Annotated in this window: 55 protein-coding genes and 2 pseudogenes (1 of these 57 cut by a window edge); 20 read left to right on the plus strand and 37 right to left on the minus strand. The window is 60.8% G+C overall.

Translation table 11 applies throughout. The features are described from left to right. Positions 1-225: 225 nt before the first annotated feature. The 5 genes from INT12_RS16295 to INT12_RS16315 all read right to left on the minus strand — a co-directional run bounded on the left by INT12_RS16295 (position 226) and on the right by INT12_RS16315 (position 5661). Positions 226-1683 carry an outer membrane protein transport protein gene (locus INT12_RS16295; RefSeq protein WP_193058923.1) on the minus strand — a complete coding sequence of 486 codons (1458 nt, stop codon included), beginning with the start codon at positions 1681-1683 and terminating at the stop codon, positions 226-228. 119 nt (positions 1684-1802) lie between these two features. Beyond that, the gene (praB, locus tag INT12_RS16300) at positions 1803-2324 is read right to left on the minus strand and encodes an alkane oxidation protein activator PraB (RefSeq protein ID WP_079444031.1); all 522 of its coding nucleotides are present in this window, start codon (positions 2322-2324) and stop codon (positions 1803-1805) included. Between the two features lie 133 nt (positions 2325-2457). Continuing rightward, positions 2458-2952: an alkane oxidation protein activator PraA gene (gene praA, locus INT12_RS16305; RefSeq protein ID WP_046484504.1), complete on the minus strand. Its 495-nt coding sequence runs from the start codon at positions 2950-2952 to the stop codon at positions 2458-2460. Positions 2953-3087: 135 nt separating this feature from the next. Next, a complete protein-coding gene (locus INT12_RS16310) occupies positions 3088-4368 on the minus strand; it encodes an alkane 1-monooxygenase (RefSeq protein ID WP_104903330.1) in 1281 nt (426 codons plus the stop codon). Positions 4369-4662: 294 nt separating this feature from the next. Continuing rightward, positions 4663-5661: an alpha/beta fold hydrolase gene (locus INT12_RS16315; protein WP_169865769.1), complete on the minus strand. Its 999-nt coding sequence runs from the start codon at positions 5659-5661 to the stop codon at positions 4663-4665. Positions 5662-5919: 258 nt separating this feature from the next. Between INT12_RS16315 and INT12_RS16320 the strand changes: the two genes are divergently transcribed. The 5 genes from INT12_RS16320 to INT12_RS16340 all read left to right on the plus strand — a co-directional run bounded on the left by INT12_RS16320 (position 5920) and on the right by INT12_RS16340 (position 10221). Further along, positions 5920-7458, plus strand: a complete 1539-nt coding sequence (locus tag INT12_RS16320) for a flavin-containing monooxygenase (RefSeq protein ID WP_193040000.1) — start codon at positions 5920-5922, stop codon at positions 7456-7458. Then, positions 7455-8345 (plus strand): SDR family NAD(P)-dependent oxidoreductase, encoded by an 891-nt coding sequence (locus INT12_RS16325; protein ID WP_169884707.1) that lies wholly within the window; start codon positions 7455-7457, stop codon positions 8343-8345. The genes INT12_RS16320 and INT12_RS16325 overlap by 4 nt, the downstream gene beginning before the upstream one ends. A gap of 15 nt (positions 8346-8360) precedes the next feature. Then, positions 8361-9209 carry a metal-dependent hydrolase gene (locus INT12_RS16330; protein ID WP_193040001.1) on the plus strand — a complete coding sequence of 283 codons (849 nt, stop codon included), beginning with the start codon at positions 8361-8363 and terminating at the stop codon, positions 9207-9209. A 430-nt stretch (positions 9210-9639) separates the two neighbouring features. Next, positions 9640-9870, plus strand: coding sequence for a hypothetical protein (locus tag INT12_RS16335; RefSeq protein WP_413469017.1), 231 nt, complete (start codon positions 9640-9642; stop codon positions 9868-9870). A gap of 21 nt (positions 9871-9891) precedes the next feature. Then, a complete protein-coding gene (locus tag INT12_RS16340) occupies positions 9892-10221 on the plus strand; it encodes a DUF6388 family protein (protein ID WP_046383675.1) in 330 nt (109 codons plus the stop codon). Positions 10222-10251: 30 nt separating this feature from the next. Here INT12_RS16340 and INT12_RS16345 read toward each other — a convergent pair whose 3' ends face one another. Continuing rightward, positions 10252-11073: an aldo/keto reductase gene (locus tag INT12_RS16345; protein ID WP_017846513.1), complete on the minus strand. Its 822-nt coding sequence runs from the start codon at positions 11071-11073 to the stop codon at positions 10252-10254. Positions 11074-11178: 105 nt separating this feature from the next. On the opposite strand from INT12_RS16345, the gene INT12_RS16350 reads away from it, so the two are divergent. Next, entirely contained in the window at positions 11179-11673 is a 495-nt protein-coding gene (locus tag INT12_RS16350) for a DUF1543 domain-containing protein (RefSeq protein ID WP_017846514.1), read from the plus strand. A gap of 66 nt (positions 11674-11739) precedes the next feature. On the opposite strand, the gene dapF is transcribed toward INT12_RS16350, so the two are convergent. Then, positions 11740-12549 (minus strand): diaminopimelate epimerase, encoded by an 810-nt coding sequence (dapF, locus tag INT12_RS16355; RefSeq protein WP_193040002.1) that lies wholly within the window; start codon positions 12547-12549, stop codon positions 11740-11742. 25 nt (positions 12550-12574) lie between these two features. Further along, positions 12575-14158 (minus strand): L,D-transpeptidase family protein, encoded by a 1584-nt coding sequence (locus INT12_RS16360; protein ID WP_017846516.1) that lies wholly within the window; start codon positions 14156-14158, stop codon positions 12575-12577. A gap of 38 nt (positions 14159-14196) precedes the next feature. Between INT12_RS16360 and INT12_RS16365 the strand changes: the two genes are divergently transcribed. Both INT12_RS16365 and INT12_RS16370 read left to right on the plus strand, forming a co-directional pair. Next, entirely contained in the window at positions 14197-14910 is a 714-nt protein-coding gene (locus INT12_RS16365) for a murein L,D-transpeptidase catalytic domain family protein (RefSeq protein ID WP_017846517.1), read from the plus strand. Positions 14911-14939: 29 nt separating this feature from the next. After that, positions 14940-15686, plus strand: a complete 747-nt coding sequence (locus tag INT12_RS16370) for a creatininase family protein (RefSeq protein WP_017846518.1) — start codon at positions 14940-14942, stop codon at positions 15684-15686. A 39-nt stretch (positions 15687-15725) separates the two neighbouring features. Here INT12_RS16370 and INT12_RS16375 read toward each other — a convergent pair whose 3' ends face one another. Both INT12_RS16375 and INT12_RS16380 read right to left on the minus strand, forming a co-directional pair. Further along, positions 15726-16067 carry a hypothetical protein gene (locus INT12_RS16375; protein WP_046383680.1) on the minus strand — a complete coding sequence of 114 codons (342 nt, stop codon included), beginning with the start codon at positions 16065-16067 and terminating at the stop codon, positions 15726-15728. Between the two features lie 34 nt (positions 16068-16101). Then, a complete protein-coding gene (locus INT12_RS16380) occupies positions 16102-16746 on the minus strand; it encodes a hypothetical protein (protein ID WP_026139963.1) in 645 nt (214 codons plus the stop codon). A 132-nt stretch (positions 16747-16878) separates the two neighbouring features. On the opposite strand from INT12_RS16380, the gene INT12_RS16385 reads away from it, so the two are divergent. Continuing rightward, positions 16879-17145: a hypothetical protein gene (locus INT12_RS16385; protein WP_017846521.1), complete on the plus strand. Its 267-nt coding sequence runs from the start codon at positions 16879-16881 to the stop codon at positions 17143-17145. Here the strand turns inward: INT12_RS16385 and yfcF are convergent. Together yfcF and INT12_RS16395 are read right to left on the minus strand one after the other, a co-directional pair. Continuing rightward, positions 17120-17752, minus strand: coding sequence for a glutathione transferase (gene yfcF / locus INT12_RS16390; RefSeq protein WP_126585551.1), 633 nt, complete (start codon positions 17750-17752; stop codon positions 17120-17122). The two genes, INT12_RS16385 and yfcF, sit on opposite strands and share 26 nt — an antisense overlap. A 96-nt stretch (positions 17753-17848) precedes the next feature. After that, a complete protein-coding gene (locus tag INT12_RS16395) occupies positions 17849-18400 on the minus strand; it encodes a DUF924 family protein (RefSeq protein ID WP_046484530.1) in 552 nt (183 codons plus the stop codon). 119 nt (positions 18401-18519) lie between these two features. Between INT12_RS16395 and INT12_RS16400 the strand changes: the two genes are divergently transcribed. Beyond that, positions 18520-19674, plus strand: coding sequence for a DUF1624 domain-containing protein (locus tag INT12_RS16400; RefSeq protein ID WP_193040003.1), 1155 nt, complete (start codon positions 18520-18522; stop codon positions 19672-19674). 58 nt (positions 19675-19732) lie between these two features. On the opposite strand, the gene metE is transcribed toward INT12_RS16400, so the two are convergent. The 8 genes from metE to INT12_RS16440 all read right to left on the minus strand — a co-directional run bounded on the left by metE (position 19733) and on the right by INT12_RS16440 (position 29213). Further along, on the minus strand, positions 19733-22021 hold the full coding sequence (gene metE / locus INT12_RS16405; protein WP_193040004.1) for a 5-methyltetrahydropteroyltriglutamate--homocysteine S-methyltransferase: 2289 nt from the start codon (positions 22019-22021) through the stop codon (positions 19733-19735). Between the two features lie 244 nt (positions 22022-22265). Continuing rightward, on the minus strand, positions 22266-23585 hold the full coding sequence (locus tag INT12_RS16410) for an OprD family porin (RefSeq protein WP_046383684.1): 1320 nt from the start codon (positions 23583-23585) through the stop codon (positions 22266-22268). 138 nt (positions 23586-23723) lie between these two features. Next, the gene (locus INT12_RS16415) at positions 23724-24557 is read right to left on the minus strand and encodes a phosphodiesterase (protein WP_017846527.1); all 834 of its coding nucleotides are present in this window, start codon (positions 24555-24557) and stop codon (positions 23724-23726) included. 10 nt (positions 24558-24567) lie between these two features. Next, a complete protein-coding gene (locus tag INT12_RS16420; protein WP_193040005.1) occupies positions 24568-25599 on the minus strand; it encodes an ABC transporter ATP-binding protein in 1032 nt (343 codons plus the stop codon). After that, positions 25596-26390, minus strand: a complete 795-nt coding sequence (locus tag INT12_RS16425; RefSeq protein WP_017846529.1) for an ABC transporter permease — start codon at positions 26388-26390, stop codon at positions 25596-25598. The genes INT12_RS16420 and INT12_RS16425 overlap by 4 nt, the downstream gene beginning before the upstream one ends. Continuing rightward, positions 26387-27205 carry an ABC transporter permease gene (locus INT12_RS16430; RefSeq protein ID WP_193040006.1) on the minus strand — a complete coding sequence of 273 codons (819 nt, stop codon included), beginning with the start codon at positions 27203-27205 and terminating at the stop codon, positions 26387-26389. The genes INT12_RS16425 and INT12_RS16430 overlap by 4 nt, the downstream gene beginning before the upstream one ends. Then, a complete protein-coding gene (locus tag INT12_RS16435) occupies positions 27206-28210 on the minus strand; it encodes an ABC transporter substrate-binding protein (protein WP_046484480.1) in 1005 nt (334 codons plus the stop codon). Then, on the minus strand, positions 28194-29213 hold the full coding sequence (locus INT12_RS16440; protein WP_046484528.1) for a LacI family DNA-binding transcriptional regulator: 1020 nt from the start codon (positions 29211-29213) through the stop codon (positions 28194-28196). The genes INT12_RS16435 and INT12_RS16440 overlap by 17 nt, the downstream gene beginning before the upstream one ends. 355 nt (positions 29214-29568) lie before the next feature. Here INT12_RS16440 and INT12_RS16445 point away from each other — a divergent pair, with 355 nt between their 5' ends. Both INT12_RS16445 and INT12_RS16450 read left to right on the plus strand, forming a co-directional pair. Continuing rightward, complete coding sequence (locus INT12_RS16445; protein ID WP_017846533.1) at positions 29569-30666, plus strand: carboxynorspermidine decarboxylase; 1098 nt, start codon at positions 29569-29571, stop codon at positions 30664-30666. A 28-nt stretch (positions 30667-30694) separates the two neighbouring features. Continuing rightward, positions 30695-31939 (plus strand): saccharopine dehydrogenase family protein, encoded by a 1245-nt coding sequence (locus INT12_RS16450; protein ID WP_017846534.1) that lies wholly within the window; start codon positions 30695-30697, stop codon positions 31937-31939. Positions 31940-32092: 153 nt separating this feature from the next. Here INT12_RS16450 and glsB read toward each other — a convergent pair. Next, positions 32093-33001, minus strand: a pseudogene (gene glsB / locus INT12_RS16455) (glutaminase B). A 98-nt stretch (positions 33002-33099) separates the two neighbouring features. Further along, positions 33100-33510, minus strand: coding sequence for a hypothetical protein (locus INT12_RS16460; protein WP_046383689.1), 411 nt, complete (start codon positions 33508-33510; stop codon positions 33100-33102). Positions 33511-33619: 109 nt separating this feature from the next. Here INT12_RS16460 and INT12_RS16465 point away from each other — a divergent pair, with 109 nt between their 5' ends. Further along, positions 33620-34489 carry an AraC family transcriptional regulator gene (locus INT12_RS16465; protein ID WP_193040007.1) on the plus strand — a complete coding sequence of 290 codons (870 nt, stop codon included), beginning with the start codon at positions 33620-33622 and terminating at the stop codon, positions 34487-34489. Here the strand turns inward: INT12_RS16465 and INT12_RS16470 are convergent. Both INT12_RS16470 and INT12_RS16475 read right to left on the minus strand, forming a co-directional pair. Further along, positions 34480-35121: a ribonuclease T2 family protein gene (locus tag INT12_RS16470; RefSeq protein ID WP_017846538.1), complete on the minus strand. Its 642-nt coding sequence runs from the start codon at positions 35119-35121 to the stop codon at positions 34480-34482. The two genes, INT12_RS16465 and INT12_RS16470, sit on opposite strands and share 10 nt — an antisense overlap. 90 nt (positions 35122-35211) lie before the next feature. Beyond that, positions 35212-36192: a Gfo/Idh/MocA family protein gene (locus INT12_RS16475; protein ID WP_046484474.1), complete on the minus strand. Its 981-nt coding sequence runs from the start codon at positions 36190-36192 to the stop codon at positions 35212-35214. 126 nt (positions 36193-36318) lie between these two features. On the opposite strand from INT12_RS16475, the gene INT12_RS16480 reads away from it, so the two are divergent. Then, positions 36319-36681 (plus strand): NUDIX hydrolase, encoded by a 363-nt coding sequence (locus tag INT12_RS16480; protein WP_193040008.1) that lies wholly within the window; start codon positions 36319-36321, stop codon positions 36679-36681. Positions 36682-37629: 948 nt separating this feature from the next. On the opposite strand, the gene INT12_RS16485 is transcribed toward INT12_RS16480, so the two are convergent. Beyond that, positions 37630-37959, minus strand: coding sequence for a hypothetical protein (locus INT12_RS16485; RefSeq protein ID WP_026139966.1), 330 nt, complete (start codon positions 37957-37959; stop codon positions 37630-37632). A 460-nt stretch (positions 37960-38419) separates the two neighbouring features. Between INT12_RS16485 and INT12_RS16490 the strand changes: the two are divergent. Next, a pseudogene (locus INT12_RS16490) lies at positions 38420-41245 on the plus strand (DUF6531 domain-containing protein); the annotation flags it as partial. A 91-nt stretch (positions 41246-41336) separates the two neighbouring features. On the opposite strand, the gene INT12_RS16495 reads toward INT12_RS16490, so the two are convergent. Beyond that, positions 41337-41774 carry a DUF3995 domain-containing protein gene (locus INT12_RS16495; RefSeq protein WP_046383694.1) on the minus strand — a complete coding sequence of 146 codons (438 nt, stop codon included), beginning with the start codon at positions 41772-41774 and terminating at the stop codon, positions 41337-41339. Between the two features lie 93 nt (positions 41775-41867). On the opposite strand from INT12_RS16495, the gene INT12_RS16500 reads away from it, so the two are divergent. Then, positions 41868-42257, plus strand: a complete 390-nt coding sequence (locus INT12_RS16500) for a DUF2946 domain-containing protein (RefSeq protein WP_193040010.1) — start codon at positions 41868-41870, stop codon at positions 42255-42257. A 93-nt stretch (positions 42258-42350) separates the two neighbouring features. Continuing rightward, positions 42351-44477, plus strand: coding sequence for a TonB-dependent receptor (locus INT12_RS16505; RefSeq protein WP_193040011.1), 2127 nt, complete (start codon positions 42351-42353; stop codon positions 44475-44477). 89 nt (positions 44478-44566) lie between these two features. Here the strand turns inward: INT12_RS16505 and INT12_RS16510 are convergent, their stop codons facing one another. Next, a complete protein-coding gene (locus INT12_RS16510; RefSeq protein ID WP_169884682.1) occupies positions 44567-45583 on the minus strand; it encodes an ABC transporter substrate-binding protein in 1017 nt (338 codons plus the stop codon). 132 nt (positions 45584-45715) lie between these two features. Next, positions 45716-46165: a hypothetical protein gene (locus INT12_RS16515; RefSeq protein ID WP_017846547.1), complete on the minus strand. Its 450-nt coding sequence runs from the start codon at positions 46163-46165 to the stop codon at positions 45716-45718. Positions 46166-46579: 414 nt separating this feature from the next. Here INT12_RS16515 and INT12_RS16520 point away from each other — a divergent pair, with 414 nt between their 5' ends. From INT12_RS16520 to INT12_RS16530, 3 genes are all read left to right on the plus strand, one after another. Then, positions 46580-46855 (plus strand): hypothetical protein, encoded by a 276-nt coding sequence (locus tag INT12_RS16520; protein WP_193040012.1) that lies wholly within the window; start codon positions 46580-46582, stop codon positions 46853-46855. 110 nt (positions 46856-46965) lie between these two features. Beyond that, positions 46966-47196 (plus strand): hypothetical protein, encoded by a 231-nt coding sequence (locus INT12_RS16525; protein ID WP_017846549.1) that lies wholly within the window; start codon positions 46966-46968, stop codon positions 47194-47196. Positions 47197-47269: 73 nt separating this feature from the next. Then, entirely contained in the window at positions 47270-47506 is a 237-nt protein-coding gene (locus INT12_RS16530) for a DUF2789 domain-containing protein (protein ID WP_193040013.1), read from the plus strand. Between the two features lie 6 nt (positions 47507-47512). On the opposite strand, the gene INT12_RS16535 is transcribed toward INT12_RS16530, so the two are convergent. From INT12_RS16535 to INT12_RS16575, 9 genes are all read right to left on the minus strand, one after another. Next, positions 47513-47716, minus strand: a complete 204-nt coding sequence (locus tag INT12_RS16535) for a hypothetical protein (protein ID WP_017846551.1) — start codon at positions 47714-47716, stop codon at positions 47513-47515. Positions 47717-47831: 115 nt separating this feature from the next. Further along, the gene (locus INT12_RS16540) at positions 47832-49514 is read right to left on the minus strand and encodes a methyl-accepting chemotaxis protein (protein WP_370737522.1); all 1683 of its coding nucleotides are present in this window, start codon (positions 49512-49514) and stop codon (positions 47832-47834) included. A 96-nt stretch (positions 49515-49610) separates the two neighbouring features. Beyond that, positions 49611-50015 (minus strand): TraR/DksA family transcriptional regulator, encoded by a 405-nt coding sequence (locus INT12_RS16545; protein WP_010564800.1) that lies wholly within the window; start codon positions 50013-50015, stop codon positions 49611-49613. A 344-nt stretch (positions 50016-50359) separates the two neighbouring features. Beyond that, positions 50360-51382 carry an ABC transporter permease gene (locus INT12_RS16550; protein ID WP_017846553.1) on the minus strand — a complete coding sequence of 341 codons (1023 nt, stop codon included), beginning with the start codon at positions 51380-51382 and terminating at the stop codon, positions 50360-50362. Between the two features lie 58 nt (positions 51383-51440). Then, positions 51441-52994, minus strand: coding sequence for a sugar ABC transporter ATP-binding protein (locus INT12_RS16555; protein WP_017846554.1), 1554 nt, complete (start codon positions 52992-52994; stop codon positions 51441-51443). A gap of 65 nt (positions 52995-53059) precedes the next feature. Next, positions 53060-53995, minus strand: a complete 936-nt coding sequence (locus INT12_RS16560) for a sugar ABC transporter substrate-binding protein (RefSeq protein WP_017846555.1) — start codon at positions 53993-53995, stop codon at positions 53060-53062. Positions 53996-54043: 48 nt separating this feature from the next. Continuing rightward, complete coding sequence (locus INT12_RS16565; RefSeq protein ID WP_079444050.1) at positions 54044-54223, minus strand: hypothetical protein; 180 nt, start codon at positions 54221-54223, stop codon at positions 54044-54046. A 128-nt stretch (positions 54224-54351) separates the two neighbouring features. Further along, complete coding sequence (locus INT12_RS16570) at positions 54352-55380, minus strand: Gfo/Idh/MocA family oxidoreductase (protein WP_017846556.1); 1029 nt, start codon at positions 55378-55380, stop codon at positions 54352-54354. Positions 55381-56059: 679 nt separating this feature from the next. After that, positions 56060-56860, minus strand: partial view of a Gfo/Idh/MocA family protein gene (locus INT12_RS16575; RefSeq protein WP_017846557.1) — the 3' portion only. It continues 210 nt past the right edge of the window; 801 of the gene's 1011 nt are visible here — the last part of the coding sequence; its start codon lies beyond the right edge, outside the window; its stop codon occupies positions 56060-56062.

Consider the following 56860-nt stretch of genomic DNA (forward strand, 5'->3'; position numbering starts at 1 on the left):
ACTGCGGCGTAAGGAAAAACTACAAATTTGGAAAGTCAGATTCAAATTATGTTTTGAAATTTTTATTTAACTCATGGGCAAAAAAATACTGGGCTGAGCACGTCAGCCGGGGTCACGAATACGAAAATCGGAATAGGTCACATGGCGACCCGTAAATGAGGGCAAACAGCAGGAAGAAGGCATTCAGATGCGCTTAGTGCCTTCCTCCATAGCCCTCGATATCTGTTAAAACTTGTAGGTGGCCGATACGCTGACCACATCGCCTGACGACTCAGCCTTGCCGTCCAGGCTGGCGCCACCCAAGCGGTCAACGTTTTTGGTTTTCAGCTTCACTTCCTGCACGAACTGATGGGAATACGCCAAGTCAAGACTCAAGCCCTTTACAGCCTTTACCTCGTAACCCGCACCGAACGACAAGAACGTACGATCACCATCCGGGATACGGGGGTCACGGGTCGAGTTGCGGGTTGGTGTCTGGTCAAGGGCCACACCGGCACGCAGCGTCAGTTCATCGGTGGCACGGAAGTCGCCGCCGAGGGAGTACATCCACGAGTCCTTGTAGTTGTAGGGGATCGAGACGATGGTGATATCGCCGGACTTGAGCGTGAGGTCCTTGAACGACGACCACTGCGTCCAGTTCACACTTGCGCCCAAGGTGAATCGGTCATTGAACTGATGCACCCAGTCAAAGCCCGCAGTCGCGGGAATATCCAGTTGGGTACTGGCATGTGCGCCATCCGGGTACAACGCCAGCCCAGGATAAGCCGACCCAACCAGCGTGCCAGTGCCAGTGAACGGGTTCGGTTGAGTCATCAGGGCATAGCTGTACGAGTCTGAACGAATGTTGTACTTGCCCGTCATCTTGTTCTTGATCTTGGCGTGATAGTTCAGGCTCAAGGTGTCTTGGTCAGTGGGTTGCCAGGTAATACCGGTAAACCAGCCGGTGGAGATATTGTCGACCTTGACCCGTATCAGCGCGCCTCCGACACCTGCCGGCAAATCAATACTGCCCAGTAATGGGTCCTGGGAGTTGGCAGCAGCCGCCAACAAATCGATGTTCTGACTCACAAACCCTTTACTGTGTTGAACAATAAGCCCACCGCCGATGGCGAACTGATCATTGACTTTGAACGAAAGCGAACCGGTCAATCCCACGGTTTCGATCTTGGTGTCTACAGCAAAATCGCGAAGTTTGGAGTCTTCGTCCCAAGTTGAGCGCATCCCTTGTGGCACCACTTGGCTCAAGCCAAAAGCGAACCGGTCCCCCAGGGGCATCACCATGAACCCGGTCGGCAACCAGGCAGTGAAACCACCCTCGCCACCATCATTGTTGTTGACCGTTGGCGATGAAAGGTCAGGGAAACCATCCGCACCTATTGGACTGTTCGAGACAGGGTTACCCAGATAATCATTAGCCGCGCCCTTATATTTGATTTTGATGCGCGCGTAGTCGACCGTCATTTGTGCGACGTTCTGGTCCACAAACGCCATCGCGGCGGGGTTGTTGTACGCCGAACTGGGGTCATTTTTGAACAACGAACCACCCCCGAACGCTCTCCCCCAGCCGGGAGCACCATAAGTTGGAGTTGAAAAGCCACCGGCCTGAACAGAGCCGGCCACGATCAAGCTGCTCAGAAGAGCAAACCCAGCGGTCACCCGCACCTGTTGTTTCTTATTATTCATGCTCCAATCCTTATTATTATCTGCCGCTCTACGCGTTGCCTTTGCGTCACCGCCCGGTAGGTGCCCGGTAAAAGGCACCCACTTTCTACGGGTGATCAGCCCTTTATGGAGTTACTGCATCAAGGAACAATGGTCAGACTTGGCGCCGTCACAGTCAGAGACTGCACAACGCAGTTCGGACTAGTGCCGGATGTGTGGCCAGTCAACGTCTGGTTGTTTGCGGTCAATGCGTGAGTACTGTTGTTCCAAGTCACGTTGATAGTGTCAGGGCCGCAATCAGTTAGCGGAATCAGTGGCTTGGTGATGGTGTAGCCAACGTTGGTTACTGTGCCGCCCGAAAGACTAGTGGCAGTCAATACCCAGCCAGGGGTGGGGATATTCTTCAGTACCGGCAAATCGCAAAGCCCCCCACCGGTGAGCTTCGCGTCGTTGATGGTCGCCACGCCAGATGTAACGTTCCCTTTAAAGGTAATACCGCAAGTCACTGCAGCACCAAATGAAGATGGCGACTTCACTACAATAGTACCGCTGGAGGTACTGAAAGCTCCATCTGGGCTAATGCTGACAGCATTAGCCATCGAGGCCGCACCCATGCACACGGCCAAAGCAGACAACGACACGAGAGTTTTCAAACTTTTCATTATTTTTCCTCACATGTTATGGCGAGTCATTCGCCAGGGGTAATGGCCATGAACGAGAGGTCACGGAGAAACTGCAGAACTTCCCTTTCCAGCCAAATTTCAATTCAATTACCGCTGCAACTATCGGATATATCTATTCGACAACTTTGAAGTTGGCCGGCATCTTGATCGACACCGTCTTGATCTTGCAGTCTTCGCCAATCGGTACATTGGCGGCTTCCAACTTGCCGGTGGCGTTATCCCAGGTGCCGTCGGCCGTGGAGGGGCCGCACTTGCCGCCCAGGCCGAAGGCGTGGACGTCCACGCTGATCTTCGACATCGAGCCGCTTTGGGTGTCTTTGGCCACCAAGATCCACGGCAGGTTGATCGCTTCGACCCGGCTGCACTTGAGGCCGCCGTCGAATTCGACCTTGTCGACATTGACGGACGAACCGTCGGCGGCAACCTTGCCCGCCACCTTGATGGTGCAGTCGGCACTGATCAGCTTGCCTTTGGAAAAACTGATGGGCCCTTGGGCAGTAAACGCACTGCCGGCAGGTTCAATACGGGCAGCCTGGGCTTGCTGATAGACAATCAGACCCAATGCCGCCAATAAGATATGGGCAGTGAACTTGGCAGGTGTTTGCATGGTGAACGTCCTTCCCTTGCTTTTATTTTTGTGGGGTCAAACAACTCTCTTGCAATGAAATCGATAAACGCTGGGCGATAAGAAACCGCGCGATACAAAGATCCCGAGCACGCCAGGTAACTTTTTCAGTTCATCTCAGAACGTTTTGCTATTGCCGCCGTATTGTTTCAGATAGTGCAAACGCTTGGACGGTTGAAGATTGGTCAGGGTGATATCCCCGGCATAATGCCTGAGCACCCGATGGTCCATCCGTCGTCGCCACAAATACGGCACGTAAGCCCAGACAATCATGCTTGCATAACCGTAGGGAAGTTGCGGCGATTCATCGAAGTGACGCAACGATTGATAACTGCGCGTCGGATTGGCGTGATGATCGGAGTGCCGTTGCAGTTGGAACAGAAAGATATTGGTCACGATCCGGTTACTGTTCCACGAGTGTCGCGGCGAGCAACGCTCATAACGACCGTTGGGCAACTTCTGGCGTTTAAGGCCGTAGTGTTCGACGTAGTTCACCACTTCCAGCAGCGAGAAGCCGTAGATGCCCTGGATGATCAGGAACGGAATCACCGCCGCCCCCAACCAGGCAATCATCGCGCCCCACAACACCACGCTGTACAGCCAGGCGCTGAGCACGGCGTTTTTCCAGTGCCAGGCCGGCAGGCCGAGTTTGCGCAGGCGTTCGCGCTCCAGGTTCCACGCCGAGCGTGCGCTGAACCACACCGAGCGCGGCAGGAAAGCCCAGAAACTTTCCCCTAGCCGCGAGCTGGCCGGATCTTCCGGGGTGGCGACACGGACGTGATGGCCCCGGTTGTGTTCGGTATAGAAGTGCCCGTAGAACGTCGGCGCCAAAGTGACTTTGGCCAGGAACACTTCCAGCGGCTTGGGTTTGTGCCCCAGCTCGTGGGCGGTGTTGATCGCGATGCCAGTCGCCGCGCCCGTGGACATGGCCATGCCCAGGTACGTGAACGCACTGACCTGGCCGTGCAGTTGGGTGCGCGAGGTGAGATAGGCGGCCGTTTTCGCCAGCCAGCTCGAAGGTTCCAGCGCGGCGGTGGCCTGGAGCAAACCGCCGTTGATGATCCAGTCGATACCACCGGCCGCCAGCCAACCGGTGATCACCACCGAAGCGATGACGAACAGCACGCCGGTGTAGATGATCCAGCGGTAGTAGCGTTGCGATTCGAGGTGGTTGACGGCGGACTCGGGCGGGTTACTCACGTCTTCGCCCAACAGGCCATCGATCAGCGGGATGAGGCCGAAGATCACCAATACGCCAACCCACCACAGTTGTTGCACGCCGCTGGTGATTGCCAGTGTGCCGGAGAGTAAAGGCGTTGCCAGGGGCAGGATGCCGAGCCACCACAGGTGGCGTTTGCCGTCGGCCCAGACCTGCGGGGTGGCCAGGGTCTGATTCATGGCAACCTCCGGACGAGGCAGGTGCAAAACAGGTTCGAGGAGCGCGGAAGGCTCCGGGAAATCAACCATGCGATAAAAGACGTTTTTTTCATTGTTATTCGCTCTTAGGCATTTCAAAAATCATTTCAAAACAAACATTGAAATATTTTTTTAAATAAATAACGCGGAATCGTTAGGTCGTCAACTAGTTTATCGAGCCCTTTTTTGCGTGACCGAGCAGTCTCTTTTTCAGCTGGCTGGTCAGGTGTCTAGAGCGCGCATTGACGCCGTTGTGCCGCGACTCGGATGGCCCGATTATTTGTTCGCCAGGGCCAACGGTGGATGCAGGACGGTGGTGTTTTGCGGTGATCGGGCCCGTTTGGCCACCTGTTCCACCACCGCCACAACACGCTCCGTCGCGGTGATCGGCAACATATGGCCGCGCCCCTCCACCAGTTGCAGCTTGAGGCCGGGCACCCGGCTCGCGAGGGCCTGGCCGTGCTTTTGAAAGTCCAGCACCTTGTCCTTTGCGCCGTAGATCAGGCCGATGGGCAGGGTCAGTTGCGGGTAGCGCTTGACCATGCCCGGCAGGTGATCGTTGACCTGGTTGATCTCGGTGGAGGCCGCATAGAAGTTGGCCGGGCGCATGCCGAGCAGCCCGCCGCCGCGTGTGGCGAAGTCCGCTGGCGCGGGGTCGGGGGCAAATACGCCCTTGACCACCGAGCCTTTGGTCAGCAGGCCGATCGGCATCGTCAGCGTGTGCGACAGCCAGCGACGCAGCCACGCCGGACGCACCGCCAATGACAGGAACACCAGCGGCAACAGGCGCTGGGGATGGGTCAGCGGTGCCACCAGGATCAACCCGGAGACCGCGTGGGGATGGTCGAGGGCCAGCGCCAGGGCCACCGCGCCGCCGAGGGAATGCCCCAGCACCAGCGGTCGATCCAGGCCCAGCGCCTGGATAAAAGCCGCGATTTGCCGGGCCTGGGCCGGCAGGTCCGCCGCCGTGCCCGGATGCCGGGTCGAATAGCCCGAGCCAGGCCGGTCGAGCGTGATGACCCGGAAATGCTCGCGCAACTGCCCCGACAAGGCGTAGGTCAGGTTGCGACTGCTGCCCATCAGCCCGTGAATCATCACCAGCGGTGGGCCCTTGCCCTCGTCGAGATAATGAAAGCGCTCGCCATCGACGTCCACAAAGCGCCCGTTACTTGGAACGGCCGCTTCGATGCGCCGTGTCATCCAGGCACTGAAGCCCCAAGCCACCACGCTCGCACCGACCAGCACACCCGCAGCAATAACCCATTCGACAGCCATAGCTCGGTCCTCTGCTTCCCTGCTGCCGACCGCCCGACCGGAATTGATCAAGGCCTCAGCCATCGCCCACACCCTGGACCTAAACTTCGTGCATACCGTCGCACATGAGGAGCCAGGGACTAGCCTAGGCGATATTTTCAGGTAGATTATTTAAAATCTTTTTTAAAATAAGTAATTCAATTTTCCTTTGCAATGGTGTTCTATCTAAAAAGACAAAACAAAAACAGGAGCACATCCGATGCCCACGCAGGCCCGCCTATGAATGCCCACAGTGACTCCATCGACATCGCCATCATCGGCTCAGGCTTCGCCGGCCTGTGCATGGCGATCAAGCTCAAGGAAGCCGGCTTTAGCGACTTCTTTATCGCCGAACAGGCCGAGACACTCGGCGGCACCTGGCGCGACAACCACTACCCTGGCTGCGCCTGCGATGTGCAGTCCCACGTCTATTCGTTTTCGTTTGCGCCCAACCCGCACTGGACCCGCCAATTCGCCGCGCAAGCGGAGATCCGCGCCTACCTGGAGCAATGCGCCCGACGTTTCGCGCTGGCGCCGTATCTGCGCTTCGGCATGGGCCTGCAACGTGCGGTGTTTGATGAGCAGCAACAACGCTGGCAACTGAGCTTCAGCAACGGGCGCCAGGTCAGCGCGCGGGTGCTGGTGTCGGGCATGGGCGGCTTGTCGCGCCCGGCGCTGCCGGATATCCCGGGGCTGGACAGCTTCAAGGGCCAGCGCTTTCACTCCCAGCAGTGGGACCACGCCTATACCCTGAAGGGCAAGCGCGTGGCGGTGATCGGCACCGGCGCCAGTGCCATTCAGTTCGTGCCGCAGATCGCGCCGCAGGTCGCTCATTTGGACCTGTTCCAGCGCACCCCGCCATGGATCATGCCCAAGCCCGACCGAGCGATTTCCCGCGTTGAGCGCTGGGCATTCAAGCACCTGCCCTTCACCCAACGGCTGGTGCGCGGCGCCTTGTATTGGGCGCTGGAAGGCCGCGTGGTGGGCTTTGCCCGGCACCCACGGCTGATGAAGATGGTGCAGAAAGTCGCCCTGCGCCACTTGCACAAACACGTCACCCGCCCTGCCCTGCGCAAGGCGCTGACGCCGGACTACATCCTCGGCTGCAAGCGCGTGCTGATCTCCAACGACTATTACCCAGCGTTGTCGCGCAGCAATGTGCAGGTGGTGACCGACAGCGTGCTGCGCATCGAAGCCGATGGCGTGATCACCGCCGACGGCGTCAAGCACCCGGCCGATTGCCTGATCTTCGGCACCGGGTTCCAGGCCACCGACCCGCTGCCCCGCGACTGCATCATCGGGCGTCACGGCGTCGACCTGATGGACGCCTGGCACGATGGCGCCCATGCCTACAAAGGCAGCACGGTGCCGGGCTACCCGAACCTGTTCCTGATCATCGGCCCCAACACCGGCTTGGGGCATAACTCGATGATCCTGATGATCGAAGCCCAGGTCGCTTACATCCTCGATGCGCTGCAACAAATGCAGCGCCACCGCATTGCCACGGTGGAGGTCAAACCCGCGGTGGAACAAGCCTACAACCACCAATTGCAGGACAAACTCACGCGCACCATCTGGAACACCGGCGGCTGCCGGAGCTGGTACCTCGACCCTCGCACTGGCAAGAACACCACCCTGTGGCCCGGCTCGACCTGGCGCTTCAAGCAGATCACCCGGCATTTTGCGCTCAAGGATTATGTCGCCAGCATGGCACCGATTGACGCGGCGCCCCGCGCAATGGCTGCGCCACATTCCACCGCAGAAGGGAGCCTGTCATGAAGTCATTCAATGGCCGCGTGGCGGCGATCACCGGCGCGGCATCCGGCATGGGCCGCGCATTGGCCCTGGCCCTGGCACGCGAAGGTTGCCACCTGGCGCTGGCGGACAAGAACAGCCAAGGCCTGGAACAGACCGTGGCGTTGATTCAAACCGCCACCCTGGCGCCAGTGCGGGTGACCACCCAGGTGCTGGATGTGTCCGACCGGCACGCCATGCAAGACTGGGCGGCGCGCTGCGCTGCCGAGCACGGCCAGGTCAACCTGATCTTCAACAACGCCGGAGTGGCGCTGTCGAGCACCGTCGAAGGCGTGGACTACAGCGATCTGGAATGGATCATCGGCATCAACTTCTGGGGCGTGGTGTACGGGACCAAGGCCTTCCTGCCGTATCTCAAGGCCAGCGGCGACGGCCATGTGGTCAACACGTCCAGCGTGTTCGGGCTGTTTGCCCAGCCCGGCATGAGCGGCTACAACGCCAGCAAATTCGCGGTGCGCGGCTTTACCGAAGCCCTGCGCCAGGAGTTGGACCTGCAACGTTGCGGCGTCTCGGCCAGTTGTGTCCACCCCGGCGGCATCCGCACCGATATCTGCCGTAGCAGCCGCATCGACGCCAACATGACCGGCTTTTTGATCCACAGCGAACAGCAGGCCCGCGCAGATTTCGAAAAGCTGTTCATCACCGACGCCGACCAGGCCGCCAAAGTGATCCTGCAGGGCGTGCGCAAAAACAAACGCCGCGTGCTCATCGGCCGCGATGCGTATGTTCTCGACCTGCTCACCCGCTGCCTGCCGGCGGCCTATCAAGCGCTGGTGGTGTTCGCCAGCAAGCGCATGGCCCCCAAACGCCCAACGCCGCTGTTTGACAGCAATGACGAGAGCCGTCTCTGAACAGGAGCAAGCCCCATGCTACCAATCCGTCGCGATATCCGCTTTGCCTTGCCGGCCGAACGCATCAAGGACTGGCACGAACAAGGTCCGTTCATCACGCATTTTTTCAATGCGTTGTCGTTGCTGTTTCCCCAGGGCGAGCTGTTTTTCATGGACAGCGTGCGCCACTACCGCCAATGCATCGATGACCCGGCGCTGAAACAGGAGATCCAGGGTTTTATCGGCCAGGAGGCCATGCACAGCCGCGAACACCTCGCCTATAACGACTTGCTGCAAGCCGCAGGCCTGCCGGCACATCGCCTGGACCGGCGCCTGAAATTCTTCCTCGACCTGCAGAAAAAACACCTGCCGCCGGCGTTCAACCTGGCGGTGACCATCGCCCTGGAGCATTACACCGCGATGCTCGCGGAAATCCTCCTGAGCGACCCTTCGCGCTTCGGCGATTCACTCAAGGGCTACCAGCAGATGTGGTACTGGCATGCCCTCGAAGAAACCGAGCACAAGGCGGTGGCGTTTGACGTGTGGAACCGCGTGATCAAGCCGGGCCCCCTGCGCTACCTGCTGCGCACCGGGAGCATGCTGACCACGACGTTGCTCTTCTGGCTGGTGGTGTTCGACTTCCACCTGCGCCTGCTGATTGCCGACCGCAAGGCCGGCGGGCATGTGCAAGGGTTCTGGCGCATGCTCAAGTTTTTGTATGGACCCAAGGGCGTGTTCCCGCGGATGCTGCGGCCGTGGCTGCACTACTTCAAGCCGGGCTTTCATCCGTGGGACCACGACAACCGTGCGCGCCTGGCGAGGATCGAGGGCTTGGTCGAAGAGATCGAACAGACCCAGCGCGAATACCGATCGGCCCAAGCCTAGACCCGCCGCGCACGCAACCTGGTACAGCACCACGACCACCGTGATCGCCGTGGGTGCTCGGGTCGGCGTCGAGGCGCACGCCGCTGACGCCGAATAACACACAGCGCGCCCTCACGGCCGGCGCGCAGCCCCTCGAAGACAGGGCCGGGAACACACCGGCCAACGCCACACATGACTAGGCGCGGCGCGAAAAGCCGTTGCGGTCGCCCAGTTGATTTTTCAGGTCCCTCAGCACGCTCATGTGCGCGCTTGCGCTTTAGCGATGGAACTTTCTGATAAGAACCAGTCCCTAAACCTGTTTCAAGATGTGATATCTGCGACTTTTTCAGGGTTCCCGGATCGCGCAGCAAGGGGAACACGCTGAAATCGCCAGCAGCAAGGAGCTTGGCTTGAGATGCAACACAAACGGTCTAATACTATGCACCCACTGATGTTTAACGCACTGCTGTGGTTATGTGGGGTTGCTTTGCTCTACCTGGCCAAGGCGGTTATGGAGCTGTTTTTAGGGCCGATCAGCGAAACCTGGATCGACCTGACGCTGGTGCTGACCGCGTACCTGTTACTTTTCGTCCTCGACCCCATACGCACCCGGATACACCGCCGCATGCGCAAACGCGCCCGGCGTAGACAGGCTTGCCAAGACACCGGCGCAGATGCCTGACTTTTTTCGAGGAACCCACCTGTGTCCCAACCCGGCGATACCCATCAACTCGCGCTGGACCGATTTCTGCAGGCACACCCGGATGTCCTCACCCAACTGGACACTCTGAACCCGCTGGCCGCCCAGGCCAAAGGCGAAACCCTTGCGCAATACCGCGCCGAACGCCTGCATGAGGCGTTCGAAGCCGAAGCCGAGCGCCTGGGGCTGTTTGCCTGGGAGCTGACCCTCAAGCTGACGGCCGAATCCGCCCAGGCATTCGAAGCGCAACGCCTCGAAGTGCATAAGGAAGTGGCGCAGATGGCGGGGATGAGCTGGGACGAATACTGCGAGTTGCATGGCGTGAGCGGCTGACGCGGCACGCCCCATGCTGGTTTTATCGCCTCACACCATCGCCAACGGATGCTTGCGCTTGGGCGCTCCGAACACCCGGTCGATGGCGTCGAGGTCGTGTTCGTCCAGCACCAGTTGAGCGGCCGCAGCGTTAAGCCGCACATGCTCTTGCGTGACGGCCTTGGGGATGGCGATCATCCCGTCCTGACGCACTACCCAGGCCAGCGCGACCTGCGCGGGCGTCGCCTGATGCCGATGGGCGATCTGCTTGAGGGTCGGGCTGGACAGTAATTCGCCGCCTTGCGCGATCGGACAGTAAGCCATCAACGGCAAGTGATGTTGTTGCCACCACGGCAGCAGGTCGAATTCGATGCCGCGCTCCTGGATGTTGTAGAGCACCTGGTTGGTGGCGCAGGCCGGTGACGCAAGTTCCTGCAGGTCGGCCACATCGAAGTTGGAAACACCCCAGCGGCCGATCTTGCCGGCTTCGCGCAAGCGCTCGAATGCCTCGACGGTTTCTGCCAGCGGGTACTGACCGCGCCAGTGCAGCAGGTACAGGTCAATGTAATCGGTGCCCAGGCGCTGGAGGCTGGCATCGCACGCGCGCGGTACGCCCCGGCGGCTGGCGTTGCGGGGGTAGACCTTGCTCACCAGGAACACCTGCTCGCGCTTGCCGCGAATGGCCTCGCCGACCACGCTTTCGGCGCCGCCTTCGCCGTACATTTCGGCGGTGTCGATCAAGGTCATGCCCTCGTCGATACCGCACTGCAACGCCGCGACTTCGGCGCGGCGCCGGTCCGGGTCTTCGCCCATGCGCCAGGTACCCTGGCCGATGACAGGGACCGGAACACCGGCCAGATCGATGGTTCGCATGACAATCTCCTGATGCGTTCGCGGGTTAACAGTGTGGCATTCACCGGACAAACGGGTTCAATCGAAGTATGGTTGCCTTTTGCCAAATCGCCGGAAGGGCCTGCAATGCTGTTTGTCGTGATGCTCGGGGGCAAGCACCCACGGGCCAGGATCGAAGTCCATGACGTGGTATTCGCCGTGGCGGATACGCTGGAAGCCACCTACCCACAGTTACGCGATGCCTGGTTTGGCAGCCCCAAGGGCGTGCATATCGATTCGTGGATGGCGGTCGATGGCGTCGACGGTTGGAAAGTCGAACTCAGCCACCTGGCGCCCCAGGCCGGCGCGCCGCACCTGTACTTCATCAACCTGGGCGGCTATGAGACCAACCGCTTTGGCGAGGCGCATCACTACCTGCTGGTGGTTGCCCGCGACAAAAAGGAAGCGACGGGCAAAGGCAAGCAACAGCTGCTGCGTCACTGGTCACAGGCCCACACCGACGGCGTGCTGGACATCGACGACTGCCTGCCCATCGATCTGGTCGACGGCCGTTACCTTCACCTCGTCCAAGCCCCGCACCGGCCGGTGCTCCAGCAGAACGACTACATTGTGCTGGGGTGAACCGGCTTTACCCGCTCCGCCGACGCTCAACCGCCGGCACCGGATGAACCGCTGCCGGAACTCAATTTACCCTATGGGCACATAGACGATGCCCTGCATGATCGGCTCCACGCTCCCGGTCAACACCACGCCGCCCTGCCCGTCCCACTGCACGGTGACTGTGCCGCCGTCGCATTGCACCTCGACGCGGTCGTCGAGCAAGCCGCGGCGAATCCCATTCACCACCGCGCCGCAGCAGCACGAGCCGGACCCGAGCGGCACGCCGCCGCCGCGCTCCCAGATCCGCAGGCGAATATGCCCGCGATCGATGACCTGGACAAAATGCACATTGGTCCTGGCGGGGAACAGCACGTGGGTTTCCAGGGCCGGGCCCAGGGTTGCCACGTCGACAGCGCCGAGGTCTGCGACAAAGAAGGTGCAATGGGGGTTGCCCATGCTGCACGCCGCCGGGTCGCCTTCGAGGGGCAAGTACAGTGTGTCCATCGACTCGGCCAGTGGCACCGCGGCCCAGCCCAGCGATGGCGCGCCCATATTCACCGACACCCGCTGCCCCGACTCACGCACACAGGTCAGCAAACCGCGGTCGGTACGCAGCACGATGGAATCGGTGCCGGCTTCATGCATCAGCCGCTCGGCCACACCGCGCGTAGCGCTGCCGCAGGTTTGCAGGGGCGTGCCATTGGGGTTCCAGAATCTGACCCGTGCGGCAGCGTCTGCGCAATCGAGCACCACCGCCAACTGATTGAAGCCGATGCCGGTGTGACGATTGCCGAGACGGCGAGCGACCTGCGCGCTGATCGGATCATCCAGACCACGGCGATCGATGATGAGGAAGTCGTCGCCGTGGGCGTGCATCTTCACGAAAGGCAGCGTCATGGCGTGTGCTGTGGGCGGTGACAAATCAGAGCACGCTCCCCATGGCTTTCATCAACACGGGGTCGCGCCCGTAGATATCGGGCGCATACACCAACTCACCCTGGCGATCCACTTCCACGGTCCAGTACCCGAGCAACACCGGCACCGGCGTCGCCAGGCGGAATTCATGGGTCACGCCGGTGGCCAGCAATTCATCGGTGCGAACGCGCTCCGCCGGGCTCACCAGCAGGTCGCGCAGCAACAACGGTTGTTCGACCCGCACACAACCCGAGCTGAACGCACGCGGGCCTTTGGTGAACAGCGGTTGGCTGGGCGTGTCGTGCAGGTACACCGAGTACGGGTTGGGGAAACGCAGCACGATCTTGCCCAGCGGGTTGCGCGGGCCGGCTCCCTGGCGCAGCAGGATGTTGCCGGGGCGGGCCCAGTCAATGTGTTCGGGGGCCAGCGGGCGGCCTTCGGGGTCGAGCACTTGCAGGTTCTGCTGGCGCAGGTATTCGGGGTTGAGGCGGATGGCCGGGAGTTTGTCCTCGCGCATGATGGTGGGCGGCACGGTCCAGGTCGGGTTGAGGGTCAACCGGTTGATGCGTGATTTGAGCAGCGGTGTCTGGCGTTCGGCGCGGCCGACCTGCAAGCGGGTTTGCCACACAGGGATGCCACTCTGATAGACACTCAATTGCGCGGCGGCGACGTTGACCACCACGCCTTCGGGCTCCAGGTCCTGGCTCAGCCAGCGGAAGCGCTCCAGGTTGATGCGCAACTGCTCGCGGCGCACCGCCGGGCTGATGTTGAGTTCGGCCACGGTGCCGGCGCCGATCACGCCGTCGGATTGCAATGAGTGACCGACCTGGAAGGCCTTGACCGCCTTGACCAGTTCGTCGCGGTACTGCTTGCCGTTGTCCTTGGGTTCGCTGGCGAGGTAACCGCCGCGGTAGAGGCGCCGCGCCAGTTCCGGCACGCGCGGGTCTTCCATGCCGGGGCGCAACAGCGGCCCGCCGGCGACCGCGTCCCAATGCGGTAATGGCTGCTTACGCAGCGTGGAATAGACGTTGCGCAGGCTGCGGTATAAATCCGTGCTGGGCCGGGCCTGGTCGAAGGCTTGCGCCATGTCGTGCAGCCCGGTGGCGGCGAAGGCCAACACCTCGGTATCCAGGTCGCGGGTGGGCGGCTGGAAATGCCACAGCGGTTCGAAGCGCGATTGCTGCAGGCGTCCGTAATGCAAATCCTGCAGGGCTTGCAGGTACTGTTCGCTGCTGCCGATATCGCTGCACAGCACGTTGTCCGTGGCGTTCGCCGGGGGCAGGCTATAGTGGGTGGGGTCCAGGCCGTCGTCGGCCAGCATCAGCAACTGCGCTTGCAGTGCCTGGCGGCGTTCGGCGACCCACAGCGGCACATCGCCCTGCTGCCGATAGAACGCCTGCAGACGCGCCAATGTCGCCGCGTCGATGCGCGACGCAAGGCTGGGGCACACGCTGGGCAACTGCGCGAGGGCCTGTTGGACCGGGCTGGCTGGAATCACCGGTAACGTGCCCATCGGTACTTCGTCGGCTGTAGCGACCAGCGGTGCAACGAGCAAGCAAATGCTCAAGTAACATGCGTGTTTTTTGAACAATAGCTTTGCTCCAATCCACAGTGGGGGATGTACTGTAGATGCTGACTTTTATGTGCCGCCTCGGCCTGATGACCTTGACCGTGGCTACGCTGAGCACCGTTGTGCTCGCCGCCGACGGCAACCCTGTTTCCTTGTATAGCAGCCTGGCGCGCTCGGCTCCAGAACTCAATCCCACTGTACTCAAAAGCGCGCTGAACGCGGTGCAGTGCGCGGTCAATAATGGTGAAGAGCGTTCCGAGCGCCTGGCCGTGATTGACTATTCCCAGCCTTCGACCGCTCGTCGGCTATGGATTTTCGATTTGCGCAAAAAGACCCTGGTGCTGCGCGACCTGGTGGCCCACGGCGCGAAGTCCGGGGAAAACTTCGCCACCCAGTTCTCCAATCGTGAAGGCAGCCACCAGTCCAGCCTGGGCCTGTTCCGTACCCAGGAAAGTTACCTGGGCACCCATGGCTATTCGTTGCGCATGGACGGCCTGGAGCCAGGCTTCAATGATCAGGCGCGCGACCGTGCCCTGGTGATTCACGCCGCCGACTACGTCAACCCGTTGTGGAGCAAGCGCGAAGGCCGCATCGGCCGCAGCCAGGGCTGCCCGGCGGTGCGTCCGCAGGTGGCGCGCCAGGTGGTGGACAAACTCAAGGATGGGCAGTTCATGTTCTCGTGGTACCCGGACCAGCGCTGGTTGAAGTCTTCGACCTACCTCAACTGCAAACCCCAACAGGTGGCGAGTAGTCGTACAATCCGTGGCGGTTAGCCTGTCCCCACCGATAAAGAGAGCGTCGCATGCTTCTACATAAGTCCACCTGGATCGAGATCGGGCAGTTTCTGGAGCGCAGCCGCACGGTGGTGATCCCGATCGGCTCGAATGAGCAACACGGCCCCACTGGCCTGCTGGGCACCGACTGGATGTGCCCGGAAATCATCGCCCACCAAGCGCAGCTACACGCAGACATCCTGATCGGCCCGACCTTCAATATCGGCATGGCCCAGCACCACCTGGGCTTTCCCGGCACCATTTCGCTGCGCCCTTCCACCTTTATTGCCGCGATTGGCGACTGGGTGCGTTCGCTGGCCGGGCATGGTTTCGAGAAGATCCTGTTTCTCAATGGCCATGGCGGCAACATCGCCACGATCGAAGCGGCGTTTTCCGAGCTGTATGCCGCCGCCAGCTTCGCCCGCCAACCGGCCGGGTTTGCGCTGAAGCTGGTGAACTGGTGGGATCTGGAAGGCGTCAACGAGTTGGCTCACCGGCAGTTCCCGGTCGGCCACGGCAGCCATGCCACGCCGTCGGAAATTGCCGTGACGCAGTGGGCTTATCCGGAGTCGATCAAGTCTGCCGATTATTCGCCGCAGATCGCCAACACCGGACCGATCCGTGAAGCGTTGGACTTCCGTGCGCGCTTCCCCGACGGGCGCATGGGCTCGGACCCGGCCCTGGCGACCGTGGAGAAAGGCGCTGAATTAGTGGCGTTGGCGGCTCAAGGGCTGGTCAAGGTTGTCGACAGCTTCAGCCACGAAGCAACCCCTTGAGCCAACCCTCGCGCCCACCGAGTTAGGGGTGGCCTGCGGTTACTTGCACTCTTGCGCCGTCAATTCCAGGCGCGACGGCGTGATGGTCGACGCGAGCGGCTTGCGCTCATACAGGAACACCTTGGTGCCGTCCTGGCTCTTGTAGGCCTCCAGTACATCATCGGCGGCAACCTTGCTGGTCAACACCACCTTGGCGTGGCGCGAATTCTGCGTCACGGTCGAGGTGAGGTTGTGTTTTTCAAGCTTGGGCAACACGCATTGCATATAACCTTCGGGGGTCTTGGCGGTATGCAGGGTCAATGTCGGAGCATTCGGAGCGGAAACACAACCGGCCAGTAACAAAGAAGCGACAGCCAGGGCCGGGGCAAAAAAAGAGCGCATAGAAATCCTGAATATATAAAAGGAAAAGTTCACATCAACCCGCTCGGACTAATGCCTTGAGCGACGCATCAAATTGTTTCAAGGCATCGAGCTGTACATCGCGCTGCTGCTCGATCTGCGCGGCAATCTCCGGGGCCGCCTTGTCATGCGTCCACACCGACGGCACTTGCTTATGCACCGAGCCTTCGGCCTTGGCGATGTACTGCAGGTCCGCGTCATAGAAGCGCGCGATAAAATGCGCTTCGACCAGGTCGTTACGCGGGGTCAACAGTTGGTTATGGGTGTCGAGCATCACCACCACATCGGGGTGAGCCTGCACGAGCGCATCCAGCGTGTCGTAAACGGTCACCGACAAAAACGTGCCTTGCAACGAATTCATCAACCAGTCAATCGCCAACTCCGGGTCGGAACTGTTGACGAACGCCGCCCGGATGCGCCCATCAAGGGCATCTCTGGCGCCATTCAAGGCTGTGGCGTGGTAGCGTTCAAGGTAGCTGAGGTTGTCGACCGTGTTTTCGCTGTACAGCACCCCCACTGACTGCTCGTGCCGCAGCGAGTCTACGCTAGCGCCGAGTGACAGCAAATGGCCTGCACGCAGTTCATCGGCGATTACCGGGTTGATCATGACCACAGTGCTCATCATCAGGGTCATTAAAGCCAGTTGAATAAACGTCCTCATCGCGCGATTTCCTTGAACTGCGTCTTGATGGGGAGATTTTCCGCCTTTGTGGAAAAAACAGAACTTGCAATCTCTGATGCTGACTATTATCTGAATCAATAGTGCTTACATAAAATCTATAAGGACCACGCTATGAAACCCCACCAGAAAACCTTCGACCGCATCCGCGAAGCCGTATTGCCGGATTTTCGCGATCGGGTCGCCGATTACCTGGTTGTCTATGAAGATGTGCTGCTGGACGAGGCCGCCGACCCGGACCAGGCCTACGCCATCGCCCAGCAATTGCTCGGTTACCTGCGCGGTTTGAACACCACCCGCGTGCTGGGCATGGCGGACTGGGAAGAGCTGGACCGACGCGTCGCGCAGGAATGGCCTAAAGCGCGGGCCTTGGCAGATTGACCCATTCCTGCACCGATGGCCGCTGCCATTGGCGCTGCGCATAGCTCACCAAGTCGGCCGGCACAGGGTCGCCGTTGAGGATCAGGCGGTTGAGCATCACCGCCAGGTCCACATCGGCAATTGACCACTCCCCGAACAAGTACGCCGGATTCCCCGCCAACAGCACCTGCGCCGCACCGATCAAGCGATGGGCGGCAGCTTCGGCCAATGGCGACAACGGCGGCATCTTCTGCCCATAGAACACCACCAACGTCGAACGCTCCTGGCGAATCGGCAGCAAATCGCTGCGCAACCACGCCTGGACCTGCCGCGCCCGCGCCCGCTGCTTCGGATCGGCCGGGTACACCGCCGTTCCGGGGTAGGCCGCGTCGAGGTATTCGCTGATCGCCGAGGACTCCGACAGGGAGAAATCACCGTCCACCAGCGTCGGCACGCGTTGGGTCATGGACAGTTGGGCAAAGCCCGCCGTCTGGTGTTGCGCGGCGTCGAGGTCGAGGGGCACGGTGTCGAACGCCAGGCCTTTTTCGCGCAGGGTGACGAACACCGACATCGCGTAGGGGCTGGTGAACAGCGAATCAACGTAGAGGCGCAGCGCAGCTTGGTTCATGGTGGATCTCCTTGAGTGAAACCCCACGCTACGAGATCGGCGGCGATAAAGACAATGCGCAGTTTTTATGGGGGCATTCCCCGGCGGAATAGCGCCTCAACCGGCAAACCCGCCCTGCTCCAGAAACGCCCGTTCCGCCTCCGTGGTCGTCCTGGCCAGCACCTCATTGCGGTGGGGAAAGCGCCCGAACCGTTCGATGATCCGCGCGTGTTCCTTGGCCCAACGGTAAGTGTTGGCATCCAACTGCTGGTTGAGGAGCAGGGAGCGTTGCTGGTCTTGCGCGTCTTCGGAATGCTCAAACGGCAGATAGCAAAACGCACGCAATGCCGGTTCGACCAATTGATCCAGCCCGGCATCCACCATGCGCCGCGCATACAAGCGCGCCAACGGGTCCGTGGCAAACATATGCGCTGTACCGCGAAACGCGTTGCGCGGGTACTGATCGAGCAGGATCAGCAAGGCCAGCGCACCTTGCGCCGAGTCCAGCCAGCCCTCCAGCTCACGCCGCGCCGCTTGCAAATGGGTGGTGTGGAAGGTGTCGCGAAACGCCGCGTCGAACGCGGCGTCCTTGGCGAACCAACGCTTGGGACCGGCCTGCGTCCAGAAATCGACGACGGCGTGCGGGGTGTCGTTGTGTGGTTTGCTCATGATCAGCCTCTCCCGATGCCAGACGCGAACCTGTTCGCTCTCGATGACTTCGCGCAGCGGCGCGCGCATACGTTATAGGATAACATTCGTTTTCCATCCTGCCCTTGTGATCCACGCCCATGACCGACGCTGCTCCCCTGCGCCAACGCCTGCTTTCCATCGACGCCCTGCGCGGCCTGGTGATCCTGTTCATGCTGCTGGACCACGTGCGCGAAACCTTCCTGCTGCACCGTCAGGTCAGCGACCCGATGAGCCTCGACAGCACCGAGCCCGCGCTGTTTATCAGCCGTACCCTCGCCCACCTGTGTGCGCCGGTGTTTGTGTTGCTCACCGGGCTGTCCGCCTGGTTGTACGGGCAAAAATACCAGGGCCGTGGCGATGTGTCGGCCTTTCTGTTCAAGCGCGGGCTGTTCTTGATCGTGCTGGAGTTCAGCCTGGTCAACTTTGCCTGGACCTTCCAACTGCCGCCCAGCGTCATCTACCTGCAGGTGATCTGGGCGATTGGCCTGAGCATGATCGCCCTCGCCGCGCTGCTGTGGTTGCCGCGCCCGCTGCTGATCAGCTTGGCACTGGTGATCATGGCCGGGCATAACCTGCTGGATCCACTGCATTTCGCTCCAGGGACAGCGCTGCAGACTGTGTGGGCGCTCCTGCATGAGCGTAGTTGGATCGAGGTGTCCGATCACCTGCGATTGCGCATCACGTACCCGGTGTTGCCATGGATCGGTGTGATCGCGCTGGGTTACGGCCTGGGCCCATGGTTTGCCACGGCCATGGCGCCGGCCCTGCGCCAGCGTTACCTGTTGCGGGCGGGGCTCGGTGCATTGCTGGGATTCGTGTTGTTGCGGGCGGCCAATGGCTATGGCGAGCAGCCGTGGCACGCGTATGACAGCGGCGTGCTGACGTTGATGAGCTTTTTCAATGTCACCAAGTATCCGCCGTCGCTGCTGTTCCTCGCGTTGACGCTGGGCATTGGCCTGTTATTGCTGCTGGCGCTTGAACGCGTGGGGCAGCGGCGCTGGATCGGCGTGCTCGCGGTATTCGGCGCAGCCCCGATGTTCTTTTATCTGTTGCACCTGTATGTGCTGAAGATGCTCTATGTCGCGTGCGTGGCGCTGTTGGGCCTCAACCATGGCGCCTACTTCGGCTTCGACAGTGTCGGCGCGGTATGGCTGGTCGCGCTGCTCTTGCCGATGGCGCTGTATTGGCCGGTGCGCTGGTTTGCCGGGCTGAAGGCGCGGCGGCGGGATGTGGCGTGGCTTAAATACCTGTGACCTGTCACTGCGCCTGCGGTGAAAGGGCGCAAGCGCCCTCCCACCTTGTCAGGCCGTGTTACGCCAGTTCGGCGCGCAGTTGCCGGGCCGCCGCGACCATATGGATCAGGGCCGCTTCCGTCTCTGGCCAGCCGCGCGTTTTCAAGCCGCAGTCGGGGTTCACCCACAAGCGTTCTGCCGGAATGCGTTTGGCGGCCTTGCGCAGCAGGTTGGCCATTTCCGAGGCGTCCGGCACCCGCGGCGAGTGGATGTCATAGACGCCCGGGCCGATGTCGTTCGGGTAGGCGAAGGCTTCGAACGCGTCCAGCAGTTCCATGTCCGAGCGTGAGGTCTCGATGGTGATCACGTCGGCATCCATCGCCGCGATGGACTCGATCACATCGTTGAACTCGCTGTAGCACATGTGCGTATGGATCTGGGTTTCGTCACGCACGCCGCAGGCGCACAGGCGGAACACTTCGGTGGCCCAGTCCAGGTAGTGCTGCCACTGCGCCTGGCGCAACGGCAAGCCTTCACGGAACGCGGCTTCATCGATCTGCACGATCTGGATGCCGGCGGCTTCCAGGTCGACCACTTCGTCACGGATCGCCAGGGCGAGTTGACGCGTCTGCACTTCACGGCTCACGTCTTCACGCGGGAAGGACCACATCAGCATGGTCACCGGGCCGGTCAGCATGCCTTTCATCACCTTGCGGGTGAGGCCTTGGGCGTAGCGGATCCACGCCACGGTCATCGCCTGCGGGCGGCTCAAGTCGCCGAAAATCACCGCCGGTTTCACACAGCGTGAACCGTAGCTCTGCACCCAGCCGAAGCGGGTGAAGGCGTAGCCGTCCAATTGCTCGGCGAAGTACTCGACCATGTCATTGCGCTCGGCTTCACCATGCACCAATACGTCCAGGCCGAGGTTTTCCTGCACCTCAACGGCGTGACGAATCTCGCTGTGCATCGCCTCGACGTATTCGGCTTCGCTCAACTTGCCTTGTTTGTAGGACTGACGCGCCAGGCGGATCGACGCGGTTTGTGGGAACGAACCGATGGTGGTGGTCGGAAACAGCGGCAACTTGAGACCGGCGCGTTGTGTCTCGATGCGCTGGGCAAACGGCGACTGGCGCTGGCTGTCCTGAGCGGTGATTGCCGCCACGCGGGCTTGCACCGCCGGTTTATGAATGCGCGGCGATGCGGCACGGGCCGCCTGTACGGCGCGGCTTTCGGCGAGGGCGGCGAGCACGTTCGGCGCGTCGGGCTGGTCGACGGCCTGGGCCAGCACGGCCACTTCGGCGCACTTCTGGACGGCGAACGCCAGCCAGCTTTTCAACTCGTTATCGAGCTGGTCTTCACGGCCCAGGTCGACCGGGCTGTGCAACAACGAGCAGGACGGCGCCACCCACAGACGCTCGCCCAATTTTTCATGGGCGTGCCGCAAGGTGGCCAGGGCATTGTCCAGGTCGCAACGCCAGACGTTACGCCCGTTGACGACCCCAAGGGACAACACCTTGTAGGCCGGCAGGCGGTCGAGAATGGTCGGGTACTGCTCCGGTGCGCGCACCAGGTCGATGTGCAGGCCATCCACCGGCAGGTTGGCGGCCAGGCCGAGGTTTTCTTCCAGGCCACCGAAGTAAGTCGCGACCAGCTTTTTCAGCGGGTCACGCTGGATCAGGTTGTAGGCACGCTCGAACGCGTTTTTCCAGGCTTGCGGCAGGTCGAGTACCAGAATCGGCTCGTCGATCTGCACCCACTCCACGCCCAGGTCAGCCAAGCGCTGGAAGATCTGGCCGTACAGGGGCAGCAGGCGGTCGAGCAGCTCGAGTTTGTCGAAATCACCGCCCTTGGCCTTGCCCAGCCACAGGTAGGTCAGCGGGCCGATCACCACGGGTTTGACGGTGTGCCCCAGGTCAAGCGCCTCCTTGACCTCGTCGAAGAGCTGGTCCCAGCCGAGGTGGAAGTGCTGGTCGACGCTGAACTCAGGCACCAGGTAATGGTAATTGGTGTCGAACCATTTGGTCATTTCCTGGGCGTGCGCCCCGCCGCAGCAATTGTCACTGACGCCACGCGCCATGCCGAACAAGGTCTGCAAGGTGGCTTTGCCATCGGCCGGGCGGAAACGCTCAGGGATCACACCGAACATCAGCGAATGGGTGAGTACCTGGTCGTACCAGGCAAAATCACCGACGGGCAACAGCTCGATGCCAGCCTGTTTTTGCAAGGCCCAATGCGCCTTGCGTAAATCGCGGCCGACAGCGTGCAGGCCGGCTTCGTCGAGTTCGCCCTTCCAAAACGCTTCCTGCGCTTTTTTCAGTTCACGATCGCGTCCAATGCGCGGAAATCCGAGGGAATGAGCGACTGCCATGACTTACAACTCCACTGTAGGTAGTAATGGCAGCCATTGTCGGCAGATGACGATAGTGAGACAAACTCATTTTATTCCTGATGATCACAAAATCTACTCATGTTAATACCGCGCTCACGTCGCCTGAACACCTGACCCTTGTAGGAGCGAGCTTGCTCGCGAAAAACCCAAGTGCGCCGCGTACCGTCAGATAGCCCGCATGATCGTTGGCGTTCTTCGCGAGCAAGCTCGCTCCTACAGGCTGTTACATCAATGGAATCGAATAGCTCACGAACAGCCGATTCTGATCCTGGTCCCGCGCGACCTCACTGCGCGACATACCGTTGCGCCAGCCGAACCCGACGTTCTTGAAGGTGCCGCTCTGCACCACATAATCCAACGAGATATCCCGTTCCCACTCGCTGGCGTTGTTCCCGCTGGCGGTGAGGATATGGTCGCCTTTCAAATACATCATCGACGCCTTCAAGCCCGGCACGCCCAACGCCGCGAAGTCATAGGCGTACTGCGCAAAGGCCGTGCGTTCGCCGGCCTGGATAAAGGTTTGCACCGTCCGGTCGGTGTAGAGATACAGGCTGGAGCCGCCCTCCCCTTTGTTCACCAGGCCGCCCTGGTTGAGTTGGGCAAAGTTGCTGTCATCGGACACTTGCTGGTAACCGGCGGTAATCGCGTGAGACCCCAGGGAGTAGATGAAGGCCGCACTCCAGGTGTTGTTGTCGATTTCACCGCTGCCGTTTTTGGTATAGCCGCTGAACTTGTAGCCTTCGGCGCGCCCGGCGGCGCTGCTGTTTTTGCCGTCGGAGGTGGTCTTGAAGTAACGCAGGTCGGTTTTCAACGAACCGTAGTCGCCCAGCGGCAATACATGAATCAAGCCGGCAAAGTGTTGTTGGTAATAGTCTTCGAGGTTGGCGTAGTAGTACTGGACCATCAGGTCCTTGGTCAGTTGGTAGTCGGCACCGGCGTAGGTGAATTTATTGCTTTCCTGGGTGCCGCCCGCCGCCGCCAGGCCGCTGCGGTCGCTGGAGCCGCGCCCGGTGGTGTGTTGAAGCTGACCGCCGATCAGGGTCAGGTTGTCGATGTCTTTGCTGGTGACCTGCCCGCCTTCGAACGATTGCGGCAACAGGCGGCCATCGTTGCTCACCAGGATCGGCAGGTTCGGCCGCAGGTAGCCGTAGCGCGCTTCTGTCTTGGCGAAGCGTGCCTTGGCGGTGGCGCCGCCGCGAGCCCAGTTGTCCACGGCCTTGCCGTCGTCGGTAGGGATCATCGAGCTGCCCACATGGCGGCCGGCGCTGCTGTCGAGGGTCATGCCGAGCATGCCGACCGCGTCCAGACCAAAGCCGACGGTGCCGTCGGTGAAGCCCGATTGGTAATTGAGTATGAACGCCTGGCCCCACTCTTCAGTCTTCGACGGTGCGGCGCTGCCGTCACGGTTGTCGTTGTTGAAGTAGAAGTTGCGCATGCTCAAGTTGGCTTTGCTGTCGCTCAAGAAATCGGCCGACGCCAGGGGGCTCAGGGCGATGCCCAGGCTGCCGGTCAATAGGCTTAATACATTCAAAGTAGCTTTCATCAGGACGAACTCCGGCGCGGAATCCAAGTTCCGGGCGCTAAAAATGGACAGCAGGAAGCACACGGCCACACGTGAGTTGGCCGTTGCGTTAACTAACGATCAGTTACTTGGTTGGGTGAAGTGAACCTCCGTAAAACCTCAGTCAATCAATCCATGAGCGTCATAAAACGGATATGGCCCCGGGTAGTCCCCGAATACGCCGTTGTGGCTGACCAACCCCTGTTGCGCATCCCAGCGATGCAACAAGTAACCCGCCGGTTCCAGGTTGAAATGCGCCGGCGCGGCGTCTTGCAGGTCCAGCACGATCTGATGGGACGTGCCAGGGCATACACAGCTCAAACTGCCGCCGAAACGCCGCTGCATCGACCGGTGCAAATGCCCGCACAGCAAGCGTTCCACCTGCGGGTGGCGCGCCACGACGGTTTCGAGGGCGGCGGCATTGATAAAGTGCTCGCGGTCCATATGGCCGATGCCGCTGATAAACGGCGGGTGATGCAGGATCAGCACGGTCGGCACTTGCGGACGCAGTGCCAACTGTTGGTCGAGCCACTGCAACTGGCTGTCCAGCAGTTGGCCGCCATGGCCGCCGGGGATGGTGGAATCGAGGCCGATCAGGCGCAGGGGGTGGGCGTCGACCACCCAATCCAACGGGCCCGCCGCCGAACTCGGCAAGTAGGTGTGATCGCGGAACGCATCCAGCAACGGCCCGCGCGTGTCATGGTTGCCGGGCACCAGGTAGCAAGGCATGTGCAGGCGCGCCAGTTCAGGGTGCAGCACGGCGTATTCATCGGCGCGGCCGAAGTCCACCAGGTCGCCGCTGATCACCACGATATCGGGACGCGGGTGGCTGGCGTTCAGATGGTCGACGGCACGGCGCAACGCGCCCAAGGTGTCGACCACGCCGTAAGTCAGGCGCTGGCCGGCTTTAAGGTGCAGATCGCTGATCTGCGCAACAAGAAACGGACGGTTCACAAGGCAACTCTCACGCATTCAGGGTGAACAACATGTGCGGCGCGATGGCCAAGGCAATCGGCGCGCCGACGGCGTACAGCTGGTTGTCGCTGCTGTCGACCAGCAACGGTTGCGGGCCGCCCACATCCACCAGCAGGCGGCTTTGCGCGCCCTGGAAAAACTGCGCCAGCAGATGGCCGTGCAGATGCCCTTCGTGTTCCATCACCCGCAAGTGTTCGGGGCGGCAGTACACGGTGCCGGGCAACTGCGCTGCATGCCACGGCAATTCGCCGCCGCAGACTTTCAAACCATGGGGCGACGGCTCAATGACCTGGAAGGCATTCAGGTTGCCGACAAAGCCTGCGACGAAGGCGTTGGCCGGTTTCTGGTAGATGTCCCGCGGGCTGGCCAGTTGCGCGACGCGGCCGTGTTCCATCACCAGGATGCGATCCCCCAGGGCCATGGCTTCGCCCTGGTCGTGGGTGACAAACACCGAGGTGATACCGAGGCCGCGCAACAGTTGGTTCAACTCACTGCGCAGGCGCTCACGCAATTGCGCATCGAGGGCGGCCAGGGGTTCGTCCAGCAACAGCACCTTGGGGCGCGGCGCCAACGCACGGGCCAAGGCCACGCGCTGGCGTTGCCCACCCGACAGTTCATGAATGCTGCGCTTGCCGTGGTGTTGCAAACCGACCAGTTCCAGCAGTTCCTCGCAGCGCTTGTTGCGCTCCGCTGGCGACACGCCGCGAATCTTCAGGCCATAGACGATATTCCCGGCCACATCCAGGTTGGGAAACAGCGCATAGTTCTGGAACACCATGCCCACATCGCGGCGCTCGATGGGCAGGCGCGTGACGTCCTGGTCGCCGAAGAGCACCTGGCCCACGTCCGGGCGTTCCAGGCCGGCGATCAAGCGCAACGTCGTGGTTTTGCCACAACCGGACGGGCCGAGGATGGCCAGGGTTTCGCCGCCTTCGACGGTCAGGTCCAAGTCATGCACGGCGACGGTGCCGTCGGCGAACGCCTTGCGGCAACCTTGCAGGCGGATAGTGATAGCGGTCATCGACGCTCTCCACGGGACAAACGAGCACTGATGGCCTGCAACGCAATCAGCAGCGGCACGATCATCAGCAAAAAGATAAGGGTGTAGGCGCTGGCGATTTCCAGGCGCGCCGAGGCGTAGCTGTCGGCCAGGCCCACCGGCAGGGTCTTGGTCATGGGCGTATGCAGCATCCAGGTCAGGTTGAATTCACCCAGCGACAAGGTGACCACCATCAGCACACCCGCGAGAATGCCTGCCCGGCAGTTGGGCACCACCACGCTGAAAAAGCGCTTGATGGGACCTGCCCCCAGGCTCGCCGCCGCCTCCTCCAGCACCGGCAGTTGCTGGCGTTGCATCACCGCCATCACCGGGCGCACCAGGAACGGCAAGGTGAACAGCACATGGCCGACCAAAATGAACAGCCAACTGCTGCGAAACGCGCCGAACTGGCCGTAGGTCAAGAGTAAGGCCAACGCGCTGGCCAGCCCCGGCATCGCCACCGGCAGCACCATCAGTTCCTCGAAGGCGCGACTGAAGCGATTGTTCATGCACACCAGGGCGTAGGCCGCCGGCACGCCGATCACGCAGACGCACACCGCGCAGGCCAGGGCCAGTTGCAGCGACAACCACACCGTCGGCGAATAGGCCTGCCAGACCTGAATCAACCAATCGAAGGTCAGGCCACTGGACAGACCCACAAAGAAATTGCGCGTGAGCCCGGCCAGCAACGACATCAACACCGGCACCAACATGAAGGCGCACACCAGCAGGGTAAATAGCAGTTGCATCACGAACAGCGATGAGCGCTTCACAGGACAGTCCCCGCGTTTTTCACCCAGCGCCGGGTGAGCAGCAACACTGCCCAGGTCAGCGCGCCCAACACCACGGAAAGCGCCGCGGCGACGGCAAAGTTGGCGTAGTTGGTGAACACGTTGTAGATCGCCACCGGGGTCACGTTCAGCCGCGTGCCCAAGGTGAACGCTGTACCGAAGGCGCCCATGGACGTGGCAAAGCAGATCGCCCCGCAGGACGCCAACGCCGGCGCCAGGCCCGGCACGATCACATCGCACACCACGCGCCAATGCCCTGCGCCCAACGAGTGCGCGGCTTCTTCCAGGCTGCGATCGAGGCTTTCGCAGGCGGCCATCACCGTGAGGATCACCCGCGGGATCGAGAAGTACAGATAGCCGATAAACAACCCGGCCAGCGAGTAAGCGAAGATCCAGCGCTCACCGGCCAACTGCAGGCCCAGGGACGCCAGCAGACCCTGGCGCCCGGCCAACAGGATCACCAAAAAGCCCACCACGACACCCGGGAATGCCAACGGAAACGTCAGCAACGCAACCAGCGCCGAACGCCCGAAAAACTGCTGGCGCGCCAGGAATACACCGCTGATGCCGCCGATCAGTAACGCCACGAGTGTGATGAACACCGCAAGCGCACAGGTTTGCGCCAGGCTGCCTAGATACTGCGCGCTGCTGAGGACCTGCCAGTAACCGCTGCCGTTGCTGTCGCGGCTCTCGGCGCCGAGCACCATCAGGTGCGCCAGCGGCAACAGCCAGAACGCGAGCAGCACCGCAAAGGCCGGGGCCAGGGCCCAGGCGGTATGTCTTGCCGATGCGGCCACTTACTTGACCTCGTTCAGGTAACGAGCGGCAAAGGCTTCCTGCACGGCGGCCATTTTCTGGTAGTCCACCACGCCGGCGCGGGCGTAATCGCTGTCGGGCAGGAACTGCGCGGCGACTTCGGTCGGCATCTGCACCGGGCGTATCGGGCGCAGGTAAGCCTTCGCCCACAGCGCCTGGCCGGCATCGGACAGCACGAAATCCAGCACTTTTTCGCCATTGGCGCGGTGCGGTGCGTTGGCCACCAGGCTCATCACGTAGGGCACGCTGATGCTGCCTTCCTGGGGAATCACGAACGCGACGTTGGCGTTGTCTTTGTAGCGTGCGCGGTAGGCGTTGAAGTCGTAGTCCACCAGGATCGGCAACTCACCGGACAACACCCGCGCATAGGCGGTTTGCTTGGGCACGATGGGAGCGTTTTTCGCCAGTTTCTGGAAGTAGTCGATGGCCGGGGCGAAGTTGTCCAGGTCGCCGCCCAGGGCGCGGTTGATTGCCACCGCCGACACGTAGCCGACGAAAGCGCTGGACGGGTCGAGGTAGCCGACCATGCCTTTGTATTCAGGCTTGAGCAGGTCGGCCCAGCTTTGCGGCACCGGCAAGCCACCCAGCGCATCGACGTTGACCATGATGCCCAAGGTGCCGGAGTGGATCGCGAACCAGTGGCCGGTCGGGTCTTTCAAGCCGGCAGGAATCTGCTCCCAGCCTTTGGGTTTGTAGCCATCGACCACCTCGGCCTTTTGCGCCTGCAGGCCGAAGGTCACGCCGTAATACACCACGTCGGCCACCGGAGCGGCTTTCTCCGCCACCAACTGCGCCAGGGACTGGCCGGAGTTCTTGTTGTCCAGCGGCACCTGCACGCCAGTGCTGGCGGCGATGGCCTTGAGCTGGGTGCCCCAGTCGGCCCAGTCCGGCGGGCAGTTGTAGCAAATCGCCGTGTCGGCGGCCTGGGCCAGGCTGGCCATGCCGCACAGCAGCACGGCGGCCAGGGTTTTACTGAATACGCGCATCAAGGGTCTCCTCATGGGGTTGAGTGCTTTCACCCGGCCGGATATGGCAAGGCAGGCAATGGGAAATCGGGGCGTTGCCGGCGATCTGCGCCAGCAACTGGTCAATCACGGTGCTGGCGAGCAAGGCGATGGGCTGCACCACGCTGCACAGCGTCGGGTGCATCTGGGTGCCGAGGGCGATGCCGTCGAAGCCCATCACTGACAGTTGCTCGGGTACGTTCCAGGCGTTGCGGCGCAGCTCGGCGATCAGGCTGATCGCCAGGAAGTCGTTGGAACACACCAGCGCGGTCGGTGCATCAGGGCCGTTGAGAAACGGTGCAATGGCGGCGAACTCGGCCTGGGTGTGGGCCGGCATTTCGATCACCGGGCGGGGTTGGAGGCCATGCTCTTTCATCCCATCGCAATAACCGGCGTAACGCAGACGTGCGCGGTCGGACTGCAACGCGGGGCCGGCGACCATGCCGATGCGCCGGTGCCCCGCTTCGAGCAAATAGCGCGTCGCCAGGGCCATACCGGCGCGGTTGTCGACGGACACGGCGCTGTAGTCGGGGTTGCTCGGTTGGTGGTAGGCGAGCACGAACGGCGTCTGCTCGGTGGCCAGGCTGTGCAGCACGCTGTTGCTTTCGGCATCCGTCACCGTCAGCACCAGGCCGTCGACGCGCTGGCGCAGCAACTCTTCCACCACAATGCTTTCGCGCTCGCTGTTGTAGTCGGTGGTTGCCAGCAACAGGCTATAGCCGCGCAAACGGGCCGCCCGCTCCATGGCCTGCAATTGCTCGGCGAAGACCGGGTTGAGCAGGTTGGGCACCACCACGCCGATCAGGTTGGTGGTTTGCAGGCGCAGTTGGCGGCCGAGCAAGTTAGGCCGAAAACCCAGCTCGCGGGCAGCGGCGAACACCTGTTCGCGGGTCGCCGGGCGTACTTGGTCGGGAGAGGCAAAGGTGCGGGCAGCGGTCGCACGGGAGACCCCGGCCAGCCGTGCAACGTCTTTCAAATCAGTCATGGTCACTCGCTTGAGATCGATCTCATTGGCGAGGACATTAGCGACGCAATGTGGCAGGAACGTGGTGGACAGATGACGGTTTGATGTCAGCGCCCTGGACACACCGCGATCCGAATGTGGGAGGGGGCTTGCCCCCGATGGCGGTGGATCAGCTGGCCTATCGGGCGTCTGACACAACGCTATCGGGGGCAAGCCCCCTCCCACATTGGGTCGAGGCATGCCGTTGGAGAGTCATATTCCGGGGCTATGCTTGGAAACCCGGCGCGCAAAATCCGCCCGCTAACCTTTCGATCTGCTCCAAGTGCGGGCACAATGCGTGTCCTTTTTTGGCAGGCACCGCCGCAGGCTCTCAAAAATGATCAAAACGCCGTACTACCTCATCGATAAACAGAAACTTCTGGTCAACATGCAGAAGATTGCTTACGTGCGCGAACAGTCCGGCGCCAAAGCGTTGCTGGCGCTCAAGTGCTTTGCCACCTGGTCGGTGTTTGACCTGATGCAGCAATACATGGACGGCACCACGTCGTCGTCGTTGTATGAATTGAAGCTCGGTCGCCAGAAATTCCAAGGCGAGGCGCACGCCTACAGCGTGGCCTGGGCCGACGATGAAATCGAAGAGATGCTGGAAAACTGCGACAAGATCATCTTCAACTCCATCAGCCAACTGCAGCGTTTTGCCGAACGTAGCGAAGGCAAGACCCGCGGCCTGCGCGTCAACCCGCAGGTGAGCAGTTCGGATTACCTGCTGGCCGACCCGGCGCGTCCGTTCAGCCGCCTGGGCGAATGGGACCCGGTGAAGATCGAAGGCGTGATCGAGCAGATCTCCGGCTTCATGTTCCACAACAACTGCGAAAACGACGACTTCAGCCTGTTCGACAAGATGCTCGGCACCATCGAAGAACGCTTCGGCGCGCTGCTGCACAAGGTCGAGTGGGTCAGCCTCGGCGGCGGCATCCATTTCACCGGTGAAGACTATGCCGTGGACGCATTCTGTGCGCGCTTGAAGGCGTTCTCCGAGAAGTACGGCGTGCAGGTGTACCTGGAACCCGGCGAAGCGGCGATCACCAACAGCGCCTCGCTGGAAGTCACCGTGCTCGACACGCTGTACAACGGCAAACACCTGGCCGTGGTCGACAGTTCCATCGAAGCCCACCTGCTGGACCTGCTGATCTACCGCCTCAATGCCAAGCTGGCGCCGAGCACGGGTGAACACACCTACATGGTGTGCGGCAAATCCTGCCTGGCCGGGGACATTTTCGGCGAGTATCAATTTGATCGTCCGTTGGCCATCGGCGATCGGCTGTCGTTCATCGACACCGCGGGCTACACCATGGTCAAGAAAAACTGGTTCAACGGCCTGAAAATGCCGTCCATCGTAGTGAAACAACTCGACGGTACAGTCGAGGTGGTTCGTGAATTTGGTTACGACGACTACCTGTCCAGCCTTTCGTAAGCTGGCGGATAAAGGAGAGATAAAGCAATTGAAAAAGAACGTTCTTATCATTGGTGCAGGAGGTGTCGCCAAGGTGGTGGCCCACAAGTGTGCGCAGCACAACGACGAACTCGGTCGTATTGCTATTGCGTCGCGCAACATCTCCAAATGCCAGGCCATCATCGACAGCGTCAAGGCCAAGGGTAGCCTCAAAGTACCCGCCGACATCCAAGCCTTCGCGCTGAACGCCCTGGACGTGGAAGCGACCAAGGCCCTGATCCGCGAGACACAATCGCAGATCGTCATCAACGTCGGCTCCGCCTTCCTCAACATGTCGGTGCTGCGTGCCTGCATCGATACCGGCGTGGCTTACCTCGACACCGCCATCCACGAAGAGCCGGGCAAGATCTGCGAGACCCCGCCGTGGTACGGCAACTACGAATGGAACCACCTGGAAGAGTGCAAACAGAAGAACATCACCGCCATCCTTGGCGTGGGCTTCGACCCGGGTGTCGTCAACGCGTATGCCGCGCTGGCGCAGCAACAGCATTTCGACCGCATTGATTCGATCGACATTCTCGACGTCAATGCCGGCTCCCATGGCAAATACTTCGCCACCAATTTCGACCCGGAAATCAACTTCCGCGAATTCACCGGACAGGTGTGGAGCTGGCAGAACAGCCAGTGGACCAGCAACACCATGTTCGAAGTCAAACGCACCGACGACCTGCCTGTGGTCGGTTCGCAGAACCTGTACCTGACCGGCCACGATGAAGTTCACTCGCTGTCGAAAAACCTCGACGTGCCCAACGTGCGTTTCTGGATGAGCTTCGGCGAGCATTACATCAACGTGTTCACCGTGCTGAACAGCCTCGGCCTGCTCTCCGAAAAGCCGGTCACCACCGCCGAAGGCCTGCAAGTGGTGCCGTTGAAAGTGGTCAAGGCCGTGCTGCCCGACCCGTCTTCGCTCGCCCCCGGCTACACCGGCAAGACCTGCATCGGCGACCTGGTCAAAGGCACCAAGGACGGCCAGCCGCGCGAGGTGTTCATCTACAACGTGGCCGATCATGAAGAAGCCTACGCCGAGACCGACAGCCAGGGCATCTCCTACACCGCCGGCGTGCCGCCGGTCGCCGCTGCGCTACTGGTAGCGCGTGGTGAGTGGGATGTGAAGCGCATGGCCAACGTCGAGGAACTGCCGGCTGAGCCGTTCCTGAAAGCGCTGGACGTGATGGGCCTGCCGACTCGGATCAAAGACGAGCACGGCGATCGGGCCTGGGATGCGATTGCCTGATAGGCGATAGCAGACCGAACCAAAATGTGGGAGGGGGCTTGCCCCCGATAGCGGTAGATCAGTCACAGCTGTATTGACTGACACACTGTAATCGGGGGCAAGCCCCCTCCCACATTTGGATTCGTGATGCTTCCTGCACACACGGGAGCGGCCTCAAAACACCGACCACCCAATCCGCTCACTCAACAATTCCAAGGCCTTGATCCCCGCCAGCGAATTCCCCGCCGCGTTCAACTCCGGCGACCACACTCACACCGTGAACTGCCCCGGTACCACCGCGACAATACCGCCGCCGACCCCGCTCTTGCCCGGCAAACCCACGCGATAGGCGAAGTTCCCCGCCTCGTCATACAGCCCGCTGGTGGCCATGATCGAGTTGACCTGCTTGGTCTGGCGCGCAGTCAGGATCTGCTCGCCGCTGTGGGCGCTCACCCCCTCGTTGGCCAGGAAACTGAACGCCCTGGCCAGGTCCAGGCAGCTCATCTGCAACGCGCAGTAGTTGAAGTAGCTGTGGAGCACCGCGTCGACGTCGTTATGGAAGTTGCCGAACGATTTCATCAGGTAGGCCATGGCCGCGTTGCGCGCGCCGTGTTGCGCTTCCGATTCGGCGACGACGCTGTTGACCAGGATCTGCGGGTTGCCCGACAGGCGCCGCACAAAGTCGCGCATCGACAGAATCGGCACGGCAAAGCGTGACTGGTTGATATCGCAGATCACCAGTGCGCCGGCATTGATAAAGGGGTTGCGCGGGCGGCCGCGTTCGAATTCCAGCTGCACCAGGGAGTTGAACGGTTGCCCCGAGGGCTCGTGGCCGAGGCGCTCCCAGATGGTTTCGCCGCCGTGGTCGATGGCTTGCACCAGGCTGAACACCTTGGAAATACTCTGCACCGAGAACAGGGTATCGGCATCCCCGGCGCAGTAGGCTGCGCCGTCGTTGCCGTACACGGCGATCCCCAGTTGATCGGCGGGTACGTCGGCCAGCGCGGGAATGTAGTCGGCGACGTTGCCGAGGCCGATCAGTGGACGAACTTCGTCGAGAATCGACTCCAACAGCGCCTGCATGTCTTGTCCTGTCATCGTTCTTTGAATCAGTGGTAAGCGGGGCGCGGAGGATACTTCAATGCGCTCGGCAGTCCCACTGGCGGGAGGCGGTGCATGGCTTAGAAATACGTTACATCCGACACCTGCTCATCCAGCACATCCCGCGCCAGCGCCCACGCCTGATCATTGGACGCCACCATCAGCAGCGGATAACCCCAGGCATTGCCAAACGTCGCGGCGAACGGCTTGAGTGCCCGGCGCTTGGCCGCGCAGGGCTCCACCTGGATCATGCCTTTGACATACGCACGCAGGGCCTGCCGGTGTGTCTTCATCCAGTGCGAGGCGTGCTCGCGCTCTTCGTAGGAATGCGCGTGATTCAGTTCGTCCAAGGCTTTTTCATACAGCAACACAAAAGATTGCTGACGTGCCAGCAGGCCTTCGAACATCACGAAGCTGTCCTGCGACCCGCCTTCATTCGGCGCATCAAAAATGATCTTCACCACGGGAAATGCTGAACTGTCGAGTCGCATGGCAGAGTTCCTTAATGAGAGAGAGTCTCACTATAAGGCTGGCGAAGCTGGACGGCATTGCACAGAATAGCCAGAATGTTTCGCAATTCAGCCAAGCTGCGAGCTCACCATGAAACGCCATCGCCTGGACCTGCATGATCCGTCGTTAGCCAAGGATGCCGATCTGGTCCCGCGTGCGGTGGTGGCCGTGAGCGCGACCAGTACGTCCGAGCGTTGGGAGCACGTTCAGCACACCCACCGCAAAGGCCAGTTGATGTACACGCTGCGTGGGGTGATTCATTGCGAAATCGAGGCCGGCATCTGGATTGTGCCGCGCCAGTGTGCGCTGTGGATTCCCGGCGGCATGCCCCACGCCGCGCGTGGCGCCGGCGAAGCGGAGGTGTATTGCCTGCTGATCGACCCGGACGCTGCCGGCGCCCTGCCCTCGCAATGCTGCACCCTGTCGGTATCCGGCCTGTTGCATGAGTTGATCAGCAAGGCGGTGAGCTTCCCGCAGTTGTACGACGTGAACAGTGCGCAGGGGCGTTTGATCGACACGCTTTTGGACGAGCTGGCCCAGGCGCCCATCGAAGGCCTGCACCTGCCGATGCCCCAGGACCCGAGGCTGCGTCGCCTGGCCGACAGCCTGCTGGCCAACCCCGGCGACAAGGCCACGCTCGGCCAATGGGCGGCGCGCATCGGCATGAGCGAGCGCAGCATGACGCGCTTGTTGCTGGAGGAGTCCGGCCTGAGCTTCGGCCGCTGGCGTCGGCAGTTGCATGTGATCCTGTCGTTGCAACGACTGGCCAGGGGCGAAAGTGTGCAGCGCGTCGCCCTGGACTTGGGCTATGAAAATGCCAGCGGTTTTATCACCATGTTCCGCAAGGCCGTGGGCCAGCCGCCAGCGCGTTACCTGGCGGGCCGCGTCGGGGTGTCGACGTCAACCGAGGCCCCGGCGGCCATCGCATTGCACTCGCTCCAGGCGCTCGATCAGCGCTGAACCGGAATGCGGATATCACCGTCTCGGCACTGGGTTTTCACACTCTTGGGGCAGCCGGCAAAACGCAGTTCCTTGCTCAGGCACACGCGCACTTCGGACAGCACCTTGCCCTTGCAGATCACCGCCACGCCATGGTTGCCCATGGCCGGGTTACTCTCGCGAAAGAGCGCCTCGATCTCCCGTGCCTCCAAGTGACCCGGCACGTTGAATGGCTGCAATTGCTGTGGGATCTGCACCGTGGCCAAGGCCGCATCGGTGGCCTGCAGGTAACGCGTGGCTTCCAGGCCGCTGCAGGTGCCATGTTTGGACCATTCATGCTTGAGCAGTGCCTGCGTCGGGAATATCAACGCGCCTTTGGCCAGCTCATCCGCCGACAGCCGCGACTGCGTATCGCACGACGCCGGCCAGCCACCCCGTGCGTATTGCGGCCATAGCCCATGCAATACAAACCCGTAGCCTTTGCCGCTGCATTGCTCGTTGTTCGGGTGCGCCAGGCAGAACGTTGGCGACCACGACAGCGACAGCACATAAAAATCAAAGTCCCCCGCCGGCCGTTGCTCACGTGGCGCCGCCTGCGTCGCCATGCTTGCCAGTACCCACCCCACGGCCAGCCAGGCTGCCTTGTATTTCATCCGTCTGTTCCTTGAAAAAAATAAGCCCGCATTGTGAGTGCAGGCCAGGGTCCGGCGAAAGTGGTGAATGCAACGCCGACGCCAGGAAAACTACTCAGGATGATAGGGATTGCGTTGCAGCACCTTGTCCAGAATCCGGTCGGTCTTCAATGCCTCGATCGCCAGTGAGGGGTGCTCGGCTTCGCCGCGAATATGGGCGTTCATGCCCAGCACATGGTGCCACTGGATATGCGTGTGGCAAGGCACCTCCAGCACTTCGGCGACCGCCCCTTCAAGCCGCAACGGCTGGTCGTCGAACACCGCAAACGTGATCCGCCCCAGGGTGCCGATCAGCTCGACGCGATCTTCATGGCGGTCCGCGACAAAGTTCCAGCAGCCCATGCCCAGCGCGCCGGAGCTGAAAGTCCAGCAGGCGGTCACCGCGTCTTCCGCCGCATACTGTCCGGCCTGTCGCGCGCTAAACCCGGCAACCTCGACAATGTCGCCGGCCAGGTACTGGAACAGATCAAAGCCGTGGCTGGCCAGGTCGGCAAAGTAGCCGCCGCCGGCAATGGCCGGGTCGGTGCGCCAGTTGGCGGCACTGGTGTCTTCGATGGCTGGCGGCTTGCACAGGGACCAGGTCAGGTGACGCAGTTGGCCGATGCGTCCATCGCGCAACCAGTCGCGCACTTGCTGGAAGCGCGGCAGCGAGCGGCGATAGTAGGACACAAACAAATGCAGCCCGGCACGTTCGAAGGTGCGCTGCATCAATGCGCCCTGCTCGGCATTCAGCGCCATGGGTTTTTCGACACAACAGTGCTTGCCGGCGGCCGCGACCATCAGGCTGTATTCGAGGTGGCTGTCGGGCGGTGTAGCGATGTACACCGCGTCCACCTCAGGGTCGTTGATCAGTGCCTGGGCGTCGGTATAGAAACGACCAATGCCGTGGCGTGCCGCATAATCGCGCACAGCCTCCTCGCGGCGCCCCATCACGGCCACCAAGGCCGAACCTGGCGCTTTGTAGAAAGCAGGTCCACTCTTTAACTCAGTGACGCTGCCACAGCCGATCATGCCCCAACGTACCGTCTTCATCTGCTCCCCTCGTGCGTTGTCGTCAATCGACCAGTATCTATATCCTCACGCAGATACGCCACCACCATCCAGCATGACATTTGCATTACACTTTTATGACAGACATCTCGCTGCGGGGCACAGACGATGAAAATACGCGCAACGGTGATTTGCGAACACAAGGGGCATATCCTCTTCGTGCGCAAAGCCAGATCGAAATGGGCGTTGCCGGGCGGTAAGGTCGAACGCGATGAGCGCCCGGTCGGCGCCGCCGAACGGGAGCTGGAAGAAGAAACCGGGTTGAACGTCGACGGACTGCTGTACCTGCAGGAATTGAAAGCGCGCGACACGCTTCACCATGTGTTCGAGGCGTCGGTGGTGAACATCGCGCAAGCACGGCCGTGCAACGAAATCATCGATTGCCGCTGGCACGCCTACGGTGCGATGGACGAGCTGGACACTACCGATACCACCCGGCACATCGTCAAATCCTTTCTGCGACGCCTGTAGTTCCGCGCTCTGTCCGGCGGCCTGTGCAGATTCTGCGTCGGGGCGCTTCACTCGAATGTGCTCAGGCAGGTTATCGACTTGCTCGCCACCGAAATCGGTAATCTCGTCCAGCGAGTTGGATGGAACAGTGTGATGCTCGAGTTTGTCGAGAACATCGACGATGTTGCTGTACCAAGCCAAGCACAATGGTCGGATGCGCGCGGAGCTTGTTGATGCCGACAACAAATCCCAGGCAAAAAAAATCCCAAGTAGCTGATGGAAACTTGGGATTTAAAAAATGCATAAACCGTGGGAGGTGAACGCCCGGCTATAGTACCGATTGCCTAATTCCGTAACAAGATGGCTTTAATCCTTTCGTCGGAATAAAACAATCGTAAGTCCTTCAATAACCACACATTTATCAAGGTAGGGAGGTATATAAGTGCCACTTTTTGGTGCAAATACCATCGCGACTTTTAAGTACTATTTCCCTCTATAAAGAAGGGTTATCAATCGATTTCGGCGTCAGACTTTTCGATGACTGTCCGCTCAACTGTTTGCACGTATCGCTAAGTTCAATCCTGTTTGCCGACGCGGCACTGGCCACGCGCTCCACTTGCCTGCAGAGAGCCAGGTACTCGACGGTCTGTTCACGCTGGCGGTCGACTTTGGCATTGAGTTGTACGAAATAGATCCCCAGCAACACCGCAACGCACAACACCGCGACTGCGAAGTAGCGCAAGCTGTCGGGCGACCGGGGCTCCGGAGGGGTCATCATTTTAATGCGCCCTGCTCTTCTGGCAGCGAACGTCGGCGATCAGGAACAGCGCGGCGACATCATCCGACGTCGCCCCGGGAAAAAGCGTTTGCATACCAGTCTCCTCAATGACGGGGGCAATTGTATGCAAATAGAAACACTGAGATTGTCGTGGATTTGTAAACCGCGCTGCTCGACCAGCAAGAAGCGCCTTATTTGCGCGCCACTTTGTAGCGCACGCAATCCTGATAGAAACTCTGGCGAATCGCCTCGGGCTTGAGCCGTGAACGGCTGTCATAGGTCTGCTCGGTGATGCCCATGGCCATCATCCGCATCCATGACTTGTTGAACTTGATGGTCTGGATCTTCTGCCGCGCGGCATACAGTGAAACGCCCGACAGCTTGAGTTCCTGTGCCCTGGCGGCCGTACCCGCGCCCCAACTGCACATGTACTTGTCGCCCTCGCGCAACTCCCGTGCCTGTACGGCAGCCGCACCGCCGGCCAGGGAACAGGCGATCAGCATGATTCCTACATTGCGCATTTGCTTCCTCACCTAACCAGCTGAAAATAAAAGCGATTCTGGCGAGAATTTTGTTACAAAGGGGCCACTAAATTGCCTTATCGCACGGATTGAAGGATCGCCACAATGCGCGCTCAACTCGCCGGCCGATATCTGGAAACCGGGCGGCAAGACGAGTGGTTTTATTTGCGCGAACGATGACGGGCGGTCTCGCAATCGGTCGGATCGACTTTTTGGGTAGCCCTTTCAATTGCTTTTTCGCGGGATTTTCCCTGGGCGTGTCAGCCCCTTCTGATTTTTCCAGCCGTTCGTCCAGCGTCTTTTTTCCGCGGCAGACTCCGACGTCTTACCCTTTGCCGAGACGTCACGGATGACTAACGCTTCCCACATTGCCTTTATCACACCGGAGCTGGATTGCGTGCATCAACGCCGGGCCGAGTATCCGCAGCAGGTCAACGCCGGGTATGGCGCACTGGATTCGCTGAGGCTGACCGATGCCGCACTGGACGGGCTCCTGCCGTTCGAATGGACGCGGTGCTATCACCCCCGTGCGGTGGATGTGGACTGCGGATTGGGGGTTGGCTGGAGCCACTCGCTGGCGCATCGCCTGACGCTGACGGACGCCTCGGCGATGTGGATCGAGCATGAGCACCGATCGACCGCCCTGCCCTTGCCGACCAAGGCGCGACCGACAACCGGCAATCGCCAGGCCGACGCCGCGATCTACCGGGGGGCGCGGCCGGATGAGCTGGTGCTGTGCCAGGCATCGCGCTTCTACCACTTCTGCCACGGTGTGCTGACCGCGATCAGCGATGCCTACGGCAACCGGCTGCGAATTGTCCGCGATGTATTGGGGCACATTGAACGCCTGGATAACAGTGTCGGTCGCTCGCTGTTTTTCCGTTATGAGCGCGGCCACTTGGTGGCGCTCGATTACCAGGTTCAGCGGCCCGAGGGCGGTGCGGCCGGGGATTGGATGACCGAACAGACCGTGGTTTCCTACACCTATGACGACATTGGAAGACTGGTTTCGGCGACCAATGCCGTAGGGGAAAGCGAGACCTATCGGTACGACAAGCAACACTTGATCCTTGAACGCCAGTTAGCCGGCGGCGCGCGCTTCTTTTGGGCTTGGGAACGGGCTGGCAAGGCGGCGCGATGTGTCCGACATTGGGCGAGTTTCTTGCAGATCGACACGCGGTATGCCTGGGGGGACGACGGCAGCGTGACCCTTCACAACGCCGATGGGAGCCAGGAAACCTATGTTCGGGCACGGCGGGTGCAGCGGGTGGGTCCGGATGGCGCCAAGCATTTCAGATCCTATGACGACAAGGGCCGTCTGACAGTCGAGCAAGACCCCCTCGGCGCGGTAACGGCGTATCAGTACGACGACGCTGGATGCTTGGTCGCGTTTTTTCCGGGGGAAGATGAGCCAACGTCCTACGAGTATGACAATGGATTCTTAAGAGTTGTACGTCGTGGCCAGGCAGTTTGGAACTACGCGCATAACGACCAAGGCAATGTCATTCGTCAGACCGACCCCGATGGCAACGTTACCGACTATAGCTACAACCAGTATGGCCAACTGATCGGGGTTTGGTTTCCCGACCATAGCTGCCTGCGGCGGTGGTGGAATGAGCGTGGGCAGTTGCTTGAAGAACACTGGCCAAACGGCAGTGTGAAGCGCTATCGCTATGACGATCTCGGTCGGAGGGTGGCGCAAGAGGACAAGCATGGGGTGGCGACCCAGTACCAGTGGGACGGTGTCGGACGATTGGTTCGTGTGGTCATGCCCGGCGGTGGCACGCGGGAATACAGCTACAACCCCTACGGAAGAATCACCGCCGAACGCGATGAACTGGGGCACGTCACTCGCTACGAATACACCGACGGTCTGCCCCTGATCAGCCGGCGCATCAATGCGGACGGTAGCCAGGTCAACTACCGCTACGACCACGTGCGATTGTTGCTCGCCGAAATCGAAAACGAAGTCGGCGAAATCTACCGCTTCGACTATCACCCCAACGGCCTGCTCCAGCAGGAAATCGACTTCGACGGCCGACGCACCGCCTATGCCTACGACCTCAACGGTAAGCTGCTGGAAAAAACCGCACACGGCACCGACGGCTGTCAGCTCGTCACCCGCTACCGGCGAGACCACGCCGGCCGGTTGGTCAGGAAAACCCTGCCCGATGGCGGCATTATTGAATATACCTACGACCGCCAGGGCAACCTCCTCAGCGTCGACGACGGCTACCGCCCGCTTACCTACGAATACGACCCGCAAAACCGCCTGATCGCCGAACACCAGGGCTGGGGCACACTCCGTTATGGCTACGACGCCTGCGGCCGACTCAAATACCTGCGCCTGCCAGACAACAACCAGCTAGGGTTCAACCATGACAAGGGCGGCCACCTTGCGACCGTTGAACTCAATGGCGCGCTGTTGACGTCTCACCTGTTCGACGCCGGCCGAGAACACCAACGCGCCCAAGGCAAACTGCTCAGCAGTTACCAATACGATGAGCATGCACGCCTGTTCAACCATGGCATCTGCGATATCGAAGGCACTCGCTACCGCCGCCAGTACAGCTACGACAAAGCCGGCAACCTCAGGTACTTGCTCGACACCCGCAAAGGCGAGCACCGCTACCACTACGACACGCTAAACCGCCTGGTCCGCGCTGATCATTCCCCGGCCGCACAGGAACGTTTCACCTACACGCCAGCGGGTAACCGTCTGACGCTCCAGGATGACCGCCACTACGACTATGACGCCTTTGGCAATCTCATCCGCGAACGGCGTGGCCAGGCCCACTCTTTCGTTACCGAATACCGCTACGACTGCCAGCAGCGTCTGATCGGCCTCACCCGCCCCAACGGCCAAACCGTCCACTACCGCTACGACCCGTTTGGTCGCCGCATCAGCAAAACCGTCGCCGGCACGACCACCGAGTTTTTCTGGCAAGGCGACAGACTGATCGCCGAGCACCACGCGCAACGGCATCGCAGCTACGTCTACGAACCCGACAGTGTCCGCCCACTGGCCCTGCTGGAAGGCTTCGGCCCACAGCACACCACGCCTTTCCATTACCAACTGGATCACCTTGGCACCGCGCAGGAACTCACCACGCCCGACGGCGAAATCGTGTGGTCCGCGCACTACCGCGCCGACGGCCGGATCACGCGATTGGACGTCGAAAAAGTCGAAAACCCGCTGCGCTCCCAAGGTCAATACTTCGACCGGGAAAGCGGGCTGCACTACCATCGCCACCGCTACTACGATCCGGATAACGGGCGCTGCCTGGCGGGTGGGCAGGATCAACGCCTATCGGTAAGCGCCCAAATCCACGGGGCGGGTCTGCAGGCGGATGAAAGCTCGCGGCGCGATCAGGCGATCAACTCCACGCCACCACCAACAACCCGGCGCCCAACAACAGGCACAACGGCGAATAAAAATACGTATCCCACCGCGCAAACCGCGAACCACCGACCTTTTTGAAAAAACCCACCAGCTCCGAATCGCCGATTGCCCTGGCAAACATGATCACGGCAATCGCGCTGATGCCCCATTGCAATGCGCCATGGGACACCGGCGAAAAATACAGCCCGGCCCGCAGGCAAACGAGCAAGGCAATTGCCACCAGGCCCATCGCCACCAGCAAGGTGCCCAATGCCGAAGGCTTGAACGCCAGGCGGGGGCCGCTGGCGAATTCGCCGGGAAGTTGAGGGATGGCGGCGAGGCTGCCGAGCTTGCCACCGGCGGCCCAGTACAAATGCACCATGCTGACAAAGGTGAAAATACCGACGATCCATCGTGCGACGATAAAGCTCATGGCGGCCTCTCCCGGAATTTGTGCGAAGTAGGATAGTCCCCCTGAGATTTTTTGCAGGCATTTCGTCGGCGGCCGATGGTAAAGTGCCACCCCATGAAAATCACCCGTGCCGACCGCTCGCTCATTGCCTGGATGCTCTACTGCAGCGTCCTGTTCAATGTGTTCGCGTGCAGCATTGGTCATGGGCAGATGGTGGGCATGCAGCTCAACGGCATCGGCGGGCAGTTCTGTACCGTCGACCCACGCACCCAGGCGCCCAAGCCGTCCACCCCCGCCGAGGAAAGCCTGCCGACGCTGTCCAAGGCGTTTGGTTGCCCGCTGTGCTCGACCGGCGGCATGGGCCCGGCGCTGAACTCCAGCCTCAACGTCGCGGTGTTGCCGCAACCCCACGCACCGCCGCCGGCTATCGTACTGGCGGCTGACATTCCTGCTCGCTTCACCTGGCCCACGGCCCACCCACGGGCGCCGCCCGCCCTCGCCTGATCCTCGCGCTTTCTGATCTGCACTGACACCGTTTCCGTAAGGAAGTACGGGCGACTGTGCGTTGTTTTCAAGCAGGTTTTTCAGGATTCAAGCATGAAACATTTACCTCTGTTGGCAGGCCTGTTCGGCTGCCTGCCAGTCTGTGCCTGGGCGCTCGAACTGGCCCCGACCACCATCGATGGCGAACCCTCCCACGAACCCGGCCTGGCCCTGGACCAGTCCAGCGGCGTCGCGTCGCGGCTGGGGTTGAGCGTGCGCGAAACGCCCGCCTCGGTGGCGATCGCCAACCGCAATGACATCGAGCGCCATGGCGCCAAGACGTTCCGGGATGCAGCCAATACCTTGCCCGGTGTCAACGCCAGCGCACCGCCGGGGTTTGGAGGTTTTGTCTCGTATCGTGGGTTTACCAGCAGCCAGATCACCCAGATGTTCAACGGCATCAACGTCGCCACCGGCCTGGCCCGGCCGGTGGATGCGTGGATCTATGATCGGGTGGAACTGGTCGGCGGCCCCTCGTCCTTGATCAACGGCGCCGGCTCCGTGGGCGGTTCGCTGAACTACGTGACCAAGCTGGCCACCCGCGAAGAACAGGCCGCCGAAGGCCAACTGACCTACGGCAGCTACGACACCGCCGGCATGGCATTCGGCCTGAACCACGCGCTGACCGACCCCAGCGCCGACGTGCAGCATTACGCACGCCTGGACGTCAGCCGCAACACCAACCACAGCTACATCGACCGCGACCAGCGCGACGCCTGGAGCGTAGCGTTTTCCCTGCTCAGCGACCTTACCCCCAACCTGTCCCATACCCTGGCCCTGGAATACCAGGACGAACATGAAGACAGCCCGTACTGGGGCACGCCGGTGCTGAACCCCAAGGCCGGCGAGCTGAAGATCGATAAACACAACCGTTTCAACAATTACAACGTCGCCGACGGTCGTTACGAACAGCGCACGCTCTGGGCGCGTTCGATCATCGACTACCGGATCAACGACAGCACTACACTGAAAAACACCCTGTATCACCTGGACAGCCAGCGCGATTACCGCAACCTGGAGACCTACCAATACAACGCCGACAACAGCGCGGTGAACCGCTCGACCGCGTACCAGGTGCGTCATCAGGGTGAGCAGAATGGCAACCAGTTCGAGCTGCGCCACGACGACCGCTTCGTCGGCCTCGCCACCACCTGGTCCGGCGGCTTCGAATACAAGGTCAACAGCACGACCAATAGCCCGCTGAGAGCCGCGGGCAACAGCACGGTCGATCCTGACCATTACGACCCGGGGTACTTTTACGACATCCCAGGCACCCGACCGGGCTTTATCAGCGACAAGACCAACGAGGTCACCACCAAAGCGCTGTTCGTGGAAAATCGCCTGGGCCTGACCGATAAACTGACATTGCTGACGGGCCTGCGCTACGACGCCATCGACCTGGATGTCACCAACCACGGCGCGATAACCGCCAGCAGTCCACGGCACTTCACGCGCAGTTGGGAGCCGGTGACCGGGCGCGCGGGCCTGACCTACCAGTTCATCCCGACGGCCAATGTGTACGTGCAATACAGCACGGCCGCCGAACAGCCGAGTACCACCACCCAGGTATTCGACGTATCGACCGGCAAACAGTGGGAGGTGGGCAGTAAATTCGATTACCTGGACGGTCGCGGTTCGGCCACCGTCGCGGCTTACAAAATCGAGCGCAAGGACTTTGCCGTCACCGACCCGCTGGACCCCACCAACAGCATCCCGGTAGGCGCACAGTCGTCCAAGGGCATTGAGTTGGCCAGTTCGTTGCGCATCACGCCACGACTACTCGCCGAAGGCAACTTCGCCTGGGTGGATGCCGAGTACGACGAGTTCAACGAAAAAATCGCCAGCGGCGCGGTGGTCTCGCGCAAGGGCAATACGCCGACCAATGTGCCCAAGCGCGTCGGCAACCTGTGGCTGACCTATGATTTTTCCGAGGATTGGCAAGGCGGCGTGGATGCGCGGTATGTGGCCCAGGTGTATGCGGATAACGCCAACACCCAGACAGTGCCGGCCTACACTCTGTTCGGCACATTCCTGCGCTACAAGGTGGACGCCCACACCTCGGTGACCGGCCGCGTGCGCAACCTGACCAACGAGGTGTATGCCGAGTTTGCCCATGTGTCGCCGGCGTATTACCTGGGGTCGCCGCGCACGTTTGAAGTGGCGGTGCAAACCCGCTTCTGAGCCTGGAATGCTAGCCAATGTGAAAGCGGGCACACGCTGACAAGCCCGCTTCCACATTCTTGCCCCGCGTTCTGCCGCAGGATGGGACGCTATTTCAGGCTGGCTTCAACCTTCTGCGCCACATCCTCCGTCAACCAGGCCTTCCACACATCAGGATGCGCCTTGAGAAACGCCAGCGCGACGTCCCGTGGCGCGGTGTGATTCTCGCTCATGGTCGCCAAGGCTTTGTTCAGCGGCTCGATCGGGAACTCGACTTTCTCGAAGAACCCGACAATCTGCGGATGTTCTTTCTGGAACGGCGTGGACACGCCGATACTCAACTTGGACGCCAAAGACCGTGTCGGCTTCGGATCGGGATTGTCCGCATCCGTCAGCGTCTTCCACGCCTCGGCATCGAACGCCGGCTCTTCCAGCTGGATCAATTTGTAGCGCCCCATCAAGGGCGTCGGCGACCAGTAATAGAACAGCACTGGCTTACCGCGACGAATCGAGGAAGTTATCTCGGCATCCAACGCCGCCCCCGAGCCACTGCGAAAGTTCACATAGCTGTCGTCCAGGCCGTAGGCCTTGAGTTTCTGCTTGTTGACCACTTCCGAGGTCCAGCCAATGGGGCTGTTGAGAAAGCGCCCTTTGCCTGGGGATTCGGGGTCCTTGAACACGTCCTTGTAACGCGCCAGGTCCGCGACACTTTTGAGGTCTGGCGCCAGGGGCTTAAGGCCTTTGGCAGGGTCGCCCTTAACCACGTACTCCGGCACCCACCAGCCTTCGGTGGCGCCCTTGACCGTATTGCCCACCCCGGCCACCTTGCCTTCGGCCTCGGCCTTGACCCACACCGGACTGCGGCCTGCCCATTCTTCGCCGATCACCTGAATGTCATTCTTCGCCAGGGCGGTTTCCAGGGTGATGGTGGTGCCGGGCAAGGTGTCGGTGGGCAGGTCATAGCCCTTCTCGACGATATAGCGCAGCACTTCGGTGATCAGACTGCCGCTTTCCCAGTTCAGGTCGGCGAAATGCACAGGCGCCTGTGCAGCCGAAACCGGCAACGAAGCCACCGACAGACTCAGGCTCGCCAGGGACGCCGCCAACAGGGATCTCAATCCTTTCATGCCTTTGCACCTCACGTGTTCGCTGCAATAACGGACGGCTTGGCCGCCACTGCGCGAAGCCTCTGAATAGTTAAGTCAACTCAACTGTAGTAGAGGTTCCGGGAGATAAAGGCTGTTTGCTGTACGAGCGGGTTATTCGCTGGCCTTGAAGGTCACCAGTTCACCCTTGCGCCACTTGGCGGCCTTGCCGGTCACGGCCTTGAGGGTTTTGGTCAAGCCTTCCTGCAATTGTTCGTTGGCGGCAAACACCAGCATCACGCTGTGACCTTCCTTGAACACAATGCCCTGGCCTTCGGCCGAGGAAACAAAGGCATAGTCGCCCAAGCCATACACCGTCAACTTGATATCGCGGAACTTCAATTCAAACTTGCCACCTTCGCGACTGGGCAATACCGCGGCACGAAAATGATCACCGACCTTGAGTTCAAGGCGTTGTTTGTCATCCACGACCAATGCCGATTCAGTATCGATCTCGGCGATATAGATGCCTTCCGGTGTCTGTTCAGTGATGTAAACAAAACGGGATTGAAACTGCTTGACCAACTTTGCGCGCAAATCACCCAGCACGAATAACGCGTGCATATCCAGATTACTGACTGCCAAGGAAACGCCCCCAGATCAAAAAAAGCACTGTCCGCCGGAACGGGCAGCACAAAAAAGCGGCCATACCGGCACGCTGACACAACGCATTGATTAAAAACCCTGAAAAAACGCCCCTGCGGTGCCGTAAGACTAATACAGGCATACACGACGAGCCTTATGCAGGCCATCGATCTTCACAGCAAATCACAGGTTTAACAGCCCGAGAAGACGGGTCGACCAGCTTCAGAGAATAACCCAATTAAAAAGCGCAGTTTCCGACAACCTGCACAAAACAAAACACCTGGAATGGAACCGAGTACCGATCGCCGACGACAATATTAAAACAGCAACACGGGTCAAAACCACCCGTTCCGCTGCTGGCGGGCCAACCAGATCGATCGACAGGAGCTGACCATGCAACGACGTCAACACAACGCTACGTCTTCCAGCACTCACTCATCCTATCAAGACGAGCGCCAATACTACTGCTTGCACAGCCATGATGGGTACTCAAACTCCGTGCTTTATCAAGTTGTACCGGCCGGGCGCAACTTCTTTCATATTATGGAAGTCACCAGCGGCAGGATCAAAGGCTTTCGCAGCAATCATATCCGCGCCTGCGAACTGGCAAAAACCCTCGAGGCCGCCCTGTACGCCCCGCACGGCGGGATCGTTTCGTCACCTGGATGACTTTACCGCGCCGTCGCCCCTCAACAACTGCCATACTGGCCCGTCCATTGAAGTTTGCCCCGTGCGGGTCAGGTTTCATCAGTGCAGTTACCTTGAAGGGAAGGTTATACGTGACGGAATTTGATATTGGCGAATTTTTTATCCATGGCGAAGCCAAGGAAGTAGACGGAGAATTCCAAGCAGTTATCGTAATGCGTGCCAAGCCTCCCTTGACCACGATCACAATGCACCAAGTGGAAAAAGATCGTTGGTTCAAGACCGCGGACGCCGCCGCCGTCGCGGCAAAAGAAGCCGCCAGGGCCCTCAAGACAGCGGTGGACTCAGGGGCGTTGACCTCCTGAGAATCCGATAGAACTCTACTGCGCGACAAGCCTCCGATGCATACCCCCCCCAAAAACCGGCATGGAGAACGATATGGATGCGCCAGTACCAACCCTTGAAACCCTGTTTGATCAACTGGGCCTGAATTCCACCCCGAAGGACATCGACGCGTTTATCGCTGCCCATCCTTTGGCCGACGACGTCAAGCTGATCGACGCGCCCTTCTGGACGCCCCAGCAGGCTCAGTTTCTCAAGGAAGAACTTCGGGAAGACGCTGAATGGGCGATGGCCGTGGATGAACTGAACCAGCGTCTGCACCAAGCGCAATAACGCCCCTCAATGCAGGCTGTCTGACTGTTCCATGCGCAACAGCGCTTGCCAGGCGGCCCTACACTCCTCGGCTTCATCACGGCTGGCGAAGACGGTGCCACGCTGCTCACCGTTGAGCAGCACGACCCAACAAGCCTTCTGACCCAACGCACGCAGGGTTTCGGGTACGCCACTGCCAATCATCACAGCAACATCGACTTTGTTTTGCATGGAGCTTCTCCGCAACAATCGTTAGCTAACTAACAACGGCGACCATGCTACGTTTTTCCTACCCTCAGAAAAAGCTATCCCCTGGATAGCTCTATTGCGCAAACAGCAACAATCTCTAGTGCCTGGCGTTCGTGCCTTCGGGTTTATAGCCCAGGCGCAACCCGCCCCAATGCCGGCCCTTGACCATGATCGGCACCGACAAGTCGTGCATCAACTCACCGGTATCGCGGGTGTAAGTCTGCAACAGTACCGCTTGCTGATGGCTGCCACAGCGAATCCCGGTACGGTCGTCGAACTTGCGCTTGGTGCGATTCTGTAACGCATCCACCTGTACATCGCCGGTCAAGGGTTGGGAAAACGCTTTGTTGTGTGTCGGCACATACCCCTGTTGCGTACAGGCGATGGCAAATACCAAACCTTCGTGTCGCGGCAGCAGCGCCTCTTGAATCGCCGGCAAAACCTGATCGGTGTAGCTGTCAAAACGCGTGTGGTACTTGCTGGGGTGGGTGTTGGGGATCGCCGCGTAGTTGCGGTCGAACAGATCCTCCAGGCTGACGCGGTTTTGCAGTACATCGGCCTCGAACTGTTCGGCGATGCGGCTCGCGCCTTCGCGGGCGAGGTCGTAGACGCGCTGGTGATAGTCATCCAGCCCGACGGCGGCCAGGCGTTCGCTGATGGTTTCGGCCTGCCCTTCCATTTGCACGGCGGCATCGGCCAGTTGACGGGTTTGCTCGTCGCTCACCGTCAGGTCGCTGCGCATTTGCTCCACGGCATGGAACAGGCTGTCGAGTTGCGCCCGATTGGTCTCGGTGCCTTGGGCGATTTCGTTGACCTGCCCTTCGACATCCGCGGCCAGGCTGGCGATGTTCTGTAACTGCTCACCGGCGTGTTCCACCTGCTCCACGCCGGTGTGCAGGTCCGCCGACAGTTGGCGAATCTGCTCCACCACCTGGCCGGTGCGTTGCTGGATATCGGCCACCATCACCCCGACTTCCTCGGTGGCGGTAGCGGTACGGCCGGCCAGCCCGCGGACTTCATCGGCCACCACGGCAAACCCGCGCCCATGCTCGCCGGCACGCGCGGCTTCGATGGCGGCGTTCAAGGCCAGCAGGTTGGTCTGGCTGGCGATGGACTGGATCACCAGGGTCACCCGCTGGATTTCCTCGCTGCGCTGGCTCAGGGCTTCAATCATCTCGCGGCTGGCATTCGCGCGCTGGCTGAGTTGGTGCATGCGGGTGATCGACTGGGCCAGCACTTCGCGGCCCTCGGTACTGCGCTGATGCGCCTGGCTGGCGGCGCCCAGCGCCTGGTGACTGAGTTGGGAGGTGACTTGTTCGGTGCCGATCATCACTTCGGCGCTGTTGACGATCTGCTGGGCAGCGCTCAACTGCGACTGCAGGCGCGCAGCCAGTTGCTTGACCGAATAGGCCACGCCGGCCGCCGACAAGGCGTTATGGCTGGTGGTATAGGACAGGTCGCGGGTCAGGTCGCCAATCGCATCGACCGCTTCGGACGGCGCCGCGCTGGGTGTGCGTTTTTTCAGGCGAGGCAGCCAGATCACCAGCAAGGCCAGTGTCAGGCAGAGATAAATCGGCAGGCTGGCAAACGCAAGGCCGAGCAGGACCAGCACCACGGCGGTGCTCTGCAAAAGCGGCGTCAGCCAGCCGGGCAACCCGCGCACCACCGCGTGCGGTGGCACTGCTGCGCCCATCAGAGATCCGTCTCCAGCCATCTTCGTCACCCCACTGCTTGTCATTATTGTCTCTGCATTAAACGCCACTATCAGGCCATTATCCATGGGCCTTTAGTGGGGGAGCTTGCAACAGATCAATATAGCGGGCGTAACGGGTATTTTCCCTGGGGAGCGCAGTACTCGCCCCCCAGCTTCAGCGCATCAGGCTTGACGCTGGTGCTTGTCGATCTGCTCGTGGCGCTCTTGCGCTTCGATGCAGTACTTGGTGGTCGGGCTGATCAGCAGGCGCTTGAGGCCGATAGGCTCGCCGCTGTCATCGCACCAGCCAAAGGAATCTTCCTTGATGCGCTCCAGTGCGCGCTCCAGTTGCGGCAGCATGCGCTGGTCGCGATCAATGGCATTCACCAACCAGGTGCGCTCTTCTTCCACGGAGGCGGCATCCGCCGGGTCGGCCGGGGTGTCCAGGCTCTCAATGGCGATGCGGTTCTGTTCAATGCGCTCGTGGTGTTCCACTTTCATGTCTTGCAGCAACTGCTCGAAAAAAGCGTGCTGTTCGGCATTCATGTAGTCATCCGCCGGCATGGCCAGCAACTTTTCCTTTGTCATTGATTTCTCTATAAAAAATACGTGCATTAAGGCGAATAAGGGAGCGTTCCGGTCAACCTCTGCAGGTCTCGGAAAGGCGCCATCCATTCCAAGCGCCACCCGGCACTCAATTTACGAGGGGCGGCAGTCTAAGGCCGACTTGAGGGCGCAGCAACTGAAAAGACAGGCATTTTTTCCAAGATAACCCCCAAAGGCACCAGGACGGGCTTGGCGAATGGTCATCGGAGTGCGTTTATAGCAAGAAATTCAGTGTTGTGGAGCTATATAGAAGACAAACGGTTGGATCTGACGAATACAGGCCTGAATGTGGGAGGGGGCAAGCCCCTCCCACATTTTGCACTGCGTCAGCGTTTTAGCTTGCGCTTGTTGCGATATTGGTCGATCACCACCGCCGCCACGATAATCAGGCCCTTGATGATGTCCTGGATATACGCGTCGACCCCGACAAAGGTAAACCCGCTGGCCATCACCCCAAGGATCAGCGCGCCGATCACGGTGCCGGTGATGCGCCCTACTCCGCCGGCCAGGCTGGTGCCGCCGATCACCGCTGCGGCAATCGCATCCAGTTCGTAGGACATGCCCATGCCGGCCTGGCCGGTGGCGGCACGCGCCGAGGCCACCACACCGGCCAGGCCCGCCAGGAGCCCGGCGATGCTGTAGACGATGATCAGGTGGCGCTTGACGTTGATCCCCGAGGTGCGCGCCGCCTGCATATTGCCGCCGATGGCGTAAGTGTACTTACCGTACTTGGTGTAGCGCAGGGCGATATGGAAGATCACCGCCACCACCAGAAAGATGATCACCGGCATCGCGCCATGCCCGATGGCCGTGTAGGAATCCGAGAGCATGCTCACTGGCTGGCCTTCGGTGTAGTAACGCGCCAGGCCACGGGCCGACACCATCATCCCCAGCGTTGCGATAAACGGCGGGATACCGGTCACCGCGATAATACTGCCGTTGATCGCGCCCGCCAGCAGCCCCACGCCGAGCCCCGCCACCACCGGAATCCACACCGGCAGGTCGGTCAGGGACGGAAACACCGCACGGGAAAAATCAGATGTTTGCGCAAGACTGGCAGCGATCATCGCCGATAACGCCAAGACCGAGCCGGAAGACAAGTCGATCCCGGTGGTGATGATCACCTGGGTCACACCGATGGCCAGCAGGCCGATGATCGACACTTGCAGGATCATCAACACCAGGCGCTGGGAGTTCATCAGGAAGCTCTGGTCTCGCACGATCCAGCCAAACAGCTCAAACACCAGGCCGATGCCGATCAACACCAGGAAGATGCTCAGCTCGGTGGGCAAGCGCCGACGGTGCTTGACCGCTGCCGTGGCAGGCTTGTTGTCTGTTATTGCGTTCATAACCAATCACCTTTTTATTCTATGGCGCAGGCCAACCGCAGGCCCGCGCGGCTGTTCGTCAGTGGACCGCGGTCATACCGGAGGCCAGCTGCATGACTTTTTCCTGGGTCGCGTCTGCACGGTCCAGGGTGCCCATCAGTTCGCCTTCATGCATCACCATCACCCGGTCGCTCATACCCAGCACTTCAGGCAGCTCCGAGGAAATCATGATCACCGCCATGCCCTCGCTGGCGAGGAACGCAATCAAACGGTAGATCTCGGCCTTGGCGCCGACATCGATGCCACGGGTCGGTTCGTCGAGGATCAGCAGGCGCGGGTTGGTCATCAGCCAGCGCGCCAGCAGGGCTTTCTGCTGATTGCCGCCGGACAAGGTGTCGATGCATTGCTCCAGGGACGGGGTTTTCACCCGCAGCTTCTTGCACATGTCTTCGCACAGCGCACGCAGGGCTTTCTGCTGGATAAACCCGTTGCCCGAGTAATGCGGCAACACGGCCATTTCCATGTTTTCCAGGACCGACAGGCACGGGAACAGCCCGCTGAGCTTGCGATCCTCGGTCAGCAGCGCAAAGCCTTTGTCGATGGCCATGTGCGGGTCGGTGATACGCAGCGCCTTGCCATCGAGGGTTATCTGCCCGCGAGTGCTTGGGCTGATGCCAAAAAGGGCTTCCGCCACGTTGGTGCGGCCCGAGCCCATCAGCCCGGCGATGCCAAGGATCTCGCCGGCATGCAGGTCGAACGAGACGTTGTTGAACACGCCGTCCAGGCCCAGGTCGCGCACCGACAACAGCAACTCGCCGATGGGCGTTTCGCGCACCGGGAACAACTGGCTCAGTTCACGGCCGACCATCATCGAGATCAGGCTGTCGCTGTTCATGCTGTCGGCGCGCTGCAGGCCGATGTACTGGCCGTCGCGAAACACCGCCACTTCATCGGCGATGGCGAACACTTCATTCATCTTGTGCGTGATGTAGACGATGCCTTTGCCCTGGGCCTTGAGGTCGGCAATGATCGAAAACAGGTGGGCGACTTCCTTCTCGGTGATGGCGGACGTCGGCTCATCCATGATCAGGATGTCAGAATCGTAGGACACCGCCTTGGCAATCTCGACCATCTGCCGCTCGGCGATGCTCAGGTTGCCCACCTGCTCCTCGGGGTCGAGGTTGATGCGCAGGCGGGCGAGCAATTGGGCGGTGCAGCGGTGCATTTCGCGGTGGTTGACCATGCGCAGGCTGTTGAGCTGCTCGCGGCCGATCCAGATATTCTCGGCGATGCTCATGTGCGGCATCAGGTTGAGTTCCTGGTGGATCATCGCGATCCCGGCCTTTTGCGCGGCCAGCGGCGTCTCAAACACAATCGGCTTGCCGCGCAGGCGGATTTCCCCAGCGTCGGGCTGGTAGATGCCGGCGATGATTTTCATCAGGGTCGACTTGCCCGCGCCGTTCTCGCCCATCAGCGCCAGCACCGAGCCCGGGCGCACACGCAGTTGTACATCGGCCAGGGCCACCACACCGGGAAAGCCTTTGCTGATGTTGAGGATTTCCAGCAGGTACGGTTCTTCCAGCAGCGACGGCTGGATACCGGGCGGCTGCGAGACAGTGGCTTGAGCAAGCATAGGGCGGTACTCCATCGACAGGGCGGGCACGACCGCCCTGCCGGCTTATTGTTGTGATGTAAGGGCTACTTGAAGTCTTTGACGTTGTCCGGGGTGATCAGCTTGAACGGGATGACAATGTTCTGCTCGATCGCTTCCTTCTTCGCCATCTTGCGCGCCGCCTCCACCGAGCCGACTGCCTGGCCCTTGGCATCCTGGAACACCGACACGGTCATTTCGCCCTTGGTGATCGCATTCAAGCCGTCCGGCGTGCCGTCGACCCCCGCAATCAAGACGCTGCCCGGCTTGGTGCCGGCCGATTTCAACGCCATGGCCGCGCCAATCGCCATTTCATCGTTGTTGGCCAGCACGGCATTGAATTCGCGGCCCTGGGTCAACCAGTCGTTGACCAGGGTCATCCCGCGGTCACGCAGCCAGATGCCGGTCTGTTCCTGCTCGATCTTGATCTGCGGGTACTTGGCCAGGACTTCTTTGATGCCCTTGGTCCGGTTGGTGGTGGAGTTGTTCGCCAGGTCACCGAGCAGGATCACCACCTTGCCCTTGCCCCCCAGTTTTTCGGCGATGTACTGCATTTGCAGCCTGCCGGCCTCTTCATCATCGGAGGTCACGGCCGCCACGCCTTTGGGCAGGTCTTTCTGGTCAGGTCGGCGGTTGACATAGACCAGCGGAATACCCGCCTCGAGCGCTGACTTGCTGATCCGCGCCGTGGACGCCGTGTCCACCGGGTTGACGATGATCGCGTCGACCTTCTGGCTGATGAAGTTCTCGACCTGGCTCAATTGCTTGACCACGTCGGCGCGCGCGTCTTCGAACTGCAGTTGCACACCATCGCCCTTGGGGTAGGCCTTGGCTTGCTTGTCCATGTACTCACGCACATTGGTCAGGTAGGTGTCATCGAACTGCGACATGCTCACGCCGATCTTCAGATCGGCAGCCATGGCAAAACCGCTGGCCAGCAGCAGGGACAACGCCAGCGCGGTAAAACGGATCGGGGTCTTCATGAACGGTCTGTCTCCACTTTCTTGTTGGTTTTTTGGACGTTGCGTTTTTCAGAGCGAGGATGACGGCAGGCGGACGAGCGGTGCTCCCGGAATGCAGCACACCAGGGCGCCTTGGTTTTCGACGCACAGCACGTTGAGGAAGGAGAAGTAAAACGGCCGGGTGCGGGGCAGACCGCGTGGCGCAAGGGCTGGGCGTAAAACTCGCAGTACAGCGTTGAAGATTTTCATCTGACGGTACCTGGTTGTTTTTGATCTTGTTTTTGTTGAGTCGTCGGGATCGAGTCCGGAACGTACTTTATGCAACCTGGAAAAGACTTTATTGGAAAATAATTTCTATATCAACCTGTTTTAGAATTTTATTCTATTTTTGTCGAAACCACTTGCTGGCGCTCGGCGCTCAGGCGTGCGGCGTCCAATATCCTTGTGGTTTCCAACGCCTCGTAGGCGTCCACCGGCAGCGGCCCCTGCCCTTGCACGGCGGCCTGCCACTGGCGATAGAACTGGGTCCAGCAGCCTTTTTCCGACGGCACACGCTCGCGCTCGGGGCCTTGTTCGAACCAGCCCCAGCGGCGGTGCTCCTCAGAGCCCCAGTGCTCGCCCTCGGTTTTGGGCGACTTGCCGGCCATCAGTGCGTCTTCCTGGCCGTCCAACCCGTCGACGGTGTAGCAACCCAGGGTGCCGCTGACCCGCAAGCGCGGTGCCGGGCTGTTCTGCAAGGCGTTGCCCCACAGGTGGGAAATCACCCCGTTGGCGTGGGTCAGGGAGACAAAGAAGCCGTGGTCGATGCTGGGGTGTTCGGCGCTGTAGTGCAGTTGCGCGAAAACCCGATCCACCGGGCCGAACAGTTGCAGCGCCTGATCCACCAGATGGCTGCCCAGGTCGCGCAGCCAGCCGCCGCCGCTGGCATTGCCCACCGATTGCGGGCTGAAACGCTCGACGCGGGATTCAAACCGGGTGACAGCGCCGAGGGCGCCGGCGTCGATCAGTTTGCGCAAGGTCAGGAAATCCGAATCCCAGCGCCGGTTCTGGTAGACGCTGAGCAACACGCCCTGGCGTTCAGCCGCGGTGATCAGCACCCGGGCCTGCTCGGCGTTGGCGGCGAAAGGTTTATCGCTGACCACGGCGACGCCGTGCTCGATAGCCTCCAGCACCAGCGCCGGGCGACCTTTAAGCGTGGTGGAAATCACCAGGGCGTCAACGCCGGCCTCGACGATCTGGCCGATGCTGTCAAAGGCTTTAACCCCTGGAAGATCAGTGCTCAATTGCTGACGGCGCTCGGGTGAACGAGTCACCACACCAACAAAAGTAGCGCCGGGCAGGGTTGCAATCAGTGGCGCATGAAAGAAGCGCCCTCCATGGCCATAGCCGACTAGTCCAATTCGCATACATTCACTCCTTCATTGAAGTGCAAACCCAGTCCAACTGTGGGAGGGGGCTTGCCCCCGATGGCGGTGGATCAGATCCAGATTCAATAGCTGACCCACTGCTATCGGGGGCAAGCCCCCTCCCACATTGACCGAGTGTTAGCCGTAGAAGGCAGGGTTACAGTCAGTGGCGCATGAAAGAAGCGCCCTCCGTGGCCATAGCCGACTAGTCCAATTCGCATACATTCACTCCTTCATTGAAGTGCACACCCAATCCAACTGTGGGAGGGGGCTTGCCCCCTCCCACATTGACCGAGTGTCAGCCGTAGAAGGCAGGGTTGCAGTCAGTGGCGCATGAAAGAAGCGCCCTCCGTGGCCATAGCCGACTAGTCCAATTCGCATACATTCACTCCTTCATTGAAGTGCACACCCAATCCAACTGTGGGAGGGGGCTTGCCCCCTCCCACATTGACCGAGTGTCAGCCGTAGAAGGCAGGGTTGCAGTCAGTGGCGCATGAAAGAAGCGCCCTCCGTGGCCATAGCCGACCAGTCCAATTCGCATACATTCACTCCTTCATTGAAGTGCACACCCAATCCAACTGTGGGAGGGGGCTTGCCCCCGATGGCGGTGGATCAGATCCAGATTCATTAGCTGACCCACTGCTATCGGGGGCAAGCCCCCTCCCACATTGACCGCGTGTCAGCCGTAGAAGCGCGGACGCTCAGGCAGGCTGACTTGGACAATTTGCCCACTGCCTTGGGCCTCGATACATGCATCCGCCGCGACCGCCGCTGCAAACCCATCCCACGCCGACGGCCCGCCCACTTGCCCGGCGCGCACGCTGTCGATGAACGCCTGCAACTCGACGTCATAGGCGCCGATAAAGCGGTCTTTCCAGTCCATCAGAATCGCATTGGACAGCTTGGCCTCGCTGCGCAATTGCACCTGCGACGGCTCCGGCAGCTTGGCGATACCGGTCTCCCCCACCACTTCGCACTGAATGTCGTAGCCGTACTGGCAGTTCACAAACACTTCCACATCGATGCGCGTGCCCTTGGCGGTTTCCAGCAGCACGATCTGCGGATCGCGCAGATGGGCCAGGGCCTTGCTGGTCTTGCGCGGGAACACCACTTGCACCGACACATAGTCGTCGTCGAGCAGCCAACGCAACACATCCAGCTCGTGGATCAGGGTGTCGGTGATCGCCATGTCGGTCTTGTAGTTCTCGCCCACCCGCGGGTTGCGGTGAGCGCAGTGCAGCATCAGCGGCTCGCCGATCCGGCCGCTGTCGATCACCGCTTTGAGGGCGCGATAACCTTCGTCATAGGGGCGCATGAAGCCCACTTGCACCAGGCGCTTGCCGTGCGCCACTTCGGCCTCGACGATCCTGCGACAGCCTTCGGCGGTGACCGCCAGGGGTTTTTCGCAGAACACCGGTTTGCCCGCCTCGATGGCGGCGAGCACGAATGCCTCATGGCTCGGGCCCCAGGAAGTGACGAG

This window comes from Pseudomonas sp. K8 (assembly GCF_014889455.1).
Taxonomy (GTDB): domain Bacteria; phylum Pseudomonadota; class Gammaproteobacteria; order Pseudomonadales; family Pseudomonadaceae; genus Aquipseudomonas; species Aquipseudomonas veronii.

Coding starts and splice junctions, on each gene's coding strand:
- INT12_RS16330 (WP_193040001.1), top strand. CDS start 8,361: ATGCTACCAATCCGTCGCGATATCCGCTTTGCCTTGCCGGCCGAACGC.
- INT12_RS16465 (WP_193040007.1), top strand. CDS start 33,620: ATGAAACGCCATCGCCTGGACCTGCATGATCCGTCGTTAGCCAAGGAT.
- INT12_RS16520 (WP_193040012.1), top strand. CDS start 46,580: ATGCAACGACGTCAACACAACGCTACGTCTTCCAGCACTCACTCATCC.
- yfcF (WP_126585551.1), bottom strand. CDS start 17,752: ATGAACCAAGCTGCGCTGCGCCTCTACGTTGATTCGCTGTTCACCAGC.
- INT12_RS16495 (WP_046383694.1), bottom strand. CDS start 41,774: ATGAGCTTTATCGTCGCACGATGGATCGTCGGTATTTTCACCTTTGTC.
- INT12_RS16570 (WP_017846556.1), bottom strand. CDS start 55,380: ATGCGAATTGGACTAGTCGGCTATGGCCATGGAGGGCGCTTCTTTCAT.
- INT12_RS16540 (WP_370737522.1), bottom strand. CDS start 49,514: ATGGATAATGGCCTGATAGTGGCGTTTAATGCAGAGACAATAATGACA.
- praB (WP_079444031.1), bottom strand. CDS start 2,324: ATGAAAAGTTTGAAAACTCTCGTGTCGTTGTCTGCTTTGGCCGTGTGC.
- INT12_RS16420 (WP_193040005.1), bottom strand. CDS start 25,599: ATGACCGCTATCACTATCCGCCTGCAAGGTTGCCGCAAGGCGTTCGCC.
- INT12_RS16410 (WP_046383684.1), bottom strand. CDS start 23,585: ATGAAAGCTACTTTGAATGTATTAAGCCTATTGACCGGCAGCCTGGGC.
- INT12_RS16480 (WP_193040008.1), top strand. CDS start 36,319: ATGAAAATACGCGCAACGGTGATTTGCGAACACAAGGGGCATATCCTC.
- INT12_RS16315 (WP_169865769.1), bottom strand. CDS start 5,661: ATGGCTGTCGAATGGGTTATTGCTGCGGGTGTGCTGGTCGGTGCGAGC.
- INT12_RS16385 (WP_017846521.1), top strand. CDS start 16,879: ATGAAACCCCACCAGAAAACCTTCGACCGCATCCGCGAAGCCGTATTG.
- INT12_RS16445 (WP_017846533.1), top strand. CDS start 29,569: ATGATCAAAACGCCGTACTACCTCATCGATAAACAGAAACTTCTGGTC.
- INT12_RS16535 (WP_017846551.1), bottom strand. CDS start 47,716: ATGCAAAACAAAGTCGATGTTGCTGTGATGATTGGCAGTGGCGTACCC.
- INT12_RS16475 (WP_046484474.1), bottom strand. CDS start 36,192: ATGAAGACGGTACGTTGGGGCATGATCGGCTGTGGCAGCGTCACTGAG.
- INT12_RS16380 (WP_026139963.1), bottom strand. CDS start 16,746: ATGAGGACGTTTATTCAACTGGCTTTAATGACCCTGATGATGAGCACT.
- INT12_RS16395 (WP_046484530.1), bottom strand. CDS start 18,400: ATGAGCAAACCACACAACGACACCCCGCACGCCGTCGTCGATTTCTGG.
- INT12_RS16485 (WP_026139966.1), bottom strand. CDS start 37,959: ATGCGCAATGTAGGAATCATGCTGATCGCCTGTTCCCTGGCCGGCGGT.
- INT12_RS16345 (WP_017846513.1), bottom strand. CDS start 11,073: ATGCGAACCATCGATCTGGCCGGTGTTCCGGTCCCTGTCATCGGCCAG.
- INT12_RS16505 (WP_193040011.1), top strand. CDS start 42,351: ATGAAACATTTACCTCTGTTGGCAGGCCTGTTCGGCTGCCTGCCAGTC.
- INT12_RS16400 (WP_193040003.1), top strand. CDS start 18,520: ATGACCGACGCTGCTCCCCTGCGCCAACGCCTGCTTTCCATCGACGCC.
- praA (WP_046484504.1), bottom strand. CDS start 2,952: ATGCAAACACCTGCCAAGTTCACTGCCCATATCTTATTGGCGGCATTG.
- INT12_RS16510 (WP_169884682.1), bottom strand. CDS start 45,583: ATGAAAGGATTGAGATCCCTGTTGGCGGCGTCCCTGGCGAGCCTGAGT.
- INT12_RS16295 (WP_193058923.1), bottom strand. CDS start 1,683: ATGAATAATAAGAAACAACAGGTGCGGGTGACCGCTGGGTTTGCTCTT.
- INT12_RS16530 (WP_193040013.1), top strand. CDS start 47,270: ATGGATGCGCCAGTACCAACCCTTGAAACCCTGTTTGATCAACTGGGC.
- INT12_RS16470 (WP_017846538.1), bottom strand. CDS start 35,121: ATGAAATACAAGGCAGCCTGGCTGGCCGTGGGGTGGGTACTGGCAAGC.
- INT12_RS16550 (WP_017846553.1), bottom strand. CDS start 51,382: ATGAACGCAATAACAGACAACAAGCCTGCCACGGCAGCGGTCAAGCAC.
- INT12_RS16435 (WP_046484480.1), bottom strand. CDS start 28,210: ATGCGCGTATTCAGTAAAACCCTGGCCGCCGTGCTGCTGTGCGGCATG.
- INT12_RS16555 (WP_017846554.1), bottom strand. CDS start 52,994: ATGCTTGCTCAAGCCACTGTCTCGCAGCCGCCCGGTATCCAGCCGTCG.
- INT12_RS16565 (WP_079444050.1), bottom strand. CDS start 54,223: ATGAAAATCTTCAACGCTGTACTGCGAGTTTTACGCCCAGCCCTTGCG.
- INT12_RS16460 (WP_046383689.1), bottom strand. CDS start 33,510: ATGCGACTCGACAGTTCAGCATTTCCCGTGGTGAAGATCATTTTTGAT.
- INT12_RS16365 (WP_017846517.1), top strand. CDS start 14,197: ATGCTGACTTTTATGTGCCGCCTCGGCCTGATGACCTTGACCGTGGCT.
- INT12_RS16515 (WP_017846547.1), bottom strand. CDS start 46,165: ATGCACGCGTTATTCGTGCTGGGTGATTTGCGCGCAAAGTTGGTCAAG.
- INT12_RS16545 (WP_010564800.1), bottom strand. CDS start 50,015: ATGACAAAGGAAAAGTTGCTGGCCATGCCGGCGGATGACTACATGAAT.
- metE (WP_193040004.1), bottom strand. CDS start 22,021: ATGGCAGTCGCTCATTCCCTCGGATTTCCGCGCATTGGACGCGATCGT.
- INT12_RS16440 (WP_046484528.1), bottom strand. CDS start 29,213: ATGACTGATTTGAAAGACGTTGCACGGCTGGCCGGGGTCTCCCGTGCG.
- INT12_RS16350 (WP_017846514.1), top strand. CDS start 11,179: ATGCTGTTTGTCGTGATGCTCGGGGGCAAGCACCCACGGGCCAGGATC.
- dapF (WP_193040002.1), bottom strand. CDS start 12,549: ATGACGCTGCCTTTCGTGAAGATGCACGCCCACGGCGACGACTTCCTC.
- INT12_RS16500 (WP_193040010.1), top strand. CDS start 41,868: ATGAAAATCACCCGTGCCGACCGCTCGCTCATTGCCTGGATGCTCTAC.
- INT12_RS16560 (WP_017846555.1), bottom strand. CDS start 53,995: ATGAAGACCCCGATCCGTTTTACCGCGCTGGCGTTGTCCCTGCTGCTG.
- INT12_RS16335 (WP_413469017.1), top strand. CDS start 9,640: ATGTTTAACGCACTGCTGTGGTTATGTGGGGTTGCTTTGCTCTACCTG.
- INT12_RS16370 (WP_017846518.1), top strand. CDS start 14,940: ATGCTTCTACATAAGTCCACCTGGATCGAGATCGGGCAGTTTCTGGAG.
- INT12_RS16325 (WP_169884707.1), top strand. CDS start 7,455: ATGAAGTCATTCAATGGCCGCGTGGCGGCGATCACCGGCGCGGCATCC.
- INT12_RS16310 (WP_104903330.1), bottom strand. CDS start 4,368: ATGAATCAGACCCTGGCCACCCCGCAGGTCTGGGCCGACGGCAAACGC.
- INT12_RS16375 (WP_046383680.1), bottom strand. CDS start 16,067: ATGCGCTCTTTTTTTGCCCCGGCCCTGGCTGTCGCTTCTTTGTTACTG.
- INT12_RS16320 (WP_193040000.1), top strand. CDS start 5,920: ATGAATGCCCACAGTGACTCCATCGACATCGCCATCATCGGCTCAGGC.